At 35.7% G+C, this 57,671-nt stretch carries 63 protein-coding genes, 2 tRNA genes and 1 riboswitch (1 of these 66 running past the window's edge); of the genes, 7 read left to right on the top strand and 58 right to left on the bottom strand.

The window, feature by feature from the left end; genetic code table 11:
- The 6 genes from JN09_RS04700 to JN09_RS04675 all read right to left on the bottom strand — a co-directional run.
- Positions 1 to 402 carry the 5' portion of a GNAT family N-acetyltransferase gene (locus tag JN09_RS04700; protein WP_204433214.1) on the bottom strand. 162 nt of this gene lie to the left of the window's left edge, so 402 of the gene's 564 nt are visible here — the first part of the coding sequence; it begins with the start codon at positions 400 to 402; its stop codon lies off the left edge, out of view.
- 240 nt (positions 403 to 642) lie between these two features.
- On the bottom strand, positions 643 to 1,725 hold the full coding sequence (locus JN09_RS04695) for an AI-2E family transporter (RefSeq protein ID WP_204433211.1): 1,083 nt from the start codon (positions 1,723 to 1,725) through the stop codon (positions 643 to 645).
- A 4-nt stretch (positions 1,726 to 1,729) separates the two neighbouring features.
- Positions 1,730 to 2,167, bottom strand: coding sequence for a D-aminoacyl-tRNA deacylase (gene dtd, locus JN09_RS04690; protein WP_204433210.1), 438 nt, complete (start codon positions 2,165 to 2,167; stop codon positions 1,730 to 1,732).
- Positions 2,167 to 4,350, bottom strand: a complete 2,184-nt coding sequence (locus JN09_RS04685) for a RelA/SpoT family protein (protein WP_235985193.1) — start codon at positions 4,348 to 4,350, stop codon at positions 2,167 to 2,169. Before JN09_RS04685 ends, dtd begins: the two co-directional genes overlap by 1 nt.
- Before the next feature lie 12 nt (positions 4,351 to 4,362).
- Positions 4,363 to 4,875 carry an adenine phosphoribosyltransferase gene (locus JN09_RS04680; RefSeq protein WP_204433209.1) on the bottom strand — a complete coding sequence of 171 codons (513 nt, stop codon included), beginning with the start codon at positions 4,873 to 4,875 and terminating at the stop codon, positions 4,363 to 4,365.
- A 58-nt stretch (positions 4,876 to 4,933) separates the two neighbouring features.
- Positions 4,934 to 5,713 (bottom strand): hypothetical protein, encoded by a 780-nt coding sequence (locus JN09_RS04675; protein WP_204433208.1) that lies wholly within the window; start codon positions 5,711 to 5,713, stop codon positions 4,934 to 4,936.
- Between the two features lie 98 nt (positions 5,714 to 5,811).
- On the opposite strand from JN09_RS04675, the gene JN09_RS04670 reads away from it, so the two are divergent.
- Together JN09_RS04670 and JN09_RS04665 are read left to right on the top strand one after the other, a co-directional pair.
- Positions 5,812 to 7,059, top strand: a complete 1,248-nt coding sequence (locus JN09_RS04670) for a replication-associated recombination protein A (RefSeq protein ID WP_204433203.1) — start codon at positions 5,812 to 5,814, stop codon at positions 7,057 to 7,059.
- A 1-nt stretch (position 7,060) separates the two neighbouring features.
- Positions 7,061 to 7,576, top strand: a complete 516-nt coding sequence (locus tag JN09_RS04665) for a peptidylprolyl isomerase (protein WP_204433202.1) — start codon at positions 7,061 to 7,063, stop codon at positions 7,574 to 7,576.
- Between the two features lie 25 nt (positions 7,577 to 7,601).
- Here the strand turns inward: JN09_RS04665 and JN09_RS04660 are convergent, their stop codons facing one another.
- The 3 genes from JN09_RS04660 to JN09_RS04650 form a co-directional block, all read right to left on the bottom strand.
- On the bottom strand, positions 7,602 to 8,348 hold the full coding sequence (locus tag JN09_RS04660; protein ID WP_204433201.1) for a hypothetical protein: 747 nt from the start codon (positions 8,346 to 8,348) through the stop codon (positions 7,602 to 7,604).
- A gap of 2 nt (positions 8,349 to 8,350) precedes the next feature.
- A complete protein-coding gene (locus tag JN09_RS04655; RefSeq protein ID WP_204433200.1) occupies positions 8,351 to 10,024 on the bottom strand; it encodes a ribonuclease J in 1,674 nt (557 codons plus the stop codon).
- Between the two features lie 185 nt (positions 10,025 to 10,209).
- Positions 10,210 to 10,899: an energy-coupled thiamine transporter ThiT gene (locus tag JN09_RS04650; protein ID WP_204433199.1), complete on the bottom strand. Its 690-nt coding sequence runs from the start codon at positions 10,897 to 10,899 to the stop codon at positions 10,210 to 10,212.
- Positions 10,900 to 10,958: 59 nt separating this feature from the next.
- Positions 10,959 to 11,056: riboswitch (TPP riboswitch) on the bottom strand.
- Between the two features lie 93 nt (positions 11,057 to 11,149).
- On the opposite strand from JN09_RS04650, the gene recU reads away from it, so the two are divergent.
- Positions 11,150 to 11,758, top strand: a complete 609-nt coding sequence (recU, locus tag JN09_RS04645; RefSeq protein ID WP_204433198.1) for a Holliday junction resolvase RecU — start codon at positions 11,150 to 11,152, stop codon at positions 11,756 to 11,758.
- Between the two features lie 48 nt (positions 11,759 to 11,806).
- Here recU and JN09_RS04640 read toward each other — a convergent pair whose 3' ends face one another.
- From JN09_RS04640 to JN09_RS04630, 3 genes are all read right to left on the bottom strand, one after another.
- On the bottom strand, positions 11,807 to 12,442 hold the full coding sequence (locus tag JN09_RS04640) for a hypothetical protein (protein ID WP_204433196.1): 636 nt from the start codon (positions 12,440 to 12,442) through the stop codon (positions 11,807 to 11,809).
- A 112-nt stretch (positions 12,443 to 12,554) separates the two neighbouring features.
- On the bottom strand, positions 12,555 to 13,316 hold the full coding sequence (locus tag JN09_RS04635; RefSeq protein WP_204433195.1) for an SDR family NAD(P)-dependent oxidoreductase: 762 nt from the start codon (positions 13,314 to 13,316) through the stop codon (positions 12,555 to 12,557).
- On the bottom strand, positions 13,313 to 14,608 hold the full coding sequence (locus JN09_RS04630) for a pyrimidine-nucleoside phosphorylase (RefSeq protein WP_204433194.1): 1,296 nt from the start codon (positions 14,606 to 14,608) through the stop codon (positions 13,313 to 13,315). Before JN09_RS04630 ends, JN09_RS04635 begins: the two co-directional genes overlap by 4 nt.
- A gap of 103 nt (positions 14,609 to 14,711) precedes the next feature.
- Between JN09_RS04630 and JN09_RS04625 the strand changes: the two genes are divergently transcribed.
- Positions 14,712 to 15,302 (top strand): histidine phosphatase family protein, encoded by a 591-nt coding sequence (locus JN09_RS04625; RefSeq protein WP_204433193.1) that lies wholly within the window; start codon positions 14,712 to 14,714, stop codon positions 15,300 to 15,302.
- A 12-nt stretch (positions 15,303 to 15,314) separates the two neighbouring features.
- On the opposite strand, the gene JN09_RS04620 is transcribed toward JN09_RS04625, so the two are convergent.
- Positions 15,315 to 16,970: a CoA-disulfide reductase gene (locus tag JN09_RS04620; RefSeq protein ID WP_204433192.1), complete on the bottom strand. Its 1,656-nt coding sequence runs from the start codon at positions 16,968 to 16,970 to the stop codon at positions 15,315 to 15,317.
- Positions 16,971 to 17,169: 199 nt separating this feature from the next.
- Between JN09_RS04620 and JN09_RS04615 the strand changes: the two genes are divergently transcribed.
- A complete protein-coding gene (locus tag JN09_RS04615) occupies positions 17,170 to 18,093 on the top strand; it encodes a GGDEF domain-containing protein (protein ID WP_204433191.1) in 924 nt (307 codons plus the stop codon).
- 21 nt (positions 18,094 to 18,114) lie between these two features.
- Here the strand turns inward: JN09_RS04615 and JN09_RS04610 are convergent, their stop codons facing one another.
- The 19 genes from JN09_RS04610 to tgt all read right to left on the bottom strand — a co-directional run bounded on the left by JN09_RS04610 (position 18,115) and on the right by tgt (position 36,054).
- Entirely contained in the window at positions 18,115 to 18,912 is a 798-nt protein-coding gene (locus tag JN09_RS04610) for a lysophospholipid acyltransferase family protein (protein WP_204433190.1), read from the bottom strand.
- Entirely contained in the window at positions 18,909 to 19,385 is a 477-nt protein-coding gene (locus JN09_RS04605; protein WP_204433189.1) for a dihydrofolate reductase, read from the bottom strand. The genes JN09_RS04610 and JN09_RS04605 overlap by 4 nt, the downstream gene beginning before the upstream one ends.
- Positions 19,382 to 20,248 carry a thymidylate synthase gene (locus JN09_RS04600; protein WP_204433187.1) on the bottom strand — a complete coding sequence of 289 codons (867 nt, stop codon included), beginning with the start codon at positions 20,246 to 20,248 and terminating at the stop codon, positions 19,382 to 19,384. Before JN09_RS04600 ends, JN09_RS04605 begins: the two co-directional genes overlap by 4 nt.
- Positions 20,248 to 21,624 carry a dipeptidase PepV gene (pepV, locus tag JN09_RS04595; protein ID WP_204433185.1) on the bottom strand — a complete coding sequence of 459 codons (1,377 nt, stop codon included), beginning with the start codon at positions 21,622 to 21,624 and terminating at the stop codon, positions 20,248 to 20,250. The genes JN09_RS04600 and pepV overlap by 1 nt, the downstream gene beginning before the upstream one ends.
- A gap of 85 nt (positions 21,625 to 21,709) precedes the next feature.
- The gene (locus JN09_RS04590) at positions 21,710 to 22,066 is read right to left on the bottom strand and encodes a single-stranded DNA-binding protein (RefSeq protein ID WP_204433182.1); all 357 of its coding nucleotides are present in this window, start codon (positions 22,064 to 22,066) and stop codon (positions 21,710 to 21,712) included.
- 169 nt (positions 22,067 to 22,235) lie between these two features.
- Positions 22,236 to 23,519: an EF-P 5-aminopentanol modification-associated protein YfmH gene (yfmH, locus tag JN09_RS04585; protein ID WP_204433181.1), complete on the bottom strand. Its 1,284-nt coding sequence runs from the start codon at positions 23,517 to 23,519 to the stop codon at positions 22,236 to 22,238.
- A 1-nt stretch (position 23,520) separates the two neighbouring features.
- Positions 23,521 to 24,729, bottom strand: a complete 1,209-nt coding sequence (gene yfmF / locus JN09_RS04580) for an EF-P 5-aminopentanol modification-associated protein YfmF (protein ID WP_204433180.1) — start codon at positions 24,727 to 24,729, stop codon at positions 23,521 to 23,523.
- Complete coding sequence (gene deoD / locus JN09_RS04575) at positions 24,729 to 25,448, bottom strand: purine-nucleoside phosphorylase (protein WP_373422799.1); 720 nt, start codon at positions 25,446 to 25,448, stop codon at positions 24,729 to 24,731. Before deoD ends, yfmF begins: the two co-directional genes overlap by 1 nt.
- A complete protein-coding gene (deoC, locus tag JN09_RS04570) occupies positions 25,429 to 26,106 on the bottom strand; it encodes a deoxyribose-phosphate aldolase (protein ID WP_204433177.1) in 678 nt (225 codons plus the stop codon). The genes deoD and deoC overlap by 20 nt, the downstream gene beginning before the upstream one ends.
- Before the next feature lie 10 nt (positions 26,107 to 26,116).
- On the bottom strand, positions 26,117 to 26,335 hold the full coding sequence (locus JN09_RS04565; protein ID WP_204433175.1) for a YgjV family protein: 219 nt from the start codon (positions 26,333 to 26,335) through the stop codon (positions 26,117 to 26,119).
- Positions 26,336 to 26,374: 39 nt separating this feature from the next.
- Positions 26,375 to 27,241, bottom strand: coding sequence for a hypothetical protein (locus tag JN09_RS04560; RefSeq protein ID WP_204433172.1), 867 nt, complete (start codon positions 27,239 to 27,241; stop codon positions 26,375 to 26,377).
- A 12-nt stretch (positions 27,242 to 27,253) separates the two neighbouring features.
- Positions 27,254 to 28,024 carry a 5'/3'-nucleotidase SurE gene (surE, locus tag JN09_RS04555; RefSeq protein ID WP_204433170.1) on the bottom strand — a complete coding sequence of 257 codons (771 nt, stop codon included), beginning with the start codon at positions 28,022 to 28,024 and terminating at the stop codon, positions 27,254 to 27,256.
- Positions 28,005 to 30,719, bottom strand: a complete 2,715-nt coding sequence (gene ileS / locus JN09_RS04550) for an isoleucine--tRNA ligase (protein WP_204433168.1) — start codon at positions 30,717 to 30,719, stop codon at positions 28,005 to 28,007. The genes surE and ileS overlap by 20 nt, the downstream gene beginning before the upstream one ends.
- A 210-nt stretch (positions 30,720 to 30,929) precedes the next feature.
- Positions 30,930 to 31,631, bottom strand: a complete 702-nt coding sequence (locus tag JN09_RS04545) for a YlmH/Sll1252 family protein (RefSeq protein ID WP_204433166.1) — start codon at positions 31,629 to 31,631, stop codon at positions 30,930 to 30,932.
- Entirely contained in the window at positions 31,618 to 31,962 is a 345-nt protein-coding gene (gene sepF / locus JN09_RS04540; RefSeq protein WP_204433164.1) for a cell division protein SepF, read from the bottom strand. The genes JN09_RS04545 and sepF overlap by 14 nt, the downstream gene beginning before the upstream one ends.
- 8 nt (positions 31,963 to 31,970) lie before the next feature.
- Positions 31,971 to 32,594, bottom strand: coding sequence for a YggS family pyridoxal phosphate-dependent enzyme (locus tag JN09_RS04535; RefSeq protein ID WP_204433162.1), 624 nt, complete (start codon positions 32,592 to 32,594; stop codon positions 31,971 to 31,973).
- Entirely contained in the window at positions 32,587 to 33,687 is a 1,101-nt protein-coding gene (ychF, locus tag JN09_RS04530; protein ID WP_204433156.1) for a redox-regulated ATPase YchF, read from the bottom strand. The genes JN09_RS04535 and ychF overlap by 8 nt, the downstream gene beginning before the upstream one ends.
- A gap of 39 nt (positions 33,688 to 33,726) precedes the next feature.
- Positions 33,727 to 34,851: a cell division protein FtsZ gene (gene ftsZ, locus JN09_RS04525; protein WP_204433153.1), complete on the bottom strand. Its 1,125-nt coding sequence runs from the start codon at positions 34,849 to 34,851 to the stop codon at positions 33,727 to 33,729.
- A 93-nt stretch (positions 34,852 to 34,944) separates the two neighbouring features.
- Positions 34,945 to 36,054 (bottom strand): tRNA guanosine(34) transglycosylase Tgt, encoded by a 1,110-nt coding sequence (tgt, locus tag JN09_RS04520; protein ID WP_204433150.1) that lies wholly within the window; start codon positions 36,052 to 36,054, stop codon positions 34,945 to 34,947.
- Between the two features lie 109 nt (positions 36,055 to 36,163).
- On the opposite strand from tgt, the gene JN09_RS04515 reads away from it, so the two are divergent.
- Positions 36,164 to 36,652 (top strand): QueT transporter family protein, encoded by a 489-nt coding sequence (locus tag JN09_RS04515; protein ID WP_204433149.1) that lies wholly within the window; start codon positions 36,164 to 36,166, stop codon positions 36,650 to 36,652.
- Between the two features lie 19 nt (positions 36,653 to 36,671).
- Here JN09_RS04515 and mutY read toward each other — a convergent pair whose 3' ends face one another.
- Together mutY and JN09_RS04505 are read right to left on the bottom strand one after the other, a co-directional pair.
- Positions 36,672 to 37,694: an A/G-specific adenine glycosylase gene (gene mutY, locus JN09_RS04510; RefSeq protein WP_204433148.1), complete on the bottom strand. Its 1,023-nt coding sequence runs from the start codon at positions 37,692 to 37,694 to the stop codon at positions 36,672 to 36,674.
- Positions 37,675 to 38,214, bottom strand: a complete 540-nt coding sequence (locus tag JN09_RS04505) for a histidine phosphatase family protein (RefSeq protein ID WP_204433147.1) — start codon at positions 38,212 to 38,214, stop codon at positions 37,675 to 37,677. The genes mutY and JN09_RS04505 overlap by 20 nt, the downstream gene beginning before the upstream one ends.
- 123 nt (positions 38,215 to 38,337) lie before the next feature.
- On the opposite strand from JN09_RS04505, the gene JN09_RS04500 reads away from it, so the two are divergent.
- Positions 38,338 to 38,955: a nitroreductase family protein gene (locus tag JN09_RS04500; RefSeq protein WP_204433146.1), complete on the top strand. Its 618-nt coding sequence runs from the start codon at positions 38,338 to 38,340 to the stop codon at positions 38,953 to 38,955.
- Between the two features lie 39 nt (positions 38,956 to 38,994).
- On the opposite strand, the gene JN09_RS04495 is transcribed toward JN09_RS04500, so the two are convergent.
- The 24 genes from JN09_RS04495 to JN09_RS04380 form a co-directional block, all read right to left on the bottom strand.
- Entirely contained in the window at positions 38,995 to 39,330 is a 336-nt protein-coding gene (locus tag JN09_RS04495; RefSeq protein ID WP_204433144.1) for a hypothetical protein, read from the bottom strand.
- Positions 39,330 to 40,652, bottom strand: coding sequence for a C1 family peptidase (locus tag JN09_RS04490; protein ID WP_204433143.1), 1,323 nt, complete (start codon positions 40,650 to 40,652; stop codon positions 39,330 to 39,332). The genes JN09_RS04495 and JN09_RS04490 overlap by 1 nt, the downstream gene beginning before the upstream one ends.
- 88 nt (positions 40,653 to 40,740) lie before the next feature.
- Positions 40,741 to 42,054: an endonuclease gene (locus JN09_RS04485; RefSeq protein WP_204433142.1), complete on the bottom strand. Its 1,314-nt coding sequence runs from the start codon at positions 42,052 to 42,054 to the stop codon at positions 40,741 to 40,743.
- 25 nt (positions 42,055 to 42,079) lie between these two features.
- Positions 42,080 to 42,155: transfer RNA gene (locus tag JN09_RS04480), tRNA-Arg, on the bottom strand.
- Positions 42,156 to 42,224: 69 nt separating this feature from the next.
- Positions 42,225 to 43,016 (bottom strand): ABC transporter permease, encoded by a 792-nt coding sequence (locus tag JN09_RS04475; RefSeq protein ID WP_204433139.1) that lies wholly within the window; start codon positions 43,014 to 43,016, stop codon positions 42,225 to 42,227.
- Between the two features lie 3 nt (positions 43,017 to 43,019).
- Positions 43,020 to 43,844 carry an ABC transporter permease gene (locus JN09_RS04470; protein WP_204433132.1) on the bottom strand — a complete coding sequence of 275 codons (825 nt, stop codon included), beginning with the start codon at positions 43,842 to 43,844 and terminating at the stop codon, positions 43,020 to 43,022.
- On the bottom strand, positions 43,825 to 44,820 hold the full coding sequence (locus tag JN09_RS04465; RefSeq protein WP_373422798.1) for an ABC transporter ATP-binding protein: 996 nt from the start codon (positions 44,818 to 44,820) through the stop codon (positions 43,825 to 43,827). Before JN09_RS04465 ends, JN09_RS04470 begins: the two co-directional genes overlap by 20 nt.
- Before the next feature lie 201 nt (positions 44,821 to 45,021).
- Positions 45,022 to 45,333, bottom strand: coding sequence for a zinc ribbon domain-containing protein YjdM (locus JN09_RS04460; RefSeq protein WP_204433236.1), 312 nt, complete (start codon positions 45,331 to 45,333; stop codon positions 45,022 to 45,024).
- Positions 45,334 to 45,473: 140 nt separating this feature from the next.
- Positions 45,474 to 45,550: transfer RNA gene (locus tag JN09_RS04455), tRNA-Arg, on the bottom strand.
- Positions 45,551 to 45,659: 109 nt separating this feature from the next.
- Positions 45,660 to 46,088: a MarR family winged helix-turn-helix transcriptional regulator gene (locus JN09_RS04450; protein WP_204433124.1), complete on the bottom strand. Its 429-nt coding sequence runs from the start codon at positions 46,086 to 46,088 to the stop codon at positions 45,660 to 45,662.
- 129 nt (positions 46,089 to 46,217) lie between these two features.
- Positions 46,218 to 46,880: a class I SAM-dependent methyltransferase gene (locus JN09_RS04445; protein ID WP_204433117.1), complete on the bottom strand. Its 663-nt coding sequence runs from the start codon at positions 46,878 to 46,880 to the stop codon at positions 46,218 to 46,220.
- Positions 46,880 to 48,154, bottom strand: a complete 1,275-nt coding sequence (gene rpoD / locus JN09_RS04440) for an RNA polymerase sigma factor RpoD (RefSeq protein ID WP_204433116.1) — start codon at positions 48,152 to 48,154, stop codon at positions 46,880 to 46,882. The genes JN09_RS04445 and rpoD overlap by 1 nt, the downstream gene beginning before the upstream one ends.
- Before the next feature lie 2 nt (positions 48,155 to 48,156).
- On the bottom strand, positions 48,157 to 49,233 hold the full coding sequence (locus JN09_RS04435; protein ID WP_204433115.1) for a sigma-70 family RNA polymerase sigma factor: 1,077 nt from the start codon (positions 49,231 to 49,233) through the stop codon (positions 48,157 to 48,159).
- The gene (gene dnaG, locus JN09_RS04430) at positions 49,230 to 50,987 is read right to left on the bottom strand and encodes a DNA primase (RefSeq protein WP_204433114.1); all 1,758 of its coding nucleotides are present in this window, start codon (positions 50,985 to 50,987) and stop codon (positions 49,230 to 49,232) included. Before dnaG ends, JN09_RS04435 begins: the two co-directional genes overlap by 4 nt.
- Positions 50,988 to 51,006: 19 nt before the next feature.
- The gene (locus tag JN09_RS04425) at positions 51,007 to 52,380 is read right to left on the bottom strand and encodes a glycine--tRNA ligase (protein ID WP_204433113.1); all 1,374 of its coding nucleotides are present in this window, start codon (positions 52,378 to 52,380) and stop codon (positions 51,007 to 51,009) included.
- A gap of 9 nt (positions 52,381 to 52,389) precedes the next feature.
- A complete protein-coding gene (gene recO, locus JN09_RS04420; RefSeq protein ID WP_204433112.1) occupies positions 52,390 to 53,046 on the bottom strand; it encodes a DNA repair protein RecO in 657 nt (218 codons plus the stop codon).
- A complete protein-coding gene (gene era / locus JN09_RS04415) occupies positions 53,030 to 53,923 on the bottom strand; it encodes a GTPase Era (RefSeq protein WP_204433110.1) in 894 nt (297 codons plus the stop codon). Before era ends, recO begins: the two co-directional genes overlap by 17 nt.
- Complete coding sequence (gene cdd / locus JN09_RS04410; protein ID WP_204433108.1) at positions 53,913 to 54,320, bottom strand: cytidine deaminase; 408 nt, start codon at positions 54,318 to 54,320, stop codon at positions 53,913 to 53,915. Before cdd ends, era begins: the two co-directional genes overlap by 11 nt.
- Complete coding sequence (gene ybeY, locus JN09_RS04405; RefSeq protein ID WP_204433106.1) at positions 54,317 to 54,733, bottom strand: rRNA maturation RNase YbeY; 417 nt, start codon at positions 54,731 to 54,733, stop codon at positions 54,317 to 54,319. The genes cdd and ybeY overlap by 4 nt, the downstream gene beginning before the upstream one ends.
- The gene (locus tag JN09_RS04400) at positions 54,733 to 55,677 is read right to left on the bottom strand and encodes a PhoH family protein (protein WP_204433102.1); all 945 of its coding nucleotides are present in this window, start codon (positions 55,675 to 55,677) and stop codon (positions 54,733 to 54,735) included. Before JN09_RS04400 ends, ybeY begins: the two co-directional genes overlap by 1 nt.
- 83 nt (positions 55,678 to 55,760) lie before the next feature.
- Positions 55,761 to 55,934, bottom strand: coding sequence for a 30S ribosomal protein S21 (rpsU, locus tag JN09_RS04395; RefSeq protein ID WP_030004591.1), 174 nt, complete (start codon positions 55,932 to 55,934; stop codon positions 55,761 to 55,763).
- An 88-nt stretch (positions 55,935 to 56,022) separates the two neighbouring features.
- On the bottom strand, positions 56,023 to 56,736 hold the full coding sequence (locus JN09_RS04390) for an RsmE family RNA methyltransferase (protein ID WP_204433101.1): 714 nt from the start codon (positions 56,734 to 56,736) through the stop codon (positions 56,023 to 56,025).
- Positions 56,737 to 56,802: 66 nt separating this feature from the next.
- Positions 56,803 to 57,225: a hypothetical protein gene (locus JN09_RS04385; RefSeq protein ID WP_204433099.1), complete on the bottom strand. Its 423-nt coding sequence runs from the start codon at positions 57,223 to 57,225 to the stop codon at positions 56,803 to 56,805.
- Between the two features lie 131 nt (positions 57,226 to 57,356).
- Positions 57,357 to 57,671: zinc ribbon domain-containing protein (locus JN09_RS04380; RefSeq protein ID WP_204433097.1), on the bottom strand; the 315-nt coding region annotated here is incomplete at its 5' end.

Below are 57,671 nucleotides of genomic sequence, written 5' to 3'. Positions count from 1 at the left end.
AATCAAATCCATGTCCAAAACCTCAAACCCAATCTTGGTCATTTCTTTTAATGCGTCTGTCATGATGCCTTGGTTCCAGTAGTTCCTAGATAAGACATACCCAATTTCACAACTATTTTGTTTGTGATTAAATGAGTGAAACTCAATCGTCCCAACCATCTTATTGCTCGTCATATCAACAATCGCGTAACCTATCGGTTCTTTGCGTGAAAGCCTTCTATAATAGGTATACTTAATCATGTTTTTTGCTTCTTTGAGATTTTTTAGTGGGCCCCAAGTCAAAAACTCTGTGGTCACTTCATCTTGTCCAAAGGAAAATAGATCATGATAATCCTTCTTCAAAAGTGTCCTTAATTGAAAATTTCTAAATTCTACTGTAGGCATTTGACTATAATTTCTCATATTATCACCAAAAAATAAAAGCGTCCTTAATCTAAGGACGCTATAATTGCGCGGTACCACCTTAGTTCTAGGTTACCCTAGCACTCAAAATAGACTATCCTCGTGAAGTGTCCCTGTAAACCATTAATAGATGCTTTCACCATTCATCCTCGCTATAATTAATATCTTTTACATTCTTTTCAGTCAACAGATGATTCAATTCATATTAAAATCATACATCAAATACAGTATATTGTCAATCTATAGTGATTCTTTAAACTGTTTGAACTTTTCCCTTATTTGAACTTTGTAGAAATTATAAGTTATCGTCAAAATCAAAATAAATGGAATAGCAACAACAACACCTATTACGCCGAAAAACGCCTGTCCTAAAAGCATAGCTGAAATCGAGAATATCGGATTGAGCCGTAGTTGTTTCTTATAAATATGTGGGTTGATCACATACGCATCTAAGTTAGGGAATATCATGATAAATAATCCAAGCGGTATCGCTGTATAAAGCGCATGCGGTAAACTTAATGCAATCAATATCATGAAGAACGATGATAAATATCCCCCAAAATATGGAATTAAAGAGAATACAGCGACACAAACCCCTAGTACAAGGGCATAATTCATATAAGCTCGGTTGAATATACCGATTAATAGGAATAATCCCGCATACTCAATGAACTGGATAACGGCAATGATGATTTCTGCAACCAAATAGTTTGTCAAGTCATGATAGAGTGTTGAAACGTATCGATACATTTGATCTGTTTCTCTTATAGCTAGATACTCTTTTGTTTTTTGGATGATATTTTCAAAGTTAATTAAGAAAATGATCCCTACAATAACGACTACAATGCCACTTAATACTATATTAAAGACCTGTTCTGCCCCGCCACCTGTTGCGGTGAAGAAAGCTGCGATACTGGCATACATGGATTCAACGACTGTTACAGACTGTTCTTGGATGCTTGTTGTATCAATGTTAAAGAGCCTTCCAATTTGATCTAAGAGATTTACTACCCCTACAGACAAATTACCCAAATCGTCAATATATGGTTTAACCAACACAAACACGATGAAAAGAACCAATGCAATAATCGAAAAATAAATAAGTAATATCGCGATGACACGTGGTATCTTAGCATTTTTCTCTAGCCAAGTTACGATGGGATTAAATACGAAAGCAACCACAAAAGCCAACATAATTGGCAGGAATGCCCAGATGATTTTATTTGCGAGGTTCCCCCATAATGGCGATAAGACATAAACCATGTAAATAATCAAAAGTAATATTAAGATGTTAAAGTACTTCCAATTAATCTTGCTTTTCATTGTTTCACTCCTTCGTGTCAATGATGATTGTTACAGGACCAGAATTCACAAGTTTAACTTGCATATCCGCTCCAAATACACCTTTTTTGGTTGGTACTTCTAGGTTAAGATCGTGATAGAGTCTTTCATAATACTGGTTTGCAAACTCAGATTTAGCACTTGTCGTAAATGAAGGTCTATTGTTACCTTTTACATTACCGAGCAACGTAAACTGTGAGATTAACAATATTTCTCCATTAACTTGCTTGATTGAAAGGTTCATCTTTTGATTATCATCTTCAAAAACCCTTAAGTTGATGATTTTTTTAAGCGTGTACTGATAATCATCATCTGTATCATCTACATGAACGCCAAGTAAAACTAAATACCCTTTTTCGATGGACTGATGATAATCTGAAGTTGAAACACTCGCTTCAGATACTCTTTGAATGACTGCTCTCATTATTTAAATCTTCTTTCAATATTATAGATACTTTGAATCTTTAGCAGGTTGACCATTAAATTCTCAATTTCACTTTTGTTGCTTGCCAATACTTTAAGCGTAATGATGCTTTCAAGTTTTTGATTTGAAACTGCATTAATCTCAGCAATTGTAATCGACGTCGCGTTAACCGTTGAAATGATATCGGATAGAATATTATTTCGGTTTTGTCCCACGATTTGGATACGAGTAGGGTACTTTCTAGTGAGGTTAGTTGCCCAATATACATCCACGAATCGCATTTCCGTCAAATTGGTGACATTAGGACAATTTTCATGGTGAACCGCTATGCCAGAGCCTTTTGTTACATAACCAACAATCGAATCTCCAGGGATTGGTAAACAACAGTTTGCAATCTTAATTTGTGGTGTCGTTAACCCTTCGACAATCAATCCTGTTTCGTGGGTGGTTGTCAGTATGCGTTTTGCTTTTTCTAACTGTCTTTGTAACAGCGTTTCTTTATCGACTTCTTTGCCAAGAAGTTTTGCAACCACGGTTTTAGGACTAACAATGCCTTTACCGACTTCAACATAAAGATCCTCTATAGAATTAATCATGTTTTTTGAAAAATGTTTCTTTGCAAACTCATCATTCATGGATCCTAAGTCTACTTTATTGCCTTGTGCCTCACGTTCAATCATGTCTTTTCCCATTTGGAATATGCTGTCACGATTTTGCTTATTGAGGTATCCTTTAATTTTATGTTTCGCATGTGAACTTTTAGCAAGTTTTAACCAGTCTTCAGAAGGCCCACCAGTATTTTTGGATGTTCGGATGGCGACAATATCGCCTGTCTCTAATTCATAATCCAGTGGTACAATCCTACTATTAACCGTCGCGCCAATCATCGAATTTCCAACATCAGAGTGAATTCGGTATGCAAAATCAATAGGTGTACAACCTTTGGTTAACTCAACAACCTGTCCTTTTGGAGTGAATACGTAGACGTTTGCTTCAAGAATATCAGACTTAACCGTTTCGACAAACTCGTCTGCGCCTTCTTTCTTATCGTCATCGTCTTCAGTCATCTTCAAGAATTCAGCATACCATTTAAGTTTTTGAGCAATTTCAAATTGCTCTTTCTCTTTAGAGTATTCTTTATTTTCTTTGTATGCCCAGTGAGCGGCAATACCGTATTCAGCAATACGGTCCATTTCATGGGTTCTAATTTGGATTTCATATACGGAACCATCATCCGATAAAATCGTCGTATGTAAGGATTGATACATGTTTGGTTTAGGTACAGCTATATAATCCTTAAATCGTTTTGGAATCGGGATAAAATGGGCATGAATGATGCCTAAAACTTGATAACAATCCTCGATTCTATCAACAATGACTCTAATGGCCAAAATATCATAAATATCTTCAAATTCTTTATTTTGGCGTGTCATTTTCTTAAAAATTGAATAGATATTTTTAGTTCTTCCAGATATCAAATAATTTGACATATGGTTTTCAGATAGATGTTTTTTTATGGTATCAATCATATGTTCGATAGACAAGTTTTTCACTTGTTTTTGATTATCGATCATGTTTTTTATTCGGTGATAAAATGGCGCATTGACAATCTTTAAAGAGGTGTCTTCGAGTTCTGCTTTAATTTGGAATAGACCGAGTCTATGCGCTAGAGGCGCATATATATCTAACGTTTCTGAAGCAATTTTTAGTTGTTTATCACTTGATTGATAATGTATTGTACGCATATTATGCAAACGGTCAGCTATTTTAATCAATACCACTCGAATGTCTTTCGACATCGCAATCAGCATCTTCTGATGATTATCAGCTTGTGATACTTCTTGATTAAAAGAGATCTTACCAATCTTCGTAACACCATCGACCATTTGTGCAACTTCATCGCCAAAATTAGTCTTTAAATCTTCATAGGTGGTTTGAGTGTCTTCAAGCACATCATGAAGAATTGCTGCAATCAGTGTATTTGGTCCAGCATTAAGTTCACTTAATATATAGGCAACAGCCAAAGGATGAGAAATGTATGGCGCACCGCTTTTTCGAAGTTGTGAACCATGTTTAAAAGACGCCATTTCATATGCCGCCTTGATTCGTTCGAGATCTGATTCTTTTTTAATGTAAGTTTTCACATTAGTGATCAACTTATCGAACGTCATTAAGGATTCCAAATTAATCCTCCTTTAGTATTTTAAAGATGCGAAAATAGGGTAGTTTCTAAGTTTAGTTCTGCCTTCAAGGGCTTCTAATTCAATAAAGAATGATAACCCAACTACTGTGCCACCTAGTCGTTCAACCAATTGAATGGTTGCATCTACGGTACCACCTGTTGCAAGTAAATCATCAACGATTAAAACTTTATCGCCAGGTTTGATTGAATCAGCGTGTAAAGATAGTTCGTTCGAACCATATTCTAAGTCATACTTGACTGTGACTGTTTCTCTTGGAAGTTTACCAGGTTTTCTTACTGGTGCAAATCCAACACCTAGTGCATAGGCTACAGGACAGCCAAAGATAAACCCTCTTGCTTCTGGCCCTACTATTAAAGTAGCGCCTTGTTTCTTAGCAAATTCGACCATTTGATCGCAAGCTAGTTTATAAGCTTCACCATTTAACATAAGTGGTGTAATATCTCTAAATAAGATGCCTTTTTGTGGAAAATCTTCAATTGATGCAATGTAATCTTTTAAGTTCATAAATAAACCTCCGTATAACAGTATAATTGTACTATAAAAACGCAATTTTTACTAGTAATTATCCAACTTTTACAGCGAATTCATAGATTCTTGCTGCAGTGTAAATCAAACTTGTTGTTAAATAATCAAATTGATAAGACCCAATAATATCCAATCTGTTCGGTAAAATCAACCCTCCGACCATAAGTCTCTTCTGGCCCTTATTATCAATAATCGCTCTTCTAATCGCTTCATCATTAAAATACTTCAGAACAAGAATATCAGCATCTGTCTTTTGTGCATCGTAAAATTTTGATATATCATTCACTTCAAGTGCTATTGGATTGTTAAAACTAATTCGTGTTTTAGCAATTGCATCTTCGTAACTGCCATATAAATCAATTATTGTCTCATCAACAAGCGTAAAAGGTAATTCTACTGCCCCACCATCTTTTAGCGCTTCTTTGTAAAAAATAGACTCAACGGCTCTGGATTCGCCCATATTAATCAATGATGAATGCGTTAGTTTTTTTCGGTAAAATGAAGCAATGCTAGCGATGCCAGACATTTTTCCTAAAATAAATGACACAGTATCAAGAGCATGATACAAACTTGATTTTGGCCCTGATATCGAACAAACAATATCGCCACGTTTCATAACTTGGCCGCTTTCTTTATGTTTTCTAAAAGATAATTCAATATCGTATAAATTCAAAAACATCTCAACTTCATTGATACCAGAGACAATGCCTTCTTCTTTAGCGATTAAATAAAAAACAGCAGGACTTTTCTCTAATACATGATAGGGCTTGCTGTTTAAATCTTTGATAATATTTTCAAAATAGGTTACTGGATTCATAGTAAGCCTCCTTCATACTCTTATTTTAACGGTTAATAGCCACATTATGCAAGTAATATATGTTATAATCATAAATGATTAAGAAATGAGGTTAACCTATGAAACCACTCGCTCACAGATTAAGACCAACCGAGTTTGACCAAGTAGTCGGACAAGATCATCTTATTGGAGAAAAAGGCATCATTACATCCATGATTAAGCAGAATAAAATCATCTCGTTTATTCTTTATGGTAATCCAGGAACCGGGAAAACCACAATTGCTCAACTGGTTGCCAAAAAAGCTGGAATGGAATCCTTTAATTTCTCTGCAGCTACGGATTCTAAAGCTAGACTAAAGGAAATCATTGCTACTACTGCTTATCACGATATTTTGGTTATCATCGATGAAATTCATAGAATGAAAACCGATATACAAGACTATTTATTGCCGTTCGTTGAAGAAGGCAAAGTAACGATTATTGGCTTAACCACACAAAATCCTTACATGTCCGTTAATCCCGCGATACGTTCAAGATGTCATATCTATCGTTTGAATGATATTACTGAAAGTGACATTGTTAAAGTACTGGAGCTGGCTTTAAAATCGGATTATGTGGACACAGATTATCGATACACTAAAGGTGCTTTGGAGTATATTGCACAATCCGCGGGTGGCGAAGTTAGAACGGCGCTAAATATGCTTGAAGCAACTATGCTTATTGAGACCGATGAAATCATTACCAAAGAAATCTGTAAACAAGCTATTGGTAAGCCTATATTGAAACTAGATGATCAACAAGATAATTATTTTGATATCCTCTCTGCCTTTCAAAAATCTATTAGAGGCTCAGATGTAGATGCCTCACTTCACTATTTGGCACGTTTAATAACATTAGAAGATTTAGGTTCAATCGTACGAAGAATGCTTGTAATCGCTTATGAAGATATCGGGTTAGCTAACCCTAATATCGGTCCAAAAGTGGTTGCTGCCTGCGATGCTGCTTTAAAAGTGGGCTTTCCAGAAGCCAGAATTCCGTTATCCGTTGCAGTCATCGACATGGCAATATCTCCAAAGTCAAACACTGCAATATCTGCCATTGATTTAGCCTTAGAAACGTATCAAACGGGTAAGGTTGGCCCAATACCTTCTCACATTCTAAACCGTGAAATAAAGGCCAATCCGGCATTATATAAGTTTCCGCACAACTATCCGAAAGCACTTGTGGATCAGACCTACTTGCCAGAGTCAAATATCAATGATACTTATTACAATCCTAAAGAAGAATCTACTTATGAAAAAGCACTTAAAGAACGTCTAATCTGGATTAAGCAAAAAAAGGAATTACTCAAAAAGGAGAATAAATAATATGTACCAAAACGAATCAAACCCAATTGTTACACTAAAAATTAAAGACAAAGGTGAAATCAAAATTGAATTGTTTGTCGATGTTGCTCCCAACACCGCATATAACTTCATTGATTTGGTCTCAAAGAACTATTACGCCGGTCTAATATTTCATAGAATCATCCCAGGATTCATGATTCAAGGTGGCCAAGGTATGCCATCAAAACCAATTAAAGGGGATTTTAAGTCAAATGGTGTCGCTAATCCAATCCTCCATGAACGTGGTGTTATCTCCATGGCGAGAACTTCAGACCCTAACTCGGCCACAACCCAATTCTTCATCATGCATAAGAACAGCCCTCATCTAGATGGCCAATATGCAGCATTTGGGATGACCATTAGCGGATTTGATGTCATTGATGCGATTGCCACTACTAGAAGAGACTTCTCAGATCGGCCAATAGAACCAATTATCATTGAGTCTTGCTCAATCGACTTAAAAGGCAAGAGTTATCCAAAACCAGTATACTTATACTAATCAAAAAAGCACTCAACCGAGTGCTTTATTTTTTTCTAAAAATCAAAAACTTACCAATCATAATATCCATGATTAAGAATGCACCTGTGATAAGATACACTTGCCATAATCTACTATTAATATTCACTTTTCGATTGATTTCATCTAATGTAAAACTTTGTGAGTAACCCAACAGTTTTATCATGTCTAGTGATTCTTTTTTATCTGTTTCCGGGTCAATTGGTAAATCCGCAAAACTAACTTCAATATTCAGAATTTCATTTCCATGATAGTCATATGCAGTAATTGATCTTGAACCAAAGGATTCGATTTTCACATAGTAGTAATAAACTTGACGTTCCTTAAGCCCATAACTAATAGCGTAATCTTCATATACTGAATCTAAATTAGAATCATAAACCACTTCTGTCGATTCAATTAAGAGACGGGTTTTATCATTGGAATCCGTCTTTTTATCAGCCATGCTAACATTGTTTTTCGAACCGATAAACAGAATAAATCCTTGGAATAGTCCCTTTGAGTTAGATTCTACTGTATGAAACATTTGATAATGATAATTTGTATCTATTGTAGCTGAAGAGAGGTCAATTTCTTCATATAGTTCAGTAGAGAACTTTACGTATTCTGTGTAATCTTCTTTGGTTACACCCTCTGTGATTGCATCAAGCAATAGTTCATTCTTTCTTTCAAGAATGATGCTTGAAAGTGTGATCATGTATACGATTGCAAGAATGAGCAGTGAAACAACTAGAAAGATGATTTTCTTTGCCATAGTTATACTTCTGTAGCAATAATAATTGGAATGGTAATTGGACTTCTTCTCGTTTCTTTATACAAGAACTTGTTTACGTCTTCTCTTACACTTGTTTTAAGTTCATTCCAGTTAATATATTTACCTTTCAGGTGTTTATCTGTAGCTTTGATGAATACTTCTTTGACATCTTTCAATAACTGTTCGGATTCTTTTACATACACGAATCCTTTTGTAACAATTTCAATCTCACCCAAAATACGTTTAGATCTAGGGTTGATATTGGCAATTATCAGTAATACACCATCTTCACTTAATAATTCGCGGTCATGGATAACGATGTCATTAACATCTCCTACTGCTGATCCGTCGATTAAGATATCTCCGCTTCTAAACTTTGATTTATGAAGTGTTGGTACACCATCATTGAAGAATAACCCGTCGCCATTGTCCATTAAGAAAACTTGTTCTTGGGAATAACCCATGTCTTTTGCAAGTTTCATCACAGCGTATTGCATGCGGTATTCACCAATTACAGGCATAATATATTCAGGTTTTAGCATATTCATCATCATTTTGATTTCATCAGAAGTCGCATGAGACGCGGTTAGTAGTTTTTTATCGATTACGTGTATTTTCGCATCAGTACGGTATAAAATGTCCAGAGTTTTAGCAGCCATTTTTTCGGTACCTGGAATTGGAGAGGCAACAACGATTACGGTATCCTTGTCATCAATATGAATCAACCTATCCGCTTTCTTACACATTCTTTGAAGCATGTAGAATGGTTCATGCCTGTTTCCGGTAACTAGCGCAACAATATCGCTATCGTCATTTTTATTTTTTTCATCAATATATCTAAGTGAGATTAAAGATTCCTTTGGAATGCTCAAATAGTTCATCTCAATCGCGATATCCACGATTCTTTGAGCTCTTCTACCGATGATAGCGATGCGTTTTTTATGTTTTAAGGCAATGTCGATAACACGTTGTATTTTTAGTAAGTCAGATGAGAATAATGAAGCAACCACTCGACCTTTTGCATTTGAGATAGCTTCATTTAGATCATAATCGAGCGCTTTGTTTATAGACCCGTTTAAAACAAGTCCTGATCCAAGTGATTCTGTCAGTAGACAAAGTACTTTCTTCTCACTCAGTTCATTAATTTTTCTAAAGTCTGTTTGATATCTAGGATCAGCACTTTGGTCAAATGTATAATCAGATGTATAAATGATTGAGCCGTCTTGGGTATTAATCGCGACTCCCACGGATTCAGGAATAGAGTGCGTTGTCGTAAAGAAGTTCACTTTAACATTATTGAACTTAATGATAGAGTTTTGATCAATCACGTGAAGTTTCATCTTCTCTAAATCAAAACCTTCTTCTTTAAGATTGTCTTTAATTAGTTCCATGGTGAAGTTGGTGGCGTACACAGGCACATTGATATCTCTTAAGATATGAGGTAAAGCGCCAATATGGTCTTCATGAGCATGTGTCATGAAAAAACCTTTGACCTTAGGTAAATGTTCTAATAGCATTTTGTAGTCTGGAACGATTTCGTCCACTCCAAATAGTTCTGAAGTTGGGTACTTAATCCCTGCATCTAGAATGAATATTTGATTATCTACATCCACACAGTACATATTTTTTCCGTTTTCACCTAGTCCGCCTAGTGCAAAAATTTTAATTTGACTCATATTCGACACTCCTTTATATCTGAATCGCAGTATATTATGGCTTATTATAACATGTAAACCGTTTTTATAACAAGTTTATTACTCCAAAAACTAATTCATTCCAATAATAAAAGCCTGTTTTATTATGAGTGGTAATAATTATCACCCTCATTAAAACAGGCTCATATATAAAAGGATTGAGTGAACTATTGATATAGGAATTGAATACTTAAGTCTTTGAGGCGTTTAAATGATAAAACACTCAATAGAATTACAACCAAAGTCGTCGTAAATATGTATATGAAGTTATACGTTAGACTATATACCCATAGATTTTCGCCAACCCCTGCAAAGATTCTTACGGCTATATTATCGCTTCCAGTACCATTTTGATACTCTTCTGACGCATACTTAATGCTGCTACTCCATAATATAACACCCGATAATGTACTAGAAACTAGTCTAACAACACTCACTGTAATTATCGCAATGATCATCTTACTTAATTTGGTAAATCCGTCTTTAAATAGTCCAGATAAGCCATAGGCTGTAAATGGAATAATATAGTCGAATAACACAAGCATTACAATCATCCCAAATGTCCATGATTCACCAGTCCAGCTTTCGAGGGTTGCTCTTAATGCATCGATGTAGACGAGATAGTCTATCCCAAAGTTGTATAAAGCATATAAGAATCCCGAAATTAGGCCATATTTGAGTCCTGCAAATAGACCAATCATGACAAGTGGCAACATTGAGATTCCGAAGAATTTTCCGCCAAAAGGCATGCTCAAGTTTAAACCAGGAATGGCGGATGTAATCACATCCAGCACAATCGCTAATGCTAACAGATTCACTGCTAGTAGCATTTTTACTGCATCTTTTTTTAATTTCATTTTGTCCTCCTTAGAAAATAAAAAAATTTCTACGGATGTCCTAAGAAATTGATAGTGATAAAAAGATTATATACTATCCCTCCGCTGGCACAATCCAGATCAGGTTCGCGGGTCGACGATTAAGTCCTCTCAGCACATGGCTCCCCGTAGTGATCATTAACATTTTAACATCATTATATATCTTTATCAAGAATATTACTATTTTGACAAATTGGAGTAAATCTATGTTATCATTAATCTGGTGATAATCATGGCATTAAACTATCCAAATGCTAAAAAAGCAGTCCAAAAAACAGTTAATCGAGCTAATTTAGGCATGACTTTAGAAACTGATATTGAACAAACAAATCAGTACTACCTAGATAAGAATATTGCAACTATATACAAGAAACCAACACCAGTGCAGGTTGTGTCAGTAAGCTATCCCGCTAGAAACAAAGCTAAGATCGTTGAAGCATATTATAAAACACCTTCTACGACTGACTTTAATGGCATATACAAAGGCTATTACATTGATTTTGATGCAAAGGAAACAAAATCCAAAACATCGATTCCACTTAAGAACATTCATGTTCACCAAATCGAACATCTTAAGCGCATTACAGATCAAGGTGGCATAGGGTTCTTAATTGTATATTTCCAAGCATATAACGAGTACTACTACTTACCATTTGATGTGTTATATGACCATTACATGGATAGTCTAAAAGATGGTAGAAAATCCATTGCTTATGAAACGTTTCAAAAAGAGGCTTACCCAATCAAATTTGGTTATAATCCTCGAGTAGACTATCTAAAAGTAATCGATTCATATGTGATCCCCGCTCTAAAAGAATCTAATATGTGTTTCACTAAATAATTCCCATTGAACATATCAATAGGGTTTTTCATTAAAAAAGTAAACTTTTTAGAGTTTACTTTGATAGTCTGCAGAATAGATTTGAAGTAATTTATACTTTTGAAGGCTAGCACGTCGTTGTTCGAATGCAAAACCTTCGACACTCTTCCAAATAAAGACCCAACTGGCAATCGTAAATATTTCTTGTAGCATGAATACGTTTAAGTAGTCTTCTGAAAGAAAAATAGATATTGTCATGGTTAATAATCCAAATAAAACCATAAACGTAGAAATGATCCTTGTTTGCTTAATTTGAATGGACAAATCGTTAATACGCTTTATCAAACTACGCTCAACTAAAAGTTCGATGGTCTTTAAGAGTTCTGCTTCCACTAACTGGTTTGGAAACTTTACATTAATTAATAAGGGTTTATACAGTGGAACGTATTTAGCATTTTCTTCAATGTGATTCATGATTTCTTGGCTGATACGTTTTCTCGATAACATAGAGAACTTTTGATAAATATCTTGCTCTCCAGATAATTCTAAATCGATGACAGCGTACTCTTCATCTTCATCGTATTCTTCATATTTGATTTTATTGACTTCTTTATCGGCTTCTTTAAATTTAGACAACTGCTGTTCAAGTTGTTTTTCTTTTGCCTTATCAAGTTCTTTTTGCGGAACTACTTTCTTTTCATCCATGTTATCACCTCTAGTCTACTCATAGTGTACTATATTTTCGCTAAAAACTCAATTTTATCGTATTCATAAACTAATAATAGAAAAAAACTCGTAATTCTACGAGTTTTTTGAGTTATTTTATCTTTTTCTTTTTTTGGCCGATTCCAGCAAGTTTTAAACTAATTGAAGTTGGGATTATTTTCAACACCACATGAGCAAACTTCTCTTTGAATCCGGGCACAATAACAGTTTTTCTAGAGTTTAACGCTAAGCTAGCCACATAATTCGGACTTCTCTTATAGAACCTTGGATTGGTTCCAGCTTCTTTGTAGAATTCCGATTTGATTGGTCCTGGGCATACAACTTGCACCAAAACATTGGTTTTTGATTTCTTTGCTTCATAGGCTAGTGCACGAGTTAAGCTCGTCACATAGGCCTTTGTAGCATAATAGGTTGATGCGTATGGACCAGGAACAAAACCAGCCAATGAACTTATATTGATAATTCGTCCTTTGTTATTCGTAACAGATTTTTTATAAAACCATTTTGTTAGTATATGAACGGCTTTGATGTTTAACTCTATCATTTGTAGTTCTTTATCTAAAGGTGCGTCTATAAAAAGGTCGTTGTGACCAAATCCAGCATTATTTACCAGTATTTCAGCGTTATAAGGTTCAGCAAAAGCGATAAATTTGTCGATAAATGATGCTTGTGATAAATCACCAACATAAATATGTACTTTGACTTTATATTTAGCTTGTATCTCTTTTTGTGCTTCAGCTAAATCCTCTAGATGTCTAGATACCAAAACCAAATCATAACCTTTATCGGCTAACAAATTGGAAAACGAACGACCAATTCCTTTTGCACCACCAGTTATGATGGCATAACTCATAAAATGACGCCTTCAATTAGAACAACATCGTTCTTCTTAGGTCCAATCACAATTGCATTTTCAAGGGTTCTTGTAGCTTCTTTAAGGCCTTTTTCATTCGCGTGAATATAGGCAATTACATCCCCTTCAGACACATAATCTCCGATTTTCTTTTCGAATACTAACCCAACCGCTGGATCAATAATACCATCGACTGTTTCTCTACCTGCGCCTAAATAAGCAGCAGCGATTCCGATATCGATTGTTGTCATTGATTCAATATATCCACTTGTTTTAGCTTTTAATGGCACTATATTTTTTGCTTTCTCGAATTTATCAGGGTTTTGAATGTAAGAAGTGTCTCCACCTTGTGCTTCGACAAGTTCAACTAATTTGTTGAAAGCTTCTCCATTTTCAATTTTTTCAATTAATAGTTTTTTAGCTTCTTCTTTAGATGCAATTCCCGCATCTTCAAGTAGGAATGCGCCAATTTCCAGTACAACAGACTCTAAGTCTTTTGGACCTTTGCCTTTTAAGGTTTCAATCGCTTCAATGACTTCGATGCTGTTACCCACGCCAAACCCAAGTGGTTCATCCATATTGGTAAGAATAGCTTTGACGCTTCTACCAGCAAGTTTTCCAATTTGAACCATTAGTGTCGCAAGTTTCTTAGCTTCTTCAATATCGGTCATAAATGCGCCATTACCAACTTTTACATCTAGACAAATCGCATCAGCACCTGAAGCTAATTTCTTTGACATAATGGATGATGCAATTAGCGGAATTGAAGGTACAGTTGCTGTAACATCACGTAGTGCATACATTTTTTTGTCGGCTGGGGTAATGTTTTTGGATTGTCCAATAACAGCAATACCAATTCTATTTACTTGGTCTTTAAACGCTTGTTCTTCTAAGACGATATTATAGCCTGGAATTGCTTCAAGTTTATCCAATGTCCCACCTGTATGACCTAAACCACGGCCACTCATTTTAGCAAACTTCGCTCCACATGCAGCAACCAATGGCCCTAATACTAGTGTGACTTTGTCACCAACACCACCTGTTGAGTGCTTATCCACTTTGATTCCCCTGATGTCTGTAAGGTCAAAAGTATCCCCACTGTCCATCATGCATAGTGCTAAATCTGTTGATTCTTGGTCTGTCATTCCATTGAAATACACAGCCATTAAAAAAGCGCTCATTTGATAGTCAGGAATACGTCCATCAGTATACCCTTTTACAATGAACTCAATTTCTTCTTTTGATAACACGTGGTTATCTCTTTTTTTTGCAATTAAATCTAACATTCTCATCGTATTACACCTCGGGTATTATTATAACATATTCAGTTTGATTTTTGCTATTATGATAATATGATCCTTAAACCATGTTATAATACAAAAAGGAGTTGAAACTATGAAATTATATGCAATTAGACACGGTGAAACCGACTACAATAAAATAAGACTTGTTCAAGGGCTTATGAATAATCCCTTAAATGAAACAGGAAAAAATCAAGCATTAATGGTTGGCTCATATCTCAATCGAAACCATTATCATTTTGATCACTTATACTCAACATCACTTTCAAGAGCTTATGATACAGCAAATATTATCAAAACTTCTTTAAATCATCCAAACAATGTTCTGATACACGACGGGTTCATCGAGCGCGATTTTGGACCTTTTGAAGGCAAAAAAGTGGATGAAACGATCAAAATCATTTCTGTAGATGGCTTCTCGCATGACGGTTATGAAGACAATGATGCCATGTTAAAAAGAATCGAGGATGCGCTTAATAATCTGTATCAAACCCATAAAGATAATAGCATCTGCTTGGTCTGCCATTCTCACACCATTAAAGCTTTACTAGTTCTTTCAGACCCGACCCAATACCATTTTTTAACCTATTTAAACAATGCAAGCATGTGTGTATTTGATTACGATGGGATAACACTAAAAGTTGATTATTACAATATCGAAATGCTTGGAGCAAATGAAAAATAAGACCACTGGGTCTTATTTTTTTTGGTATAAAAATGATTTGTATCCGCCTTCGATGTTTACAGCATCAAAGCCATGTTGTTTCAAAATACGTTCTGCCAAATACCCTCTTGTTCCTAATTGACAGTAAACATATATTTTTTGATTCCTTGGAAGTTCATTTAGACGATTTCTCAGTTCTGATAAAGGAATATGTTTTGATTCCTTAATCATATTGTCAAATGAAGGAGTCAGTTCCTTATGTTCCCTTATGTCCAAAATATAGGTTCTTTCATCAAATATCTCAACAAATTGCTTAACATTAATACTGGTTGATATGCCTTTAATCTTATTTTCTGCGACATAACCAACCATATTGATTGGATCTTTTGCAGATGAAAATGGTGGAGCATATGCAAAATCAATATTCTTAAGATCTGTAACTTTCGTTTTTGAATAAATTGCCATTGAAAGGACATCTATTCTTTTGTCTACTCCATCAGATCCAATCGCTTGTGCACCATATATTTCTTCGGTATTTGGATTATAAAGGACTTTTAATGAAACAGGTGAATACCCAGGATAATAACTTGCGTGAGAGTTAGGATGAATGTATATACTATCAAATTCGTATCCCAATCTCTTTAAGTGTTTCTCGGATAAACCTGTTGATCCAACAACTTGATTAAAGACTTTTGCGACGCTAGTCGCGAGTGTACCTGTATAGATATCTTCAACCCCACATATGTTATTCGCTGCAATTCTGCCTTGTCTATTCGCTGGACCAGCTAAAGCAGCCATCATGGATTCGTTAGATACACTATGCATTACTTCGACAACATCTCCGATTGCATAAATATCGGGATTGGACGTTTTCATATGGTTATCGACTTTAATGGCGCCTTTATCTGTTAAATCGAGGTTTGCAGATTTTGCTAATCCATTATCAGGTCTTACACCAATGGCAAAAATGATTAAATCCGCTTTAACTACGGCCCCACTCTTTAAAACGATTTCATTTCCTTGTAGCTTAAACTCGCTAACCCCATCGTTTAATATTAACTGAACGCCCTGATCTGTGATTATTTGATGGATCATTTCTGACATCTCACTGTCAAACATCCCCATTACCTGAGGTGCCATTTCGATTAGTGTAACAGACATTCCTAAATGAACTAAGTTTTCCATCATTTCGATGCCTATAAAACCACCGCCTATTACTATCGCATTTCTTGGTTTTTCAGTTTTAATGAACTCAATGATGTTATCCATATCAGGAATGTTTCTCAAAGTGAACAGGTTCTTGGCCTCTTCTATGCCAGGAATCCTCGGTTTAACCGGCAAAGATCCTGTGGAAATAACGATTTTATCATAGGCCTCTTTGTATGTTTCATTTGTGATTAAGTTTTTTACGGTTACGTTCTTCGCTTCTGGATCAATTTCTGTAACCTCAGAAAATACCCTGATGTCAATATTGAATTTACTTCTCATATTATCGACCGATTCAACTATTAAGGAATCTCTGTCTTCGATAATACCACCAATATGATAGGGTAGCCCACAATTGGCGAACGATATAAACTCTCCTTTTTCAAATAAAATGATTTCAGAAAACTCATCGAGTCTTCGAAGTCGTGCTGCTGTAGTAGCGCCGCCTGCGACACCACCAATGATTAGTATTTTTTTGTTCATAAAGAAGGCCTCCAAAAAGAATATACCTTTTTTATAATACTATGTCAAAAAGAAGGCAATCTACCAATTTATGATTATCTCTTCCATTAATAACTGTAATCGGTTTCAACTTTCATCAATTACAGTAATCCTAGTTTTCATCATTTAAAATCGCTTACATTTGTGATAAAATGGGCTAAATGAGCAATGGAGCGTAGTCATGATCGATAAAAACAAATTAGAATTTATTAGAGATCGATATGGGATCGATTTTTTCGAAGACATGATGTTCAGTGACCCGAGTAGAGTCTCTTTTTTTGTTGACCTACAACAACGTCCTTTGATGTTTCATGTCGTTATCGGAGATATCACTTTGATAGGTCTAAATAAGCAAGATAGTTATAATGAACAGGAAGTGCTCAATCAAATTGAGCCAGACAACCTTTTAGCCGAAGTTGAGGGTAAAAACAACTTCATTGAGATGATTAAGTTCAAATTTAATACATTTATAGATGAATTGTTTTTATACATACCAATAAAATCTAAAGATGGCCAAATCTGGCTTAATACTACTTTGAAGAAATACCATCTAGATGATAAAGCCTATGTTATTGCTAACGTAATACGTGTTTATCGAGAAACACCGCCAGAAATCGTATATTATCAAAAGACTTATCAGGATCCGATGACCAAACTATTTACCCGTGAAACCCTTAAAATGCACATGGATAACTTGACCAATATTGGGAACTCTTACATTATGTACCTAGATATTGATGGTTTTAAACAAATCAATGATCAACTGGGTCACCAAGTAGGCGATCAATTTTTAATCGATATCGCAAACCATTTTATTAGTAAATGGGAACATAACGTTCTTTATTATCGCTTGGGTGGAGATGAGTTTTTCCTATATTGTTACGACCATAGCGAAGATGAAATACTATCAAGAGCCAAACAACTTATCCATGATATTGAGAACTTAAACGATATAGCAAAAACTCTAACTATCAGCGTCTCAATTGGTATCGTCAAGATTACTCAAAATACACATGGCTATCATCGACTACTAAACATCGGGGATCAAACGATGTACTTGTCTAAGAATCGTGGTAAAGGCCAAATCACTCTTCATAAAGAATAAAAAAAGGAGATAATCTCCTTTTTATTTACCATTTTTCACGGTTTGATTAATAAGTTCAGCTACTTTTTCTCCAACTTCAACTGTTGATAATCCCTCATAATCCTCTTTCGTAATTGGGTCATGAATGATGACTTTTATTTTTGTGGATCTAAAAGGTGCGCGATGTTTTACTTCAGTTGCCCCAATCATAGTGACAGGAACAATAGGAGCTTCTGCTTTTGTAGCTAATTTATAGGCTCCGGCTTTAATAGAGACCATTTTCTCATCATCGCGGTCTTTGATACCACCTTCAGGGAAAATACCCATAATCATGCCTTGTTTGATTTGCTCAATTCCTTTTAGAATTGCTTTAGCAGCTTCACGATTATTTTCTCTATCTATTTGAATACAACCAAATAGAGGCATCCAACTTCTAACAATAGGCAATTTATATATGCCTTTTTTGGCAGCCATGCCTGTTGGTCTATTCACAATCTGATATAAAATGAATGGGTCTGCATATGACTTATGATTGGCATAAATCACATAACCACCTTTTTTTGGAAGTTTGTTTTTTCCTGTGATTTTTATATTCAGTCTAAGTACAAATATCGAAATAAATCTGGCAATACTTCTAATGAAATAGTGTTTGAACTTGTTATCTACCTTCATCATTTTTCCGATAGGAATCATGATGACTAGCAACAATACCATTGAAATCCATGCCACAATATACCCTATAATAAGCCAAAGTGGGATAAACCACAATGACAAACCTGTAAAACCGGATAGTATTCCAGCTAGACCAAACCAAATTATGATGAAAATTAATGAAATCATTTTATTACCTTCTCATAGAGTGTAAACCTTAGTGGTTCATCCACTGTTTCCTTAACTAATTGAAACGATTCTAAATCAAACTTTGGAAAATAGACATTCCCCTCATGACTTTTGTCAATAAATGTAATATAAAGTCTATCTGCATAAGGTAAAGCTAATTTATAAATGGTTCTTCCACCAATCACAAATAGTTCGCCATCCTTATACTCTTTTAAAAAAGCATCAATGTCTTTTACTACTTGAGCACCTTCAAAATCGCGGTCAGTAAGCGTAGCTACAAACACATTTTTATAAGGAAATGGTTTTGTTTTATAGTAGGATTTCAATGAATCATAAGTCATATCACCCATTAGTACAGTTTGATTCATGGTCATGCGCTTGAAGTACTCTAAATCCTTTTTATAGTGCCATGGAAGTAAATTGTCTTTACCAATTAACCAGTCTTTATCCATAGCCCAAATTAAACTAATCATACTGCAACCACACCTTTGATTGCAGGATATGGATTATAATCCTCGAGTTTAAAATCTTCATATTTGAAATCAAAAATGCTCTTAACTTGAGAATTAATAATCATTTTTGGAAGTTGTCTAGGCGTTCTAGATAACTGTGTTTCGATTTGGTCGAAGTGATTGCTATAAATGTGAGCATCCCCAATTGTATGAACAAACGTTTTTGGTCTTAAGTTTGTCACCTGAGCGACCATCATGAGTAAAAGACTATAGGAGGCAATATTGAATGGCACTCCTAAAAACACATCTCCACTTCTTTGATATAGTTGTAGTGATAACTCATCGTTATTCACGTAAAACTGTAAAAATGCATGACAGGGCGGCAATGCCATCTTGTCTAAATCAGCAGGATTCCATGCAGATAGGATTATTCTTCTGGAGTCTGGATTGTTCTTGATTTGATCAATCACAGTTTGAAGCTGATCCACGCCATTAAAATTGCGCCACTGTGCACCATAGACTGGGCCTAAATTTCCGTGAACACGTGCAAATTCTGGGTTTGATTTTATTTTATCTACAAACTCTTCTAATGATTCGTTTTGATAGTCTTTATGCTTTTTATAGGCTTCATATGGCCATTCATTCCATATTTTAACACCCTTATCCACTAAGTATTTTATGTTGGTATCACCACTAATAAACCAAAGTAGTTCATGAATGATTGCCTTCATAAATACCTTTTTTGTAGTTAACAAAGGAAAACCTTCTTCAAGGTCAAAACGCATTTGATATCCGAAAACACTTTTCGTGCCGGTATTAGTTCTGTCTGTCTTTAAAGATCCTTGCGTAAGAATATGCCTACAAAGGTCTAGATACTGTCTCATTACTTAGCTAATTGATACAAGGCATCTGCATAAATAGCAATGCTCATGAAGAAGTCATCCAAGATGATATATTCGTCTTTTTGATGAATATAACTTGGTTTCCCAGGAAAGTGTGGACCAAAAGCGACAGAGTTTTTCATAGCACGAGCAAATGTTCCACCACCAGTAGTTTGTGGCTTAGCATCAACATCTTTTGAATACTTAATATACACATTCATAAGTTTTTCAATCATTTCTGATTTTGGATCTACATAAAGGAGTTTTTGATGCTTTCCTAATTCTACAGATAATCCTAGAGATTCGAATGCTAGTTTTATTTTACGAACGAATTCATCACTATCTACACCATTAGGATATCTTGGATTAAGAATAATCTCAAAAGCTTCTTTTTCTAAAATGAATACCCCTGCATTTAGTGTAACTGGACCCATTTCTTCGTCATGGTAATCAATGCCAATCTTTACACCCTTTGGATCATCGAGTAAATAAGTATTGATCGCATCTACGAATGCATTGGTAATTCCCACTTCATTGAAGAAATGAACCATTAAGTAAGCAGCATTGACACCTTCTTCAGGTGTAGATCCGTGTGCGCTTTTACCATCAATCGAAAGCTTTAATAGATTGTTATCAACCGAAGCATTTCCTTGATAGTTGTTTTTGGCTAAAAAGTTTTCAAAGTGTGACTTAAGTGATATATCAGTTACTACAGCAACCGCATTATCTGGAACCATGTTATCTCTAAGGCCAGCGTTAAATGACACTAATTGTGTTTTTTTGACATTACCTCTTACTGTTACTTTTAGGATTCCTTTTTCACCATAAGTAAGTGGAAACTCAGAGTCTGGAATGAAACCGGCAACTGGTTGTTCAGGAAACTGTGTAAAATAGTGTTTAACACATCTCCATTGAGTCTCTTCATCTGTTCCCAATACAAGTTTGATTCTCTTAGATAGTGGTACATTTAAGTCTTTAAGAATCTTCATTGCGTAATAAGCTGCAAGTGTAGGTCCTTTGTCGTCTTCAGTGCCACGACCATACATTTTGCCATCATGAATGACCGCTCCATATGGAGGGAAAGACCATCCTGATCCAGCTGGAACAACGTCAAGGTGTCCAACCATACCTACGTATTCATCTTGTGTCCCATATTCGATATGTCCCGCATAATGGTCCGCATTGAGTGTTTGGAATCCATCACGTTTTCCCAGATTGAGCATATAAGTTAATGCTTCATCAATACCTTCACCAAACGGTGCTTCGGTACGTTTTGGGTCAAATGTTGTTAATTCTGAATTAATTTGAATTAAACCTTTCAAGTCATCGAGTATTTCTTGTTTTCTAATTTCTACTTCTTTTGTAAAATCTATATTCATTTTAATCAACTCCTTTTTTTATTATACCAATTAATGTAACTTTAAACAACATTTCTGTGTCTTTAAAACCAATGAAAAAGACGCCTTAAGCGTCTTCTTCCGGACATGATGGAGCATTTTTGAATGTGCTTGATAAGTGAATGACTCTTTCACCCACAAGTTCAAGAAATGATACGGTTTTTTCATTAGAGAGTTCAACTTTTTTTGTCTGCAATCTGCCGCGAATTGCAATCATTGATCCTTTTTTACAATAATTCTCAATGATTTCAGCTGAACCCTGCCATAAACTACATGAAATGAAGTCTGTTTCATATAAGCCTTCCATATTCTTAAATGCTCTTTGAACTGCAATTTGAATATCGGAAACCTTCTTTCCTTCATCGATTGTTTTTACGACAGGATCATGAGTTAATCTCCCAATTAGTGTGACTTGATTTAGCATGTTAACCTCCTTCACTGAGATTATACACTTCAAAGTCTTAATAACAAAAACGCAATAATGAACTACTAATGATAAATATTTAACTTTTTTTAGATAAAAAGCACACTTTAACGTGTGCTTTTAGTATTTTGGATAACTTTATTACTTCTTTTATTCAAAACAGCTCAAATTAGGCTTTTGAAGGTCTAATATAAAGTGATGAAATGCAGTTTTTCTTGATAAGTGAGGTTACCTCTCTTAAATCTTCTATTGTAATGGATTCAATTAAACTAGGCACATCAAAAATAGATATTCCATGAGAATGGTATTTAGTGAAACTCATGGAAATAGACTCTAAACTGTTTAAACTCATGATGAACTGTCCCTTCATCCCTTTTTTGAGTCTTTGGAAAGTTTCTTCATCGAGTTTTTTACGTTTAAGTGAGAGTACCATTTTGATAAGTCTTTCTTCTAATGCTTCAGGTTCTGCCGTATCACTTGTAAACGCAATCGAAAGCATATCAGTCTCTTGAATGGTTGAGTACTCAAAGGATTCATTAACAAGGCCTTCTTTTAAAAGGTCATTGTAGTATTTTGATGAACTAGAAAAATACATGTCTAGCAAAATCGATAATGCAAAATCTTGTTTAAGTGCTTCAAGCCCACTCTTTGGTGTAAGTTTAAAGCCCAAACCAACTTTCGGCATGGTTACAGACATCAATACTTCTGAGTGTCTTGTGACGATCTTCTTTGGTTCTTTAGGCATAAAACGTTTGATTGGATCTTGTTTTTGATACCCTTTTTTTGCTTGATTATCGCGAATTAACGACATCATTTCCTCTGCGTTGATGTTACCCACCAATAAAAGTACCATATTCGATGGATGATAGAATGCATTATAAGCTTGATAGAGCTTTTTAGCTGTGATTTTCTTAATCGAAAGCGTAGTTCCACCAATTTCCGTATTAACCGGATGCTTTTGATACATATTTTGTAGTAACCCATAGAATAAGCGTTGACTTGGATAATCTTGATACATACGTAACTCTTCATCAATGATGCCTTGTTCTTTTTTAACACTTGAAGGTGTGAAGTAAGGCGTTTGAACGTAATGAAGCAAGTACTCTAGTGCCTCTTTAGTATTGTTTGTACCAGAGAACAAGTAACTTGTACGGTCAAATGAAGTATATGCATTGGCATTAACGCCCAGTTTGGACAATGTTTCAAAGGCATCCGTTTTATCAGGCATTGAGAACATTTTATGTTCCAAGAAATGTGCAATTCCAGCAGGTTGGTTTACCTTACGGTTTGACACAGGATCAATGAAACTTTGATCGAATGATCCATAATTAGTCGTGAATGTAGCGAATACTTTGTGATATTCCTGTTTAGGAATCATATAAACGTTTAGTCCATTATCTAAAACTTCATGAAAAATGGTTTCGTTAAAATTTTGATAGTTAGTTTTTTCCATATTATCTCTCCACATCCAAAAGATAAACGGTATCTTTTCTAAGTAGTTTGGCAACTTCTAATATTTGTTCAGGCGTTACAGCATTAATTTTGGCAATTCTATCCTCCAATGAGGTTTTCTTGTTAAGTAATGTTTGAACGTATAGTACGTTTTGACGAGCGCCTTGAGAATCTTCGGATTCTTTTAGATCATTAATCATCGCTTGTTTCGATAAATTAAGCTCTTTTTCACAAATTAACTTAGTGGTTAGCTTGTTGACTTCTTCATCAATGACTTGTCTCGCTAATTCCAGTCTCTTAGCATCCACCCCAGAGTAGATGAACATAATGCCTTTATATGCATCATAAACACTTGAGATATAGTAACATAAACTATGTTTCTCACGAACATTCAAAAATAGTCTTGAATGGACATATCCTCCAAGAGCTGCGTTAAACAATACTGCTGCCGTGTGAAGTTGTTCGCCTTGTCTAACAGGTAGACGGTAGCCGATATTTAACTTAGTTTGACTTATTTTGTCATGTTCTATTACTTCGGTTACTTCTTCAAAAGACTTCGTTTCATAATCTAGAAAATCCACTTGTGTAAATGAAGCATTCGGGAAGTATGTCTCAGTTATCGTTTGATATTCAGGTTTTATATCCCCAGATAGGATGATTTGAAGTTCGTCGTTTTTGAGAAACTCTTTATACATTTTTTTGAAACTATTGAATGTTAAGCCTTCAATGTCTTCTTTAGTACCACTTGCTCTATAACCGTAGAGTTCGTCTTTACACATTATTTCAAATAAACGTGTCAAAGCATAACGTGTTTTATCGTTTTCTTTAGCAATTACTTCTTCTAATAATAGTCTTTTTTCTAATTCGAAGTCAGTCTCATTAAAGGACTTGTGTCCATAGACATATTCTTTTAAGAACTCTAATCCCTCTTCAAATAGTTGTGGTTCTGTTAGTGAAGGATTGGCTATTTTCAACTGAACATGAATCACAGAAAGTGTTCCAAGTTTCCCTGTATTGGATGTCAAACTTGCACCATACATTGATTCAAGTTTTTCATTAAATGCCATTCTATTCTTATATTTATCAGTTTTCGCACGTAGTACACTAGGTAATAATGTTCTAAAGGCAAAGGAATCTTTAGATGCCTTTGCCTTGAACTTTAATGTTATTAAAACGGTTTTGAATTTTTTGGTTTGGTCGACTAAAATCATTACTTAGATTTTCTAGCAACTTCCAAAGCAATTTCCATCATGCGTGTGAAAGATTTTTGTCTTTCTTCAGCTGTAGTTGCTTCGTGTGTTACTAAGGAGTCTGAAACCGTTAATAAACATGTCGCTTTCTTACCTAATGCTTTTGCGTTTGCAAATAGTGCAAATGATTCCATTTCCACAGCAATGCAACCTTGTTTATTAAAACGTTCTTCGTGCACAGAACCTTTTAAGTTGTAAAATACGTCTGATGAATGAATGCGGCCAACATGTAGAGGAATTTCTAACTTTTCAGCAGCTTTTTTCGCTCTTGTGTTAAGTCTACGGTCAGCTTTTAATGTTTTAGAACTTGTTAAACCCATTGTTTTAGCATAACTTGATTCTGAATATGCATCGTCTACTAAGATGACATCATATAAATTTAAATCAGCTGTGTATGCACCACATGAGCCCACTCTAATGATGTTTTCAACTCCATAGAAGTTGAATAATTCATATGAGTAGATGCCAATTGAAGGCATCCCCATGCCTGAGCCCATAACAGTTACTGGAACCCCTTTGTATTTACCGGTAAATCCTAACATATTTCTAACATCGTTGATTTGAACAACATCTGTTAAGAATGTTTCAGCAATCATTTTTGCTCTTAGTGGATCTCCAGGCATTAAAACAGTTTTTGCAACTAAGTTTTTGTCCTTTATATTAATATGAGGTGTTGGAATCATTTGATTTATCTCCTTTATTTTCCATTATTTTAATTCCGGATGATGCCCCAATTCTGGTTGCTCCAGCGTTAATCATCGTCATCGCATCTTCATAGTTTCTTACGCCACCTGAAGCTTTAACTCCGAAGTTTGGTCCAACCGTTTGACGCATTAAACGAATGTCTTCTTCTGTTGCGCCGCCGGTTGAAAAACCAGTGGAAGTCTTAACGAAATCAGCTTTCGCTTCAACGGTTAATTCGCATGCCTTAACAATTTCTTCTTTGGTTAGTAAGCATGTTTCTAAAATCACTTTGACTAATTTACCATCTGCAGCTTTTACAACAGCTTTGATGTCTTCAAGTACTAAGTCGTACTTTTTATCTTTTAAATTGCCTACAGAAATAACCATGTCGATTTCATCAGCACCATCTGATACTGCTTGTTTTGTTTCAAATGCTTTAGCTGCCGTCGAATGAGCTCCACTTGGGAAGCCTACTACTGTGCATACTAATACACTTGAACCTTTTAATGCTTCTTTTGCAGTTTTTACATAATTTGGATTGACACAAACGCTCATGAAATCATAAGCTTTTGCTTCTTCACAAAGTTTGATAATGTCTTTTTCTAAAACTGCAGGACCTAATTTAGTATGGTCGATATACTTGTTTAGTAACATATTATTCCCCCTATTTCTTTTTCTTAGTTAAATAATAAATATGTACAATTACTAATCCAACATTCATTACAGTGACAGAAACTGATTTTAACATGATTCCGTAAGCAATAAAAATGATTGCACCAACGATGTTTACTAAACGGATTTTACGTTCGCCTTTCATTAGAAAAGAAATTAATACTAATGCGCTCGCTGTAATCCCGATTAACTCAATAACAACTGGATCCATTTGATACCTCCTTCTTGATATTAAAAAGGGTCATTGACCCTAAATGTCCATTACTTGATCTAGCTCAATGTGTACCAATGACCCATTAACTGGTGTAAACTTGGTTTTTTTGAGCACTTTCATTATTTTCTTTAATGATTTATGTTCGACAACTTTTGTGTTTTGGAGGAAACCAGGAACACTGGTTGTCATTTTTTCAATTTTTGCCATAACCTCGTCAAATGGTAAGATTCGGTTATCTAACCCTTGTCGATAATAAATATAGTCGATATGAGGAGGGAATAGAGTAAGCGTGTTTTCGCGCCATTCCATTGTGAAATGAACTTTATCTTGCTCATCTATAACGACAAAGTAATTTGGAACGTAAACATCTAACTCTTTATAATAACGATGAAGATCATATTGTTCATCAACGTATTTTAAGCAATCATTTAATTTGTGGTCTGGGTAATAGTAAATATTCGACAATTGATACCCGTATTTTTCTCGATACTTCTTTCTGTCAATATCAAAAACTTTTTCAACCACTTCATATTTAAACCTTAACACATCTTCAAACAAATTGTGGTAGATTGAAAAACTAAACTCTTTGCACATTTTGTCTACAATCTCAAACACTTTCTTTGCGCTATATAAAGGGGTCATTAAAGGCATTTCCAACCTAAAATTAACGTCTAAATATTGAGGATCCAACTTATAGATATCAGTTACAGTTGATTTTCTTGAGATCACAAAGTCTGCTTTGGTTCTTAAAACTGGATGACGGTACTCAATTCGAACTTCATTTGAAGTTTCGGAGACATCAGCCATCTTCGCTTCTGATATTTCATCAAAAAATGATAAAAGACGTTCATAATCGAACAAGCGACTTTTCTCTTTAAAAAAATGCAGCTGAAACATGCTCATAAAGCCACCACCTTACTTAATTATATTATCATAAATCAGGGTTTGATTCAATTGCTTTTGATTCTCTAAATTTTGAAGTATATCCTCATGTGTTCTGTTTTCGAATAAAGGTGTAATGGAGACATAACCACTACGATAAGCCATCACATCAGAATTTGGATGTTCTTCCCTTGAAAGCAAGTCATAGACTGTCTCATAAGCATTTTCGCCGACTTTTTTGAAAACTGCACCATGGTGGTGTAATCCTTGAACGGTCCATTTGACGCCAATAAAGTTATCAAATTTCGAACTTGGATAGTTAATGTTCAATATATAGTCTAAACTTAGGGCTTGATTATCTAGTAGATATTTCACAAGTTTATAGATGCTTTTTTCAGCCATATGTAGGCTGTTTTTTGGCCCACTTACTGCAATCGCTGGAATACCTAGAATTAAAGCTTCTGTAGCTGCAGCAACCGTACCTGAATAAAGAACGTCAGAGCCAATATTCATTCCGGAATTCACTCCAGACACACACAAATCAAATTTCACATCCAAAAGACCTACCGCAATACGTGTGCAGTCAGCAGGTTTGCCTAAGACGGATAATGCCTTTTTTGCGCCATATAAATGTCCGTAATCCTTCACGATAAGCGGTTCATTGATCGTAATTCCGTGACCTTGCCCACTTTGGTGTGTTTCAGGTGCTACTACATAAATATCGCCAAGAGGTGCCAGCTTTTCAGCTAGCACCTTTATACCTGGCTCTAATATGCCATCATCATTAACGAGTAAAATGTTCATTGTAATCTTCCTCTAGTACTGACGCACATCTTTCACATACATGGTGTTTGTTAACGGACTTAACAATATTCCAGCATCTTTCACATTTTTCGCCTTCTGCTACGGTTGTTGTTACGCTAAGTTCATCTGATACTTCAAACTTGATGGATGAAACCATTAACACTTGAGTAAATGAGATATTCAAGGATTCAATAGCCTTCAAATCTGATTCAGTTAGGCGAACTACAACATCAGCCTCAAGTGACTTACCAATAGTCTTATCTTTACGCATTAATTCTAATTGGAGTAAGATTGCTTCACGGACTGTCATAAAGACATCGAATGCTTCATCTAGTTCGTGGTCTTTATAGAGAATTTCCTCAGGCATACGTTCAAGATAGATATCATCAAGTCTTTCAGTCTCTAATGACCAATAAGCCTCACTGGTTGTGTGTGGAATGATTGGGTTTAGTAATTTTAGAAGGGTCATAAGTTGATCGTAAAGTACAGTTTGTACAGAACGTCTAAGAACGCCATTCTTTGTTTCAACATATAAAATGTCTTTAGTATAATCCAAATAGAAAGCCGATAAGTCATTAATCATATAGTTTGTGACACTACGGTATACCGTGTCAAACTTGTATGAATCGTATGAATCAATCACTGTTTTTCTTAAACTTTCTAATTTATGAAGCATTACTTTATCTAAAGAACCTAACTTATCGTAAGCTACTCTATCTGTTTTAGGATTAAAATCAAATAGGTTTGATAATAAGAATTTGAGTGTGTTTCTGATCTTTCTATAAGATTCAGAAACTTGTTTCATTAAATTATCTCCGATTCTAACGTCGCTTGAGTATTCAACACTTGATACCCATAATCGTAAGATATCCGCACCCATTTCATTTGTAATCTTCAGTGGGTCTGTCGTATTTCCAAGAGACTTACTCATTGCACGACCATCTTTATCCAAGACGAACCCGTGTGAAACTACCGCTTTATATGGTGCTTTTCCATAGATTGCAACACCAGTGATTAAGGATGAGTTAAACCATCCACGGTATTGGTCAGAACCTTCTAAGTATAAATCAGCCGGATAAGATAATCCACGTCTTTGAAGCAGTTTGTGGCTAGAACCTGAATCAAACCAAACGTCCATAATGTCTGTTTCTTTCTTGAAGATGCCATTTGGACTACCTGGATACGTGAATCCTTCTGGAAGTAATTCCGTAGCATCTTTATCCAACCAAGCATTTGTGCCTTCTTTTTCAACAATCGATGCAACATGTAAAATGACTTCTTTATCTAAAATTGGATCACCGTTTTCAGCATAGAACACTGGAATTGGTACGCCCCAAGCACGTTGTCTAGAGATACACCAGTCATTACGATCTTTAATCATATTATGAATACGAAGTTCGCCCCATTTTTGGACCCAATTCGTTTCTTTAATTTCTGATAATAGCGCTGTTTTTAATTGGTCAATAGAAGCAAACCATTGTGGGGTTGCTCTAAAAATGATTGGTTTTTTGGTACGCCAATCGTGTGGATAGCTGTGTTTAAAGTAATTAACATGAAGCATGTGTCCACTTGTTTTAAGTGTTTCAATGATGAGCGGATTGGCTTTCTCATAGTATAAGCCTTCGAATTCATTGGCTTCACTTGTGAAAAACCCTTTCTCATCCACTGGGACTAAAATGTCTAATCCATATTTCTTCCCAACATTATAGTCATCTTCGCCGTGTCCTGGCGCCGTATGGACTAAACCAGTACCGTCTGAATCAGTGACGTGTTCACCTAAAATTACTGGACACACTTTTCCGTTAAGTGGGTGTGTATATTGTACAAATTCTAACTCTGAACCTTTGACAGTTTCTGTGACCTCAAAGGATTCAAACCCTAAGACTTGAGTGACTTTCTCAAGAAGTGTTTTAGCGACGATGTATGAGTCATTATTGGCTTTAAAAACAACGTAATCTAATAGTGGGTTTGCTGAAATTGCAAGGTTAGCTGGCAGTGTCCATGGGGTAGTTGTCCAAATGATGAGTTTCTTGCCATTAAACTTTTCTGAAACAACTTCAAAGGCTACATAGATAGATGGACTTTCAACATCTTGGTATTCAATTTCAGCTTCTGCAAGCGCAGATTCCGAACTTGGTGACCAATATACTGGTTTTAAGCCTTTATAGATTAGCCCTTTATTTGCCATTTCAGCGAATACTCTCAGTTGATCTGCTTCAAATTCAGGGTTTAATGTAATGTAAGGGTTATCCCATTCGCCTAAAATCCCTAGACGTTTAAACTGAGTTTTTTGCATAGAGATTTGCTCTAGTGCATAGTCGTGACATAATCTTCTGAAGTCACTAACACTCATTTCCTTACGTTTAATTCCTTTTTTTGTTAGAGCTTGCTCGATAGGTAGACCATGAGTATCCCATCCTGGAATGTATGGCGCATAAAAACCTTGCATTGTCTTAAATCTCAGTACAAAGTCTTTTAATATTTTGTTAAGTGAGTGCCCGATATGAATAGCACCATTTGCATATGGTGGCCCATCATGTAAAATGAATGGTTTTCCATCTTTGTTTTGTTCTAAAACTCGATTGTATACATTGAGTTCAGCCCATTTTTTTTGAAATTCAAGTTCTCTTACCCCTAAGTTTCCTCTCATCTCAAAGCTGGTTTTTGGTAACAACAGCGTGTCTTTAAGTTCCATAAGTATAACCTCCTAATAAATAAAAAACGCCCTTAGAAAATCTAAGGACGAATAATCGCGGTACCACCTTAGTTCTAGAAATAATCTAGCCCTCTTCGCTTTATAGCAGCGTTTGCATGTTACTCATTGGTGATATCCTGTAGTAGTTTGTTGCTTAGGCTTCCACCATCCCTAAGTCGCTTTATCTTGCCTACTACGGCATTGTCCAAATCATCGTAATAATTCACATTTTATTCGAGTCTTCTGTTTCTTAGATTGTCCTAATACTTCAATCAATCTAATCCGTCCAAATCCTCTAACTGATATTATATCATAAGGTTTACAAATAATGGTATGTTTTTGAATCAAAATGAAGTTGATTTTGACCCTATCTTGATTTACGAGTATCTTTACATCTTCTCGATTAATCAAAAACGCTTTAGCAATAATCGCATCCACTCTCAAACTATCTAAACTAAGGACGATTTCTTCTTTCTTTTCTTCTACAACCGGAATGTTATCGGCAAGTTCAAATAACACAGTGTCTCGCTTAATCTCAGTCAATTCCTTAACATATGGCACCATGACAGAAATGACTTCAACATAAATCTCATCTTCTGTGATTGTAATGTCTCCAAAGATATCTCTTTTCAAACCTAATGCCATTAGTGACCCTAATACATCACGGTGTGAAATGGATTTATCTCTAAATGAAGTCTTTAAAACCGAAATCTCAAAATCAGGGATTAGTTCATAATCTGAAACAAGCATTCTTCGATATTCAGAGGCTTCATTACTTTCATAAATGAAATAGCCTTTAAAAATAGAATGAACCCATTTTTGTTCTTGAGGATTCAAGAATCTATATAAAATGGGTTTATGATAACTGTTTGCTTGATTTTTAAGAATCGTTAGAAAATCATTCTTTGACATCGTCGATAAATTGTTTCAATGTGCCATCTTTAAAATCCTGTTCGCGTGCAAACAAGAATACTTTTTTGTTAATTTGGACAATTTGTCCTTCCAAAGTGAAAATAACCCCTGACAAGAATGCCATGATTTTATTCGCTGGATCTGGTGCTAAATCTTCAAAATTAAGCACAAGCGGGGATCCGTCTATTAAATCTCTAGCCAACATTGTTATATAAGCATCATCATCTGTTTCTAATGATTCAAATATAATACGATCATAACTGTTTGCTACAGACTCACCTTGATAAGTTGGAAGTTTTTGTTCTTTCTTCGATTTACTAAAAATAGCCATATGTCACCTCAAATGATGAATTTTCTACCTACTCTGATAAAATCACTACTAGACTCTAATGCTAGCATATAATCATCAGTCATTCCCATGGATAAATGGGCGAGATTGAATGACGTTTTTAAGGCTTTAAGTTCATCAAAGATTAATTTAGTCTGATCTAAATCATCTTGAACACCCATTGTCATCAATCCAACTACTTTAATTTTATCATACTCTTTTAATAAGTTTAAAAAATCCTTTAAATCTTCCTTAAAAATCCCAGTTTTGGAGGTTTCTCTTGAGAGATTTACTTCAATAAAGCAATTAAGTGGTGTTTCCCTATGTTTTTGAATCATTTCTGCTAATTTAATTCTATCTAATGAGTGTAGGTAATCGATATTGTTAATTATCTCTTTCACCTTATTGGTTTGAAGGTGACCTATAAAATGCCAAGTAATATTTAAGTCGTTTAACGCTCTTTGTTTACTTAGCAATGCTTGAGCATGATTCTCTCCAAAATGTGTAACCCCCGCGTTGTAAACCTCTTCAATCATTGGTGCATCTAAGTATTTCGAGGCACAAATCAAGGTTGCTTTTGGATAATTAGTGAGCTCTTTTAAGAGCGTTCGAGTGTTAATCGTTAGATTAGACATTGAACTTAAACAGCATGACATCGCCATCTTTTACAAGATACTCTTTGCCTTCCTGTCTAACCCTTCCGGCTTCCTTAGCACCAAGATAGGAGCCATATTTAACCAAATCATCATATGCTACGGTTTCGGCACGAATGAATCCACGTTCGAAATCGGTATGAATAATGCCTGCACATTGAGGCGCAGTCATGCCTTTTTTGAATGTCCAAGCTCTAGCTTCCATTGGACCTGCAGTGAAATACGTTTCTAATCCAAGTCGGTGATAAGTTGTTCTGATTAATTGATCTAATCCAGATTCTTCTAACCCTAGTTCTTCCATAAATAAAGAACGGTCTTCATCAGATAACTGTGCGAGTTCAGCTTCTATTTGTGCTGAGATTGCAACGACATCTGCATCTTCGGATAAACCTTTTTCTAATAGTTTTTGATACACTGGATTGGAATCTAGTGTTAGTATTTCAGTTTCTGAAACGTTTGCAATATAAACCATTGCCTTAGATGATAAGAAATTATACCCTTTGATGATTGACTCTTCTTCTTCAGAAAGACCCATCAATCGAATTGGCGTATTTTCTTCTAAAGCATCTTTGATTTTCACTAAAACCTCATACTCTGCTTTTTCATCTGAGTTTCCGCCAGTTTTGGCTTTTTTCTCAATTCTTGGAATACGTTTCACAACTGTGTCATAGTCTGCAATATTCAGCTCAAGTTGAATGATATCAATGTCTCTAAGTGGATCGACTGACCCTTCAACGTGAATGATATTTTCATCTTTAAACAGACGGACAACTTGGCAAATGGTATCGACTTCTCGGATGTGGCTTAAGAATTGGTTTCCTAACCCTTCACCTTTGGATGCACCTTTGACTAACCCAGCAATATCCGTAAATTCTACTGTAGTTGGGACAATTTTCCCTGATTTATACATTGAAGCCAAAACATCAAGACGTTTGTCTTTTAGGGTTACAACGCCCACGTTTGGATCTATGGTTGCGAACGGATAGTTCGCTGCTAATGCAGCACTTTTGGTGATTGCATTAAATAAAGTAGATTTTCCAACATTTGGTAGCCCTACTATTCCTGCTTTTAACATATTTTTAGTCCCTTCATTAAAAAAGGCTTAATAGCCTCTTTATTTTTTACTTTGAAGCCATGATGGCAATTTATTTGTTTTCTTCTCTTCGACTGGTTCACGGAAATCAGACTGTTTTTCGAAACCTGTTGGCGTGATTTTTACTTGTTCGTTAGTTGTTTTCTTGAAGATTTGAGTTGCAAAATCATCAATGGTTGATTCTTTTGCTTTAAGTTCATAACCTGTTGCAATGACTGTAACAATCATTTCATCTCTTAAGTCTTCGTTTAAGGTTGTACCATAAATAACATTAAGTTCAAAATCAGTTGCATTTCTGATTTCATCTAAAGCTTGTGATACTTCAAACAACGTAATGCTTGTTCCTGATGTAATATTTACAATGGCATCTGTTGCACCATCAATGGATACTTCAAGCAGTTTGGAGTGAATGGCTTTTCTTGCCGCTTCAATCGCTCTATTTTCACCTGATGCAATACCGATTCCCATCAACGCAGTCCCTTTATTTTCCATAACGGTTCTAACATCGGCAAAGTCAACGTTGATTAGCCCAGGAACAGCAATGATTTCTGCAATCCCTTGAACCCCTTGTCTTAAAACGTTGTCAGCCTCTCTAAATGCATCAAGCATTTGAGTATTTGGTTCGATAATCGATAATAAACGTTCATTTGGAATTACAATTAATGTGTCTACAAATTGTTTTAATTCTTCAAGTCCTGCAATCGCTGCATGTGTTCTAGCTGGGCCTTCAAAAGCAAATGGTTTTGTAACGATACCAATGGTTAAGCAACCCATTTCTTTGGCTAGTCTAGCGATAATTGGGGCTGCACCTGTTCCTGTGCCACCACCCATGCCGGCAGTAATAAAAACCATGTCAGCATTGCTTAATACTGCACGTATTTCATCCTCAGATTCTAGCGCTGCGCGTTTCCCAACTTCTGGTTTTGCGCCTGCACCAAGTCCTCGTGTTAAGTGTTTACCAATTTGAAGCCTTGTCTCTGCACGCGATACTCGTAACACTTGGGCATCGGTATTTACAGCTACAAAGTCTACACCTTTGACATCATTTTCAATCATTCTATTGACGGCATTACCGCCACCACCACCTACACCAATTACTTTGATGACCGGTTTTTGATTGAAGCTGTCGTTTTCTCCAAATACCATAATAACCCTCCTAAAAAATGATTGATACCTATTATCCATTTTACACTAAAACGGATTTAAATAAAAGGCATATAAAGTTAAAACTTGTTATCTTTATTTTGTATAACCGTATCGATTAAAAAATTCTTTTTTATAATCTAATAAACGGTCTTCTAAAATGGCTTGTCTAATTTCCTTCATGAGTTGCTTCAAGAATGCTAAGTTTTGATAAGTCATGATGCGCATTCCCAATATCTCTTCTGCCTTAAACAAATGTCTAATATAAGATTTTGAGTATTTGGAAATTGGCGTTTCTAAGTTTGGATCTAATGGTGAGAAGTCCAATTCGAATTTTTTATTTCTAATTTGAATTCTACCTTCTGTTGTAAAAGCAGTGCCATGTCTTGCATTACGGGTTGGTAGGACGCAGTCAAACATATCTACCCCACGAATAACGCCTTCTACGATATCATCAGGTGACCCAACACCCATTAAGTATCTTGGTTTATCTTTAGGTAGTATCGGGTTTACGTGATCAAGAATACGGTACATGTCTTCCTTAGATTCACCAACAGATAATCCCCCAATTGAATAGCCAGGGAAATCCATTTCTACAAGCTTTTCAGCACTATAAGTTCTTAAATCTTCGTATAATCCACCTTGAACAATCCCAAACAGCGCTTGATCAGACTTTAAAGCATCTTTGCCTCTTTTGGCCCATCTTAATGTACGCATCAGTGAGTCTTTCGTATACTGATAGGAGGCATCTGATGGTGGACATTCATCAAAGCTCATGATGATGTCAGCACCAAGTTTTTCTTGAATTTCTATCGCTTTTTCAGGAGATAGGAATAAAGATTCACCACTCTTATGGTGTCTAAAATAAACGCCCTCTTCTTTGATTTTTCTCATATCCGTTAGTGAGAACACTTGGAATCCACCACTATCCGTAAGGAGTGCTCCATCCCATTTCATGAAGCCTCTAATTCCACCGTGCGCAGCAACAATATCCTCGCCTGGTTGTAACCAAAGATGGTAAGTATTACCTAAAATAAGCCCATCGGAGACTTCTTTAATCTCTTCAGGCGTAAGTGTTTTAACGGTTGCTAAAGTACCGACTGGCATAAAAATCGGTGTTTCAAAAACCCCATGAGGTGTATGTAATTTACCATATCTTGCGCCAGATTGCTTGCAAGTATGGATAAGTTCAAAACGTATTGCCATAAAAAATACCTCTTTTCATTGAAATTATAACATAATGGTGTTATAGTTGTATTGGCTTATTTGCCCGCAGTACTAGTTACCTGCGAAAACAAAACAAGGAGAAAATACTATGTTTCATTTTACTTTAAAAGATTGGATAAAACAATCTACAATTGCCGCACTTTATGTGACTTTGGTTTTATCATTCATCCCAATTAGTTTTGGAGAGATTCAGTTTAGAGTCGCAGAGATTCTATTAATCTTCATATTTTTCGATAAGAAAATGATTGTCGGGATCACAGTCGGCACATTCGTGGCTAATTTATTTACACCAGCTAGCCCGATGTTACCCTATGATTTAACCCTTGGTGTGTTAGCAACATTCTTGTCACTTTCATCAATGATTTTGATTAAAAATAAGTATGTTTCTTTGTTAGCACCAAGTATCTTCAATGGACTACTTGTTGGATTATCACTTTACCTAGCTTTAGATACGCCACTCATTGTCGGAATACCTTCTGTATTTGCAGGTGAGCTTGTAGTAACCTACATTATTGGACTACCTCTATATAAAGTGCTTAACCACAATGCAGGATTTAGATCATTATTTGAAGAATAGACACCCATTCGGTGTCTTTTTATTTACGTGAACGATTTATTTTGTCCAGTACTTGTTTATGGGCAGTTGCAATCGCGACTTCTTTATAGTCTTTGAATGATAGTATTCCACTTGGTTTGATTACTTTCACGTAATAAACGTCCATCTCCCAAATCATATGAGTGAATACATGTCTGTAATGTCCTAATGGTTCATAATTATTGACAACATACCCATATTCCTCAAGGCTAGTAATCGCATAATGAATAGACTCAGCCTCGATTTGAGGCAATAAGAATAATCCATTTAAGAGTCTATTTTCTTGTTTTAATAGTATTAGATTACCATCTTCATCTTCTAAAACGAAAGTGATATACTGAAAGTTTTTCTTCGCATTTTTCTTATCCTTGACTGGAATCATGGACTGTTTTTGTGCCTTATAAGCCTTACAATCCTGATTAATGGGACATATATCACATAGCGGTTGGGATTTTCTGCATACAGTAGCCCCCAGTTCAATCATCGCTTGTGTATAATCGGCTGGTCTATCGTCGTCAATGAGTGGTAAGTTGATTTCCTCAAGTTTTTTTTTGACCTCATTTGAGTCGATTGAATCCTCGATTAACGCATACCGAGCCAATACTCTACTTACGTTGCCGTCAATTGCCGATGCTTTCTGGTCAAACGCAATAGATGCAATCGCACCAGCCGTATAAGGACCGATTCCTTTCAACTTCATTAATGAGGCTTTCGTATTAGGCATGATGCCATCATACTTTTCCATAATTACTCTAGCAGTAGCTTGCATATTTCGAACACGAGAATAATAGCCCAGCCCTTCCCATAGTTTTAACAAAAGAGCCTCATCCGCTTCTGCAAGGGCTCTTATATCTGATAACGTATTGATGAACCTTTCATAATAAGGCATAACCGTGACTGCTTGAGTTTGCTGCAGCATAATCTCTGATACCCATATTTTATAAGGATCTTTGGTATGTCTCCAAGGCAAATCTCTTTTAGACTCATCATACCAAGTTAAGAGTTTACTTGAAAAATGACTCATCTAAATCTAACTCCCTAATGCCACAATGTTCAATCATATCATTAATATGAGTGAAGGATGACATCACAATACCATGACATACGACAATCACTTTATCATATTTTAAATAGGGTTTAAGGGCAATTCTAGAGCGTTTTTGTACCTCTTCCATAGATTCCCAATTGTATTTGGTTTCATCGTTTCTAATACCGTTGTTACCAATAAACTCTGGATATGCTAATGAAACATCATCACGGTCTGAAAATGTTACATCTGGCATCCATTCATGCAAATCGGTCTCAACGGTTAAATTGATTTGTGTATTCTTTGAAACGATTGCAGCGGTTTGGAGTGCTCTTGTATAAGGTGAGCTTACTATAATGTCTGCACCTTCTAATCGCAGGTCTTTGGATACCTCATGAGCCTGTAAAACGCCACGATCAGTTAGTTTCCCTAAATCGTATCCTTGATTCTTAAAACCACGTGCTACTACTTCATCATATCGTGGTTCACCATGTCGAATGAATATAAATTTTGTCATTTTAACACCTCCTAAATAGTATACCATATTTATATGGTTTTATAGAATTGACGTAATTATGAGCATATTACGAAACCGAACAAATCACTCATGTTATAATCTTTTAGGAACGAGGTATTGTATATGAAAACAAATAATGATTTTAAAGATATTCTTCTTAACAGAAGATCTGTACGTAAGTACAAAACAGATGTAGTGATTACGGATGAAACCATTAAGACACTATTCGATGAGGCTTTAAGAGCACCATCCGCAAATAACCTTCAACCTTGGACATTCAAGGTAATCAAAACTCTAGAAGCTAAGGCAAAATATTCACATCTATTTCCATGGAATAGAAACCAATATGAAACATCTTCCTTCATGGTCGTAATCTTAGCCGATAAGAAATATGCTTCAAGAGCTGAAATGATTTACAATCAACAAGTTGAAAGAGGCACCATGGCTGCTGATGTCAGAGACCGTCATTTAAAAGCTTTCGAAGAAGCTCAAGTCAACGAACTCGATGTCATTAAAACAGCTTACTTAGACGCAGGATTTGTCGCAATGAACTTAATGTTAAATGCTAGAGCATTTGGCCTTGATACATGCCCAATTGGTGGTTTTGATAAAGCAAATGCACCAATAGCATTTAATCTTCCTGACCATGAAGCCGTTATGGCGTTGTCCTTTGGCGTTAAAGATGATGAAGGATACCCTTCATTACGTCTAGGATTTGATGCAGTTGGATCAATCGAATAATCAAAAAAGTCATCTCTAGCGAGTTGACTTTTTTTTCTATTAATCGTAAAACTCTACCCATGTATAAGGTTCAAATGCGATATCATGTTCATTTAGAAATGATTTAATCTCATTTAAGCCGGATACTTGATCAAAGTTTCTTGTGATATATTCAATCATCAAGGTATCCGAGTAGTTATGATGTTTAGTTAATGTAAAGAACAGTTTTTCTTTATTCACTTTATCTAATATGATGCTTTCCTCATACTTATTTCTACTAGATACATAGAGTGTTTTATCAATAGTGATCCCTAAGTCATAATAAGTAAAGATAAGCCTCTTTGAAGAATCCATATCGAGTGATAGGCAGTAACCATCTTTACGACAGAATTCCATTATGCTAAAGCTCCCATTGGATCCCATGGTTTTAATCGAACTGGGGACTGATTATAAGCAGCTAGTTCTGCTTTAGATAAATACTTCTTATGAACCACTGCTTGATAAGTATGCTCCATAAACCAAGTATGACTCATTAAATAATATCCCTTATTGCCTTTATCGCTACCCCAACTGTTTTCGATCTTCCATTTCGTTGGTTTGCCTTCTACTAAATTAACGCCTGTGATAACCATTGCATGGTTCATCGCACCTTGTAAGTAATCTAGTCTTTGAGCTTTAGTCATTTTTAGTGGCATTTGCAATATGGATTCAAAATCATAGGCTTGGTCATCCCAAATGCCTTTTTCGCGGTCACCATCTCTAGCGACGTCCGCACCAAACCAAACAATTTCTCTGTCTTTAAGTTGATTAATCGATAGTTCTACCAGTCTGTTCATCTCTAAGTTTAAGTGTTTGATTTCTTTTCCACCAACGACATTGCCCAGATAATCAATCGTATAACTCTTCATATAAGGTTTATCTTCAGTTGGCGCATGTATGACGGATACATAGTCTTCTAAATCAATCCCAATTTGATGATAAAACTCAACAGGTGTGACATTTTCTACACGCTCATAAACGTTGTCTTTGTTTACCGTTTCAAAAGTGAATGCTTTTGGAGGTAGTCCAAATGAGTCACATAAAAACGCATATAACTCTTTCAAAACGGATGCTTTAAGCTGTTCTTTAAGCTCATGTTTGCCAAACTTGACGCATTCACGTGCTTCTGCTGCATATTTTCTTAACTTAATATTGATGATTCGGTTCATTAAAGCGGTATTACTAGATTGATGTGTTTCAGGCATTGCTTCTTTAGGAACAACCCCATACTTCAGTACCAATGAAACAAACATATCCCATTGGCCACCATCTTGAATACCTTGTTGTAATAAATGCTTTAGCGTGCGATCATCCGCATCGACGGTTAGAAAATCTTCCACCGATTCTAAAAAATAATTAATCTTTTCGAATTTATCCCAAAATGCTTGATAGTTTTGAGAAAGTTCAAAGTCTTTAAGTTGATGTTTTTTTGCAATCAATTCTCTTAATACGTTCAATCCTGCAAATAACCAACAACGCCCAGAAGCTTTTTGGTTTGTAACAGGCAGTGTATCAATATCAATGGAGAATTTAAACTGGGTGTCTGCTTGTGCCTCATTAACATAGGCTACACTGTCCAAACTCGTTTTTGATAGAACCCTTCTTACAACTTTATGAATGTCATTTGCTTGATAGTCTTTTTCCAAAGACGCAATCTTGTTTATACTAACTGCTTTCATAAAAAATCCCCCCTATTATTGACTATTATACTCCTTTGAGCCTTTATGTAAATAAAAACCGTGAGATTCATCGTCTCACGGTTAGTTTTTAGTTATAGATATGTCCAACAAGTTCTGGGTAATCTACAAATGGATTACGGTTGCCTTGATAACCGTAAATAACATTATTTCTGTTTCTTTCAAAATCATCTACTGGGTCTTCAGCATGCCATAATAATAACGTAGCTAAGTCACCCATTTGATAAGTGTAAGGTGTAACAACACCAGTTAAGTTCACAAGTGATAAACGATCATATCTGATATCCATATAGAAAAGAATTCTTGCGATATCGCCTTTGATTTCTTGTCTATTTGGTGCATATGAATAAGGTGTTGTAGAAGGTCCAAACCACTTGTTACTTCTTGAGGTATTGATAGATTTATCAGAAGGTTTTAGGTTATGTAAATCAGAAGCTGAGTTGATCGTACTTCCAGCGTCTTCACCTAATAAGGATTGTGGCCATACGTGTTCTCTGTTCCATGTATTACCTGCATCCCATTGTGCTCTTCTTGATTGTCCTGTATAGAATTCTATTAGATTGCTACTGTTGTTTGGATCTCTATCAGAAACTTGAAGTGCATTTTTTGCATAGTCATAGTTCTTACCTTGCATTTGTTCTAACAAGTTATTTAAGAAAATAATTAAGTTAGCACCCGTTAATCCTTCCATACCATCATAGTAAGCTTCATGAGCGAAACTACGCCATTTAGCAGTAACAATTGTATCCTTTAGGATTGGATCCGAGAAATTAAACGGTTTATCCGCAATATACCAACCATCGAACTGTGACCCTTCTTTAGTTGGACTAGCAGGAATGCTTGCATAGCCTTTTGCAGGAACTGTTTGTGCACTAACTTGAGTACCACCTAATGTATCAAATACAACTTGATAAGAATCTAAATTGAATTCTCCATATAAATAAAGATTACTCGTAACTGGTTTTGAAAAATCATATGTGTCATTTCCATCTGTCCACTCTCTAAACACATAGTGTTCACGAGTTGGAGCAATTGGTTCTGTAAGCAGTGATCCATGTTCTACTTCAACTGGTGCGATTTGAGTACCCGCATTGATAAAAGTAACTGTGTATTTATTTATAATCCATTTACCATACACGTTATGATTGTCCGTAATTGCTATTCCGGTGTTGAACTCTTGATCACCTTCAAACCATCCTGCAAAAACATAACCTTCTTTAGTTATATTTTGAGGAAAATTTGCAACTTTTCCAGATTCAACTTTTAAAGTGATTGCTTCTTCACCATTCATTGGGTCAATCTTAACCGTGTATGTCTTACTAACACATGCCACCAATAATAATGCCATAACCAATGATAGGCTTAATAATACTAATTTTTTCATATTTTACTCCCTTATTATGTAAAAATGGCGATCCGAAAAGGACTCGAACCTTCAACCGTTACCTTAGGACGGTACTGCTCTATCCATTGAGCTACCGGACCACTAGTATCTATAATATCACGAAGTCTATATGAAATAAACCTTAAAAAACCTCTAAATAAGTGTTTTTCCTAACTTCCGGCACTTTCATAACGTTTTAGACCTTTTTTCCAAATAAAATAGGCAACAAATAACATTAAAGTACTTGCGATTGCCACATACAATGTTGGTAACCACATAGATTGATCAAACAATAAAGCCCTTATCGGGAAAAATATAACAACAGAGAAAGGCAGAATGAATGTTAATAGAAATTGAATAGAGCGGCTAAAGATATCAATTGGATACTTAGCAAAGTTTGAAAAATCATATATTAATGTCATGACTTCAATGCTACGTTTGGTCCAAAATGATAACGATCCAAATATCAATTTGATTGAAAAGAAAAACCACATTGCGAAAAATCCACATATGATTAAAGCGATGGCGCTTGATACTGTCCAGTTAATCGATAACTTAAGCCCAAATACGCTTAAGAAGATGATGCCAAGTATCAGTTCACCAAATCCCTCTAGTTGAATCATTTCTGCAACCAGTTGAAACAGTGGGTTTAGGGGTTTTATCAAATACTTGTCCAAAATCCCTCTTGTAATCCCCCCGTTGGCTAGTTGCCAAATTTGGTCTGAAAATATATGGTCTATTGCTTTTGGAATCAAATAATACCCATACAAAAACCCCATCATGTTTAAGTCCCATCCGTTTAGTGCTGGTATCGCAGAGATGGTTAAGTATAGTGTCGAAAATATTATGGTGTTTTCAAGTAAAAATCCAAATATGCCTATGAACGCATCAAATCTATACGCCAGTCTGGCCTTGATGCTTCTAGAGACATAGTAAGGATATAATTTCAAATATTTCATCATAGACTATCCTCCTACGCTAACCACACGTTTTTTAATCCCATTAAACGTCAATGTGCATAACATGTTTAATACAAGAACCCAAATAAGTTGAATGACAAAGGCTTTGAGCAACTCTGTGCCATTTAAGCTACCCATCAAAATCATAATTGGTTTTTCAACCATACTTTGAAATGGTAAAAAGTTCAATATGTTTTGAAGCCAAACAGGGAAAAATGAAGAAGGTAGTAAACTTCCCGAGAAAAATGACATCGTGATATTTTTTATTATCATTAGTCCGAAAAGTGCATTTGTGAATAACGCGACTTCACCAATTAAGAAATTGAGTGAGTCAGCAATCATAAATGACAAAATCGCACTGATGAAAAAGAATACGAAATCAAGTACGCCTGGTATTGGTGCGCCTATTGTGATTGTCAACAAGATGATAGAGGCAGTCATAAGCGGAATAAACATCAATATTAAAGAGGAAAGAAAGTTTCCAAACCCCTCTGCCAGCAAGCGGTATCGATAATTAATTGGCCTAATCAGACTAATTGCGATGTTTCCTTCGTAAATATCTTCACCAATTATCCAAAATGAAGCTGAGGCAAATACCAATGAGGTCGCAACCCTAGCGTATATAAGGTATGAGACCATTTGTTTGAAAGTCATACCATTAATAACGTCACCACTTGCGTTTTGATAGATTGCACTCCATAGAAAATAGAGTATTAACAAGGAAATAATATCTCCAAGTAACCACCCAAAAGCACTAAACTTATAGGCGAAACCACTTAAGATACCTGCCTTGCTAAAGGCCATGTATTTCTTAATATTTCTTGGTTTCATAGATATGTTTCACAATGCTTTCTAGAGAGTTCTCTGTGATATGAATGTCTGATACTGATGCATTTTCAAGTATGACGCTCAACACTTGATTAATGCTCAACTTCGAAATATCAAATGAGATATTATAGGTGTTATCGGTTTGAACCACTTCACACAAACCATCAAATTTATCCGTAATGCGGGATTGGTCAAAACCTTCTGAAGATGAGAAGGTAATATGTCTGATGTCGCCAAACTTCTTCTTAATCATGCTTAATGGCCCATCATAAAGAATAACGCCTTCATCCAATATAATGACTCTTTGACACAAGTCTGTGATGTCATCCATATTATGTGTGGTTAATACGATTGTTGTATTATAGCGTTTATGAATCTCTTTAATGGCTTTGATCATTCTGTCTTTAACAAGGACATCTAATCCAATCGTTGGTTCATCTAAGAATAAGATTTTTGGATTATGAATGAGGCTTGCTGCTAAATCCGCTCTCATTCTTTGACCAAGGGATAAGGTTCTAACTGGTTGGTTAAGAAACGGATCTAGTTCTAGTACATCTTTGATGAATTCAAATCTTTCTTTGTAATCAGACTCCTTGATGTCATAAATTTGCTTCAAAATCGTCAACGATTCTATTAACGGTAAATCCCACCATAGTTGTGTTCTTTGCCCAAAAACAACGCCTATTTTACCTAAGACGTTGCTTCTTTGCTTTGGATGGTATGGTAAATACCCATCCACATAGATTTCCCCTTTGGTTGGCGTTAGGATTCCACACATCATTTTAATGGTGGTAGACTTACCAGCACCATTCGCACCGATATACCCAACAATCTCACCTTCGTCTAAGCTAAAGGAGATGCCCTTTACTGCCTCAGTTACCGTGTATTTCATACTAAAAAGTGTCTTAAACATCCCCACGATTCCCGGTTTTCTAACAGGCTTCTTAAACTCTTTTCTTACATCCTTTAATTCAATAATTGCCATAGTTTTTTACCTCGATTTATTATACCTAAATTATAGCAATTGAATGGAAAAAGACCTATAGCGTAAACGTTTTCATAATTTCAGTTTTTTTATCGTCTCCATTGAAGACTTTGTTTTGGCTTTAGGCAAAAAAAAGAAACTCAATTGAGTTTCTGTTGAATGAATCATTAGAAGTTTAAATGCCCATTTAGGTCATTAGGCTTTTTTGACAAACGCACTCTTTAGGTTCATATTGCCAAAACCTGGAATACGGCAAGCAATATTATGATCGCCTTCTTGAATTTTAATGTTATCCACTTTCGTTCCTTGTTTGAGGTTATTAGAAGCCCCTGATACCTTTAAGTCTTTGATAATGATGACGCTATCTCCATCAAACAATTTGTTGTTATTGGAATCTAAAATAAAAACTTCCGGGTTCTTCTCCCATTGATATTGGCATGCAGAACACACGAGCATATCATTTTCTTCATACGTGTATTCAAATCCACAACTTGGACAGTTCACTATTAATCACCTTTCTTTTTTATTAATTACTAGGTTCCCTAGTCATGGTTAGAATTATAACATCAATACCATTAACAAGCAAAAATAGAAAAATTACTATAAAAAAATGCCACACCAACGTGTAGCATTAATTAATTTCAAAATGGCGATGCAGGAGAGATTCGAACTCCCGACCGACGGCTTAGAAGGCCGTTGCTCTATCCAACTGAGCTACTGCACCATTTTTGACAGCAAAGATATTATAACCCATATCGACGTGGATGTAAAGAGATTAAATAATAAAAATTCGGATAATTATATAAAAAGAAAAGGGACTAAGTCCCTCGCCTCTATAATTTGCCTGCTGAATTTATTTTGTTTAAAATTCTGTACAGAGTTTTAGTGTCTTGTTCGCCTAAATGCTTCATTAACTTAGTAATTCTAGCATAGTAAACGTCTTGTACACTTTCAACAAATGTGCGTCCTTTTTCAGTTAGCAGCACATATGTAACACGGTGATCCGATTTTGAATCTCTACGTGTTAGGTACCCATCTTCAACAAGTTTATTCATCTTGTGCGTAATGGCTGGTAATGTAACCTTCAATCTCTTGGCGATAGCACTTGGTTTAATTCCTTCTGGATCCCCAAACGCAACCGAGAATAAAAGTGTGATGTCAGCATCGCTCAATTGATACTTTTTGTGACGATAAATACCACTCTTTCTTAAGCCCTGCAAAGCTCTTTCGAAATCTTGTGCAAAAACTAATTTTTCATTCATAGTAATTCCCCCCTTACTATATATACCATTATATCTTTTTTTTTAAGAAAGTGTAAAGAAAAAGTTAATAAAAGTAAAGAAAATTCGGATTTTCACATATTTTAATATTTTATAGGTGAAAAAACGGTTTCATTCTTCCGATAACACTACAGATGACTTAAGGCTATTTATAGCATTTTTAAGCCAATTTATCTGTACTTCAAGCATTTTTTGTCTTTTATTTGGAACTTTTGCATATAAGTTTGTTGTTAACTTGAGTAAATGTTCATAATAGGAAATGGATTCGACTTTTCTCTTTAGAATTGGTCCTAAATAAGCATCTTCTTTAGTTAATGCCTGAAAGTTTTTTACCAATACAAATAATATATAGTAAAACCTCTCATGGACTACAACTTCATCGATTATCTGAAATCCATTTTCGCTTAGAAATTCTCTAAATTGATCAATATGAGTATGTACAGACACGATGTATTTGTGGGGGACTTTATGCGGCTGCATAAGAATCGTTTTAACAAGGTGCATGCCCATACCTGCGATTGCAACACCGTCAAAGCTATCTTCGATGTTTAAGAAACCATTTGAAAGTGCAAATGACACTTTATCAGATAGCCCAGAGGATTCTATGTTCTTTTTAGCATTATTAAGTGGCTGTTCATTAATGTCAGCAGCAATCCCTCTTTTGATATGGTGATTACTAAGTGCATCAATCAATAAATAGCCGTGATCGGTACCGATATCTAGTAAGGTATCAATCCCTACAGTTAGTTTACTTAAAGCTTCAATCCGTTTCATTATTTACGCGTTAAATTAAAGTCTTTAAGTTTCTTTTGACGAGATGGTTGTCTAAGTTTTCTTAAGGCCTTAGATTCAATTTGACGAATACGTTCGCGGGTAACACCAAACTCTTTACCAACTTCTTCTAGTGTATGAGTTTTGCCATCTAATAAGCCATATCTTAATCTTAGTACTTTTTCTTCTCTGTCAGTTAAGGTTTCTAATACTTCATCTAAGGTACGTTTAACCATTTCTTGAACGGTATATTCATAAGGGTTAAGCGCTGTAGGGTCAGAGATAAAATCTCCTAAAGATGAATCTTCTTCTTCACCTACTGGGGCTTCTAGAGAGATTGGTTCTTGAGCAATTTTTTGAATTGCTTGCACACGTTCAGCAGTAATACCCATACGTTCACCAATTTCTTCAGGTGAAGGTTCACGTGATAATTCTTGTACAAGTTGACGTTGAATTCTAACGAGTTTGTTAATCGTTTCAACCATGTGAACTGGGATACGAATGGTTCTAGCTTGGTCTGCGACAGCTCTTGTGATGGCTTGTCTAATCCACCAAGTTGCATAAGTAGAGAACTTAAATCCTTTTTCATGATCAAACTTATCTACTGCACGCATTAAGCCCATGTTACCCTCTTGGATTAAGTCTAAGAATAACATGCCTCTTCCAACGTAACGTTTCGCAATCGATACAACCAAGCGATAATTCGCTTCAACAAGACGATTTTTAGCATACTGTGCATCTTCAACCATGTTTTCAAGTTGAAGTCTATCCGCTTCAGGAATTTCATATCCGTCTCTTTTAGCTTCTTCGAGTTGTTCTTGAGCCATTCTACCGTTATTAACACGAATAGCATAATCCACTTCTTCATCGCCTTTTAAAAGCGGGATACGGCCGATTTCTTTTAAATACATTCTAACTGGGTCATCGACCTTGATGCTTGATGGCAGTGATTCGATATTTAAAAGTTCTTCTTCTTTAATGTCTTCGATTTCTAATGACGATAATGACAATTGATCAAAATCCATTTCTTCAATGTCATCTTCTTCCTCTTCTTCTTCAATATCTAACAAAACAGGTGCTTGTTCAACCTCTACATCGATTTCTTCTTCCTCATCGGAATCATTGGTAATGTCAATGTCTTTATCCAGCAACGCTTGTTCGATTTCTTTATAGTTTTTTGAATCAAATGGGGCGATTTTGATGACTTCATCAAAACTTACATAACCGTTTTTTTCACCTTTTTTGATTAAATCTGCGATAATTTTATCTAGGTTCATCACTATTCTCCTTCTTTAATAAATAATATGCCAGCTTGTCTGAGCGTAGCTAAACTCTTAGATATGATTTGGCGAATGCGTTCACGAGTTAACCCCATAAAATTGCCTATTTCCTCTAAAGTATAATACTTGCCGTCGTATAGACCAAAGCGATAGCGAATGACTTGCTCATCTCTCTGTCCTAAACCTTTTAACATTTCTGTTATTTGTTCTTTTTCTTTTTCCATTAAGTAGTTTTGTTCAGGATTTAATACATCCGAAGCGATAAAATCTGATAAGGTTGCGTCTTCTTCACTTCCGACTACTTTGTCTAGAGATACAACTTCTTGAGTCAATTGTTCATAATACATCACTTTTGACACTGATACCCCTAACGCTTCCGCAATCTCTTCTGCGGTTGGATGTCTATCCAAACTCATACTTAATTCATTTTTGATTCTTACCATTCGGTTTAGATCCTCAACCAAATGGACAGGTATTCTAATGGTTTTAGATTGTTTTGCAATCGCACGTGAAATGGCTTGTCTAATCCACCAGGTGGCATAAGTGGAAAACTTATTGCCCATACGGTAATCAAACTTATCCGCCGCTTTCATTAACCCCATTGAACCTTCTTGAACAATGTCCAGTAAATCCATTTTTCCATCGTATTTACGAGCAATAGATAAAACCAATCGCAGATTTGAAACCACAAGTTTATTTTTCGCATTAACAGCGTTTTCAATGGTTTTTTTGCGTTCTTCCTCTAATATTGGATCATCTAGGATGCCTTTAGCCATGGCTTCATGACCTAAAAAAATGGTTTTTGTGATTTCTTTTTCTTCTTCAAGTGTTAATAACTTAATATCGCCCATCTCTTTTAAGAATAAGTGATAGCTATCTAACGGTTTATCTTTCGGTATTTCAATAATAGGTGGTAACTCTTCTTCATATATGATTTCATAATTAGAGCTTTCGATTTCTTTCTTACATAAATCGAATAAAGCGTCATCCATATCGGTAAGATCTAATATGTCTCCGAGTGGGATTTTTTTAGTATCTTTGTATTGTTCTAATAATCCTTTGATAGACTCTTTCATGTGTTTACCTGCCTTTTACTGATTTTATTTTTCAGTGCCTTTTGCTTTTCAACCATTGTTGTCTGAGTATATGCTTCTTTTTCTTGTTTAATCTCAACGAGTAATGCTTTGTATGCCTTTGTATCTGTGATTGTTGACATCACATCCAGTAAGCGTGTAATGGCATCTTCATCAAAAATGAACTGTCCACCCCATTCAATTTGTGAGGTCACTTTATCATTAAGAACTGTTATTTGGTCTTCATCAAGCATGGTCTTAAATGTTTCTAAATCAAATGTTGAGTAAGATTTATAATAGCCATGCATCAAGGTTGTTCTTAATCTAAATAAATCCATATCAGCCACAAGCTGAGTACCCAATGCCTGATCAATACGGGTTGATGCAGATGGGTCTTTCATCATCGCAATCACAAGCTGTTTTTCAGCATGAAAATACTTTAGTGGCAATTCACGCTTGGCTTGTTGAGGCTTAGAATCATTTCGTGGGATACGTTCAATCTCAGGTTTTGGTCTGACTGCGTCGTAGCTTACACCTAAGTCATTGGATAATTTCTTTAAATAGATTTCTCTAATGCTGTTATCCTTGCCACGAAGTAAACTTATGACATTTTTCTTAAATGCATTGATATCATTTGCGTTGGTTAGGTCTAATCCATTTTTATAGTAATCATACCCAAACTGAACGGGATCAATGCTTTCAGATATCAACGCTTGGTAAGCCTCTTTACCGTTTTTCTTAACGAAGTCATCGGGATCTAGCCCGTCTCTTAAGCGAAGAATATCGACTCTTAAGCCAGCTTCTTGTAAAAGCGGAATTGCTTTCATAGTGGCATTTTGACCGGCTGAATCGCCATCATAAGCGACGATAACATGGTTAGTGTGCTGTTTGATGAGCTCAGCTTGTTTTTTAGTCAGTGCGGTTCCCATGGTTGCAACCCCGTAAGGAATACCAGCTCTATAAGATGCAATAACATCAAAGAATCCTTCGTGCAGAATCACTTTCTTACTCATTCGTATTTCTCTTAAAACAGATGAGAGATGATAAAGTGTTTCGCCTTTATGGAATATGACCGTTTCCGGTGTGTTGAGATACTTAACTTGATCATTATCTAAAGTTCTACCACTGAAGCCAACGACTCTACCAAGTGGATCGTGGACAGGAAATGTGATGCGGTAACTCATTAAGTCATAATAAGTACCATCTTCTCTTCGTTTCACTAATCCTGCAGATTCCATCTGATCTGGGTTAAAGCTCTTGTTTTTTAGAATATTAAATAATGCATCTTTCTCTTTTGGTGCTAGCCCAATTTGAAAGTGTTTAATTTCATCAATTGAAAGACCACGTTTCGTTAAATACTCAATTGCGATTTTACCTGATTCTGAATTGTGAAGGTAAAACTCATAAAATATATTGGCTTCCTTCATAATCGCATGTTCGACTTGGTCTTGTTCACCCTTTTTTACAACATTAAGTTTAATGCCTAGGGGTTCTGCCAGTGCTAGCGCGGCTTGTTCGAAACTTACATTTTTGATTTTTTGGTAAAACACAATTGGGGTTCCACCTTCACCACAAGCCATACATTTGGCCAAGTGCTTTTCTGGTGAAACGCTGAAGGATGGACTTTTGTCGTCGTGAAATGGACATTGGCCCATAAAGTTTTTGCCTTTTTTAACGAGATTGACATACGGGCTAACTAAGGCAACGATATCGGTCTTTTCATTAATTTCATCGATTAAGTTACGTGGAATTGCCATAAAAAGACCTCCTTCTCAATTAAAATGATACGTGTTTTTGGATAAATGCTTGTAAATCAGCAACAGCTACTTTTTCTTGTAGCATTGTGTCTCTAAAGCGAACAGTCACCGTATTTTGTTCTAATGTTTCATCGTCTACAGTAATACATAGCGGTGTCCCAATTTGATCTTGTCTACGGTAACGTTTACCAATATTTTGAGTTTCATCATAAGTTGTTTGTGTGAACTTAGAAACAATCTCTAATAACTCCAATGACTTTTCTTCATGGCGTTTTTTGATTAATGGTAAAATCGCTACTTGATAAGGTGCTAAAGCTGGATGTATTTTCAATACTTCTCTTATTTGTCCATCAGCCAGCGTCTCTTCTTCATACGCTTGAGTTAAGAATGCCATTAATAGTCTTTCAACCCCAACAGATGGTTCTACAACATATGGTAAGTAACGTTCGTTGGTTTCTGGGTCTAAGTATTCTAAGGATTCTTTAGATTGTGTCTGATGGGCGTTTAAGTCGAAGTTTGTTCTCGATGCAATCCCCCATAATTCATCAAATCCCCATGGGAAGTTAAATAAAATGTCTGTGGTTGCATTTGAATAGTGAGATAATTCTTTTGGATCATGGTCATGTAATTGAAGGTTTTCTTGTTTTAACCCTAAATCTTTTAACCAATTGATGCAATAATTTCTCCAGTAGTTGAACCATTCGATTTCAGTCCCTGGTTTGCAGAAGAATTCAAGTTCCATTTGTTCAAATTCGCGTGTTCTGAAAATGAAGTTACCTGGTGTAATTTCATTTCTGAACGATTTACCTACTTGGCATACCCCAAATGGGACTTTACGACGTGTGGTTCTTTGAATGTTCTTAAAGTTGATAAAAATTCCTTGTGCAGTTTCCGGTCTTAGATATACTGTATTACCAGCACTTTCAGTGACACCTTGAGAAGTTTTAAACATTAGGTTGAATGCTCTAATTTCAGTCCAGCCTACTTTACCACAATTTGGACATCCTACTTGATTATCCATTAAATATTTGTGTAATTCATCGTTTGTCCATGAACTTGGATTTACTGTGAAGTTTGTATGTTCCTCAATTAATTTATCGGCTCTATGGCGAGTATTACAAAATTTACACTCTGTTAATGGGTCTGAGAAGCCACCGACGTGACCACTTGCTACCCAAACTTGTGAATTCATTAAAATCGATGAATCCAATAAGACGTTGTATCTATTTTCATCATGGAATTTCTTTAACCATGCTTTTTTAATATTGTTTTTTAACAAACTACCTAGTGGACCATAGTCCCAAGTATTTGCTAAACCACCGTATAATTCTGACCCTTGATAAATAAAACCTGTTTGCTTAGCATAGGTCGTTAATTTTTCTAGACTAATCATGTTATCCCTCTATTCTCTTAAACCTTTAATATCATATTCTAGATGGTATCGATAAAAGGTTCTAATAAATGTTTCTATTTTCATTATTTCATCACTCGTTAAGGTGAGTTCGTCCTCTTGTTTATAAAAGTACACTTTCGATAACAAGACGGTTTCTTCTAAACCGATTTCTGGATAAAGTCTATTGGTTTTGGTTGCTACTCTAGCTTCTTTAATCGAGAAACCAACAGGATCATTACCAACAAAATCTAACCCATATCCCAATAGAAATAACAATTTGACTGCAAAAATCAAATGTGCCATCTCAACATTAGTATTTATGTACTCCAAAAGCGAATAAACTTTATCATGTGGCAGATCTTCTGTGATTAGATGATCAATGAGTTCTAAAATGATGGCTATATGTTTCGTTTGTTGATAACTTACTTTTACCTGTCTATAGTCATTTAATAAAAGCGGTTTAGACAAACTATACATGTCTTTATCTTTCATATCAAACTCTATTAGTGTTAGGTATTGAGCAAGATGTCTGTGTTCATTTTTTAAACTCTTGATTCCATTGGCTACCAAAGTGACTTTTCCTGTTGGCGTATAAACAAACAGTAGTTTTGATGACTCTTTATAGTCTAGTGTTTTATAGATTAAGCCTTTATTCCGATTTGTCATAGCCAAATGCCTTTAAATCTGAAGGTCGATTTCGCCAGTCCTTTTTCACTTTAACCCAAAGGACTAAATGAATCTTTGTATCTAGTATTTTATTGATTTCTTTGCGGGCTTCTGTACCAATTTCTTTGAGCATTTGGCCGCCTTTACCAATTAGAATTTGTTTTTGTGTACTACGTTCAACCACAATGGTTGCATGTACTTCATATGTCTCATCTACCATTTCTGTATGTTCGATGACTACAGCTACTGCGTGAGGGACTTCTTCTTGGGTTTTATAAAGAACTTTCTCACGGATGATTTCAGCCATGATTTGGAAATCCGTTTGATTCGTGATTTCGTCAGTTCCAAATAGTGGATAGCCCTCTTGTAGGTCTTCTTGAAGTGCTGTAATTAGTTTATCAATGTTAAGGTTTTCTTTCGCTGATATAGGGAAAAACCCCTTAAATGGAAATGCTCCTAAATAAGACATAATGATTTTATCGATCTCAGCCTTTGATTTAAGTTCATCAATTTTGTTAATGATTAAATAGACCGGGCTGTCGATGTCTTTAAACAATCTAATGATTTGGTCTTCGCCAAATCCTTTTGCTTGGTCTACCATGAATAAGACTGCATCCATGCCTTGAATGGAACTGTAGGCAGTTTCATCAAGGATTCTACCCAGTTGGTGCTTAGGTTTATGTATCCCCGGTGTATCAACGAAGACGATTTGATAATCCTCCGTTGTCTTTATACCCAATATTCGGTTTCTAGTTGTTTGAGGTTTTGGGCTCGTGATCGCAATCTTTGACCCAATTACCTGGTTTAAGAAAGTAGATTTACCGACATTAGGCTTTCCTACTATACTTACGAATCCACTTTTAAAATTACTCTTCATTATGCTCAACTTCGTCAAATGAATAAGGCAATAGTTCTTTGATGTTTGTAGGTTTGATATCGCCTTTTAGGTTAGATAAGTAGATTGGTGTGTTTTTTGGCATCAATTCATTCATCACTTGTCGGCATGCCCCACAAGGACTAATTGGTTGATCGGTCCCACCAGTGACAGCAAGTGCCACGATGTCTTCTTTATGATACCCTTGGCTATAAGCCGAGAATAGTGCACTTCTTTCCCCACAATTGGATAAACCATATGAAGCATTTTCAATATTTGCGCCATGAATGACGGTGCCATCTTTCATTAATAAAGCTGCACCAACGCCAAAGTTTGAATACGGCGAGTAAGTTTTTTGTCTTGCTTTAATTGCTTCTTGAACTAATTGTTCCTTTGTCATTTTATAACCCTCTCTAAATTTGCTTTCTTTAAGATTTCTTCTTGTTTTGTGAACATCACTTTTTCATCTTCTTCGGTATGATGGTCATACCCAAGTAAATGTAAATAGCCGTGTACAGATAAGAAGCCAATTTCTCTTTCAATGCTGTGATTGTAGTCACTAGCTTGTTCTTTTGCTCTATCTAGGCAAATAAATATGTCACCGATATAATCGTCTTCTTTATCTGGAAAACTAATTACATCCGTCACTTTGTCAATTCCTCTATAATCTCGATTCATTGTTTTAATTGCATCAGATGTTAGGAAGATGACACTCATTTCCTCTTTTGTGTCGACTTGCTCGAATATTCTTTTGATTAATACTTCGGCTTGTTCTGTGTTTTCTTCTGTTTGATTGTAAAATGTAATATCCATTAGGACTCATACCTTTCTAGTATTCTTTGAACCAGTGGATTTCTAACAACATCCAACCGTTTGAAATGAACGACCTTAATCGCTTCAATATCTCCTAACAAGTTAATGGCTTCGGTTAATCCAGAACTGATACCTCTGGGTAAGTCTGCTTGAGACGGATCCCCAGTAATAACCATTTTGGATGAAAACCCTAGTCTTGTAAGAAACATCTTCATTTGCGTTGGGGTTGTGTTCTGTGCTTCATCTAAAATGATGAAGGCATTTTCTAGCGTACGCCCACGCATGTAAGCAAGTGGCGCAATTTCAATGACTCCTTTTTCCATAAGTGAAGTGGTTAGTTCAAACCCTAAAAACTCATAGAGGGCGTCATATAGTGGAATCAAATACGGATCCACTTTTTCCTTCAAATCCCCCGGTAGGAATCCTAAGGACTCACCGGCTTCAACCGCAGGTCTAGTTAAAATCAGTTTTTTGACTTTATTGTCTTTTAAGTAACTAACTGCTTGAGCAACGGCAAGATAGGTCTTACCTGTTCCTGCAGGGCCGACTCCAAAGACCATATCCGATTGGATCAATGCTTCATGGTAGACTTTTTGAGTGAATGTTTTCGGGTAAATTGGTTTGCCTTGCTGATTGATAATAATGTGCTTTCTACGTAAAAAAAGATTTTCAACATCTTCTAGTTCATTGGCTTCAGCTAATTTAATGAGATAAAGAACATCTCTTTCAGACAGTGATACTTGTGATGCAATCAAAATCATTTTTTCTAATACGCTTTCCATTATGGAACAAACAGCTAGATCAACACAATCGGTATGAAACTCAGTATTTGTAAGAACCAAATTAACATTAAAATAGGTCTTAAAGACCTCTAAGTTCTTATCGAATGCACCGACAATGTTATACGCCAATTCCGGCTCTTTTAGAACTACATTCAACTTCATTCAATCACTCCTAGGTTTATTATATCATAATAAAGGTGAAAAATAAGTCATTTAATAAAAGAAAAAAGCACAAATTCATGTGCTTATTTTTTATTGCTTCGAGCTGCTTGGCGCTTTAATTTACGATCAACACTAGGTTTAACGTAAAACTCGCGCTTACGTGCTTCTGCGAGGGTGCCAGATCTAGAGACGTCACGTTTAAAACGACGCAATGCATCTTCTATAGATTCGGTTTCACGTACTACGATTTTAGGCATGTCTGCCCTCCTTCCGCACTTAAAAATCCTTAAGCCGTTATCATTATATCGAATTTAATACTGTTTGTAAAGCCTTTTATCAATGATTTTAATTTGATTGACTTTCCAGATGTGCGTCAATGACGCTCAAGGCGTATAGACAGGCAATTTCCGTCTGCAGTATTCTTTTTCCTAATCCTACTCTCTGAAAACCTTTGGATGCTAAAAACGCCAGTTCTTTCTCGTCAATACCGCCTTCTGGGCCGACTAAGATTGCTACAGAATCTCCTTTTTGAATGTTTTTAACACAATCTAAGAAAGAAACATCTTTATCATTCTCATACGCTACCCATAAATGATCAAAACGATACTCTAATTTATCAAGTGACTCCTTATAGGATATCTGTGGAACGGCATCTCTGTGCGATAACCTTGAAGCTTCATAAGCTATTTTTAGAAAACGGTCCATTTTTTTGTCAATAGAACTACTATCATAAGAAACGATGCTTCTTTTCATGGGTACAAAGATTATCTCTGATACCCCAAATTCAGTTGCGTATTTGGATACAATTTCTTGTTTATCTTGTTTTCCAAGACCTTGTATGAGAGTTATCTTTACATGGTTTGGCACAGAGGCTAATTCTTTTAGATATTGGACCTCTACCATATCTTTATCGATGCTAACAATTTCTGCTAAAAAACAGACGCCACCGACACAAAGTTCGATTTGCTCTTTTGGTCTCATACGCATCACTTTGCCAATATGAAATGCAGTTTCGCCTTTAAGTTCATTGGTTTTTTCCGTGATAAAATAACGTTGCATAAACACACATCCATTCTTGCTAACGACTAGATTATACCTAAATAAGGAACAAAAGAAAAGCCTTCACTATAGAAGGCCTATTCGATTCATTTTTTTGTGACCTGGGTCATCTTGATTTCCCTTGTATTTTTCGTCATCATCATGGTCATTATTTCCCCCACCACGATTCGGATTTTTATGACCTGTAAAATCCCCTTTATCGCCATTTTTGTTCATAATTTCATAGCGGAATAGGTTTTCTCCAGTTAATTCATCTTGAATAACTGTGACGATCATCTTTTCTTCTTCAGATTCATACATAATCTTAATGAAGTTGTCTTTATCAATATAAGCTAAGAATTTATATGTGGTTTCATCATTTGTTTCTTCAATAGGTTCCACCAAAATAAGTTCATTATAACAAATGACATACGTTCTTGTTACTCCTAACATATCTTTAGTGCTGTATGTGATCATTTGAGCATAGGCTCCTCTGTCAGATATAGTCATTTGAACATCAAGTGTACCATTGCGTGAACTACCCACCACTTAAATAGAAGTGGGGGCTTCCTATCCAAACCAGCGTACCCGCCAGTGACTCAATAGGCTATCCCCGTAGTCCCTACGGTTCTAAAATCCTTTTATAACTGAAATGCTAACTTATATTGTCTTAATCCTTCTTTGTTGATATTGATCGCTGCGTTGTGATCTCGATCTAAGTGTAACTCACAACTTGGACACTCAAACACTCGATTAGAGAGTTTGAGGGTAGTATGTAATTCCCCACAACAACTACATCTCTTAGATGATGGATACCACTTATCCATCACCATCAGTGTTTTACCCTGTGTTTCTAACTTATACTTCAAGAAGGCTATAAACCTAGTCCAACCAAATCTAGATACCTGTTTGGCGTAATATGGATTATCTTGAGACATCTCGATGAGATTTAAACC

The sequence above is a fragment of the Paracholeplasma morum genome (genome assembly GCF_016907055.1).
In the GTDB taxonomy this organism is placed as follows: Bacteria; Bacillota_I; Bacilli_A; order Acholeplasmatales; family UBA5453; genus Paracholeplasma; species Paracholeplasma morum.
Note: the sequence above shows the minus strand (reverse complement) of the source record. Positions and strands in the feature narration are given on the sequence as shown.

Coding starts and splice junctions, on each gene's coding strand:
- JN09_RS04695 (WP_204433211.1), bottom strand. CDS start 1,725: ATGAAAAGCAAGATTAATTGGAAGTACTTTAACATCTTAATATTACTT.
- dtd (WP_204433210.1), bottom strand. CDS start 2,167: ATGAGAGCAGTCATTCAAAGAGTATCTGAAGCGAGTGTTTCAACTTCA.
- JN09_RS04680 (WP_204433209.1), bottom strand. CDS start 4,875: ATGAACTTAAAAGATTACATTGCATCAATTGAAGATTTTCCACAAAAA.
- JN09_RS04675 (WP_204433208.1), bottom strand. CDS start 5,713: ATGAATCCAGTAACCTATTTTGAAAATATTATCAAAGATTTAAACAGC.
- JN09_RS04670 (WP_204433203.1), top strand. CDS start 5,812: ATGAAACCACTCGCTCACAGATTAAGACCAACCGAGTTTGACCAAGTA.
- JN09_RS04665 (WP_204433202.1), top strand. CDS start 7,061: ATGTACCAAAACGAATCAAACCCAATTGTTACACTAAAAATTAAAGAC.
- JN09_RS04660 (WP_204433201.1), bottom strand. CDS start 8,348: ATGGCAAAGAAAATCATCTTTCTAGTTGTTTCACTGCTCATTCTTGCA.
- JN09_RS04655 (WP_204433200.1), bottom strand. CDS start 10,024: ATGAGTCAAATTAAAATTTTTGCACTAGGCGGACTAGGTGAAAACGGA.
- JN09_RS04650 (WP_204433199.1), bottom strand. CDS start 10,899: ATGAAATTAAAAAAAGATGCAGTAAAAATGCTACTAGCAGTGAATCTG.
- recU (WP_204433198.1), top strand. CDS start 11,150: ATGGCATTAAACTATCCAAATGCTAAAAAAGCAGTCCAAAAAACAGTT.
- JN09_RS04640 (WP_204433196.1), bottom strand. CDS start 12,442: ATGGATGAAAAGAAAGTAGTTCCGCAAAAAGAACTTGATAAGGCAAAA.
- JN09_RS04635 (WP_204433195.1), bottom strand. CDS start 13,316: ATGAGTTATGCCATCATAACTGGTGGTGCAAAAGGAATTGGTCGTTCG.
- JN09_RS04630 (WP_204433194.1), bottom strand. CDS start 14,608: ATGAGAATGTTAGATTTAATTGCAAAAAAAAGAGATAACCACGTGTTA.
- JN09_RS04625 (WP_204433193.1), top strand. CDS start 14,712: ATGAAATTATATGCAATTAGACACGGTGAAACCGACTACAATAAAATA.
- JN09_RS04620 (WP_204433192.1), bottom strand. CDS start 16,970: ATGAACAAAAAAATACTAATCATTGGTGGTGTCGCAGGCGGCGCTACT.
- JN09_RS04615 (WP_204433191.1), top strand. CDS start 17,170: ATGATCGATAAAAACAAATTAGAATTTATTAGAGATCGATATGGGATC.
- JN09_RS04610 (WP_204433190.1), bottom strand. CDS start 18,912: ATGATTTCATTAATTTTCATCATAATTTGGTTTGGTCTAGCTGGAATA.
- JN09_RS04605 (WP_204433189.1), bottom strand. CDS start 19,385: ATGATTAGTTTAATTTGGGCTATGGATAAAGACTGGTTAATTGGTAAA.
- JN09_RS04600 (WP_204433187.1), bottom strand. CDS start 20,248: ATGAGACAGTATCTAGACCTTTGTAGGCATATTCTTACGCAAGGATCT.
- pepV (WP_204433185.1), bottom strand. CDS start 21,624: ATGAATATAGATTTTACAAAAGAAGTAGAAATTAGAAAACAAGAAATA.
- JN09_RS04590 (WP_204433182.1), bottom strand. CDS start 22,066: ATGCTAAATCAAGTCACACTAATTGGGAGATTAACTCATGATCCTGTC.
- yfmH (WP_204433181.1), bottom strand. CDS start 23,519: ATGGAAAAAACTAACTATCAAAATTTTAACGAAACCATTTTTCATGAA.
- yfmF (WP_204433180.1), bottom strand. CDS start 24,729: ATGATTTTAGTCGACCAAACCAAAAAATTCAAAACCGTTTTAATAACA.
- deoC (WP_204433177.1), bottom strand. CDS start 26,106: ATGTTACTAAACAAGTATATCGACCATACTAAATTAGGTCCTGCAGTT.
- JN09_RS04565 (WP_204433175.1), bottom strand. CDS start 26,335: ATGGATCCAGTTGTTATTGAGTTAATCGGGATTACAGCGAGCGCATTA.
- JN09_RS04560 (WP_204433172.1), bottom strand. CDS start 27,241: ATGAGCATGTTTCAGCTGCATTTTTTTAAAGAGAAAAGTCGCTTGTTC.
- surE (WP_204433170.1), bottom strand. CDS start 28,024: ATGAACATTTTACTCGTTAATGATGATGGCATATTAGAGCCAGGTATA.
- ileS (WP_204433168.1), bottom strand. CDS start 30,719: ATGGAACTTAAAGACACGCTGTTGTTACCAAAAACCAGCTTTGAGATG.
- JN09_RS04545 (WP_204433166.1), bottom strand. CDS start 31,631: ATGTCAAAGAATGATTTTCTAACGATTCTTAAAAATCAAGCAAACAGT.
- sepF (WP_204433164.1), bottom strand. CDS start 31,962: ATGGCTATTTTTAGTAAATCGAAGAAAGAACAAAAACTTCCAACTTAT.
- JN09_RS04535 (WP_204433162.1), bottom strand. CDS start 32,594: ATGTCTAATCTAACGATTAACACTCGAACGCTCTTAAAAGAGCTCACT.
- ychF (WP_204433156.1), bottom strand. CDS start 33,687: ATGTTAAAAGCAGGAATAGTAGGGCTACCAAATGTTGGAAAATCTACT.
- ftsZ (WP_204433153.1), bottom strand. CDS start 34,851: ATGGTATTTGGAGAAAACGACAGCTTCAATCAAAAACCGGTCATCAAA.
- tgt (WP_204433150.1), bottom strand. CDS start 36,054: ATGGCAATACGTTTTGAACTTATCCATACTTGCAAGCAATCTGGCGCA.
- JN09_RS04515 (WP_204433149.1), top strand. CDS start 36,164: ATGTTTCATTTTACTTTAAAAGATTGGATAAAACAATCTACAATTGCC.
- mutY (WP_204433148.1), bottom strand. CDS start 37,694: ATGAGTCATTTTTCAAGTAAACTCTTAACTTGGTATGATGAGTCTAAA.
- JN09_RS04505 (WP_204433147.1), bottom strand. CDS start 38,214: ATGACAAAATTTATATTCATTCGACATGGTGAACCACGATATGATGAA.
- JN09_RS04500 (WP_204433146.1), top strand. CDS start 38,338: ATGAAAACAAATAATGATTTTAAAGATATTCTTCTTAACAGAAGATCT.
- JN09_RS04495 (WP_204433144.1), bottom strand. CDS start 39,330: ATGGAATTCTGTCGTAAAGATGGTTACTGCCTATCACTCGATATGGAT.
- JN09_RS04490 (WP_204433143.1), bottom strand. CDS start 40,652: ATGAAAGCAGTTAGTATAAACAAGATTGCGTCTTTGGAAAAAGACTAT.
- JN09_RS04485 (WP_204433142.1), bottom strand. CDS start 42,054: ATGAAAAAATTAGTATTATTAAGCCTATCATTGGTTATGGCATTATTA.
- JN09_RS04475 (WP_204433139.1), bottom strand. CDS start 43,016: ATGATGAAATATTTGAAATTATATCCTTACTATGTCTCTAGAAGCATC.
- JN09_RS04470 (WP_204433132.1), bottom strand. CDS start 43,844: ATGAAACCAAGAAATATTAAGAAATACATGGCCTTTAGCAAGGCAGGT.
- JN09_RS04450 (WP_204433124.1), bottom strand. CDS start 46,088: ATGAATGAAAAATTAGTTTTTGCACAAGATTTCGAAAGAGCTTTGCAG.
- JN09_RS04445 (WP_204433117.1), bottom strand. CDS start 46,880: ATGAAACGGATTGAAGCTTTAAGTAAACTAACTGTAGGGATTGATACC.
- rpoD (WP_204433116.1), bottom strand. CDS start 48,154: ATGAACCTAGATAAAATTATCGCAGATTTAATCAAAAAAGGTGAAAAA.
- JN09_RS04435 (WP_204433115.1), bottom strand. CDS start 49,233: ATGAAAGAGTCTATCAAAGGATTATTAGAACAATACAAAGATACTAAA.
- dnaG (WP_204433114.1), bottom strand. CDS start 50,987: ATGGCAATTCCACGTAACTTAATCGATGAAATTAATGAAAAGACCGAT.
- JN09_RS04425 (WP_204433113.1), bottom strand. CDS start 52,380: ATGATTAGTCTAGAAAAATTAACGACCTATGCTAAGCAAACAGGTTTT.
- recO (WP_204433112.1), bottom strand. CDS start 53,046: ATGACAAATCGGAATAAAGGCTTAATCTATAAAACACTAGACTATAAA.
- era (WP_204433110.1), bottom strand. CDS start 53,923: ATGAAGAGTAATTTTAAAAGTGGATTCGTAAGTATAGTAGGAAAGCCT.
- cdd (WP_204433108.1), bottom strand. CDS start 54,320: ATGACAAAGGAACAATTAGTTCAAGAAGCAATTAAAGCAAGACAAAAA.
- ybeY (WP_204433106.1), bottom strand. CDS start 54,733: ATGGATATTACATTTTACAATCAAACAGAAGAAAACACAGAACAAGCC.
- JN09_RS04400 (WP_204433102.1), bottom strand. CDS start 55,677: ATGAAGTTGAATGTAGTTCTAAAAGAGCCGGAATTGGCGTATAACATT.
- rpsU (WP_030004591.1), bottom strand. CDS start 55,934: ATGCCTAAAATCGTAGTACGTGAAACCGAATCTATAGAAGATGCATTG.
- JN09_RS04390 (WP_204433101.1), bottom strand. CDS start 56,736: ATGCAACGTTATTTTATCACGGAAAAAACCAATGAACTTAAAGGCGAA.
- JN09_RS04385 (WP_204433099.1), bottom strand. CDS start 57,225: ATGACTATATCTGACAGAGGAGCCTATGCTCAAATGATCACATACAGC.